Here is a 57,671-nt window from a genome sequence, read left to right on the forward strand (position 1 = left end):
GGACGAGGACGCGGGTACCGCCGACTTTGTACTGTCGCTCAACGCCGACGTACAGGGAGGGTTCAATGTGGACTTTGACATCAGTGATGGTACGGCCATCTCTGGCTTGGACTATACCGTGGCATCCGCCAACGGGAACATTGCCTTTGCCGGTAACGCCGGGGAGCAGCACAGCGTGACCGTGACCATACTTGACGACACACTTATCGAGAACAGTGAGGACCTGTCCATAGCACTTTCCAACCTTTCAACGGGGCTTATCTCCATTGTGGGGGCGAACGCGACCGGTACCATCAACGACAACGACGGTGGCGCCGGGAACGGGGTTCAATTCGACATCACCAATATCAATATTGATGAAGATGCCGGAACAGTTTCAGTACCCGTAAGCCTTAATGTAGACGTACAGGACGAATTTACCGTGGAGTTTTATACCACCAATGGTTCGGCTCAAGATGCATTTGATTACACTGGTATTCCCCAGAACACTCAAGTATTGACCTTTGGGGCAGCCAACAGTAACAATCAAAACATTATCATTCCGATTATTGATGACTTTATTATAGAAAGCACCGAAGACTTCCAGGTAGTCTTGACCAATATTTCAACCACCTTGGTCAATATCCTGGCTAACGATACGGCTACTGTCAACATTATCGACAATGATGGAAATGAAGGTTATCCAACTGATATTACGCTTGAAGCTTGTGATACAATTCCAACTGCAGAAGTAATCACCGTAAACAGCACCTGTGCAACTACAGTGGATTTCAACGAGTCCATTACTGGACAGGATGATGGCTGCGCCATGGATTATACCATTACTCGAACATGGACTTTTACAGATTGTGTTGGAAACGTTCGTGAACATGTACAAGTAATCACTGTGATAGATACCCAAGCACCATCATTTGTTGAAGTACTTCCGACGGATATTACAGTTTCTTGTGATACTATTCCAGTTGCTGATGTCCTAACGGCCATTGATAGCTGTGATCCAAACATCACTGTGGTATTTGACGAACAAATCACGGATACCGATTCTTGTGGTTCCGATTACATCATCACAAGAACATGGGATGCAGCTGATTGCGCGGGTAACCCGATAAGCCATACACAGGTTATCACTGTCGAGGACACTACTGCTCCAGCATTTGTGGAGGCCTTGCCAATAGATACAACTGTTTCCTGTGATGCTATTCCAGCAGCAGAAATCTTGACAGCTACGGACAATTGTGATCCAAATATCACCGTAGTGTTTGATGAGCAAATCACGGATACCGATTCTTGTGGTTCCGATTACATAATTACAAGAACATGGAGTACGGCTGATTGTGCAGGTAATCCTGTAAGTCATACCCAAGTGATCACAGTTGAGGACACTACAGCTCCAGTGTTTGTGGAAACCTTACCATTGGATATAACCGTGTCGTGCGACAATGTTCCGACTGCAGAAATCTTGACAGCTACGGACAATTGTGATCCAAATATCAATGTAGTGTTCGACGAGCAAATCACGGATTCTGATTCTTGTGGTTCCGATTATATAATCACTAGAACTTGGAGTACGGTTGATTGTGCAGGTAATCCAGTGAGTCATACGCAAGTAATCACGGTTGAGGATACACAGGCTCCACAATTTGTGGAAAACTTGCCTCAAAACATGACTGCCATGTGTAACGAGGTTCCTGATGCTGTTGTTCTAACCGCCATTGATAATTGTGATACAACTACTGCGGTGACTTTCGATGAGATAATTACCAATGATTCCAATTGTGCAACGGGCTATACGGTTACCCGAACTTGGTCTACGGAAGATTGTGCGGGGAATGTCAATACCCACACCCAGGTTATCACGATAGAACCTACTGGTCCTATCACCGCAAGTGCTTACGAGGAGGAAATCAACCTAATTTGTGGTGATGAGATTCCAGAAGTTCCACAATTGACATTTATGGGTGGATGTGGCAACTATCAAGTAGAATTCTCCGAAGAGACCGTTAGTTTGGTCGATACAGAAGACTTCATGATTACCAGAACTTGGGATGTGACCGACTCTTGTGGTAATACTGCCTCTTTTGAGCAAGTGATATTTGTGATGCAGCCTCAACCTGAGGAAGTTGAAATCAACATTTGCGTTGAGGATGATGCTATTAACTTGATTGACTATTTACCTGAATCCTTTGATACCAACGGGGTATTTGAGTTGATCAGTGGTAATGTCGTATTGGATGGAAGTATCTTTAATCCAGCCAACTTGGAAGTTGGAGAATACCTGATCAGCTATAGTTCTACTGAAGGAACCTGCAAGTATTATGTAGATTTTACCATCATTGTAAACAGTGATTGCGTGCCTTGTGGTAGGGATGAGATTATCGTATCCAAAACGGTAACTGCCAATGGAGACAATATCAATGATATGTTCACCATTACTGGAGTAGAGTATTGTAACTATTCTTTTGAGCTGATGATATTCAATCGCTGGGGAGATAAAGTATACGAATCCAAGAATTATCAGAATGACTGGGGTGGTTTTGCTCCTAGCAATGCCTTTGGAAATTCCGGTATGCTTCCTTCAGGTACGTACTACTATATCATCAACGTGATAAATACAGATATTAAACCACTGAACGGATACATTTATCTGGGAACTGGTGCAAACTAATCAAACTATAACTACTTTGAAAGGTCAGCCGCACAGGCTGGCCTTTTTTTATATCGATAATCGAACTATTTCATAGACCAAAGCCCTTTTGTAAATAAGGTCGTTTACCGCATTCGTCCACAGAAAAATGCACTTCGTCGAACCCTTTGTTTCAGGCCGATTATTCAAGTTCATTCAACGGCTATATTACTCAATAACACCTGTTTGCTGTTGCTTTGATATAGAATTTAAACCCAAATTCCAGTCTGGGCAACCGGGCAAAACCTTAACCGAAACAAAATGAAAACGCTTCGCAAGATTACCCTGTTATTGATGGCAATTGTTGGATCCAATGCTATGGCCCAACAGCTTCCTCAGTTTACACAATATATGTTCAATACCATCTCTGTAAATCCAGCTTATGCGGGTAGCCGGGAGAGCATGAACATGACCGCCCTTCATAGGAACCAATGGGCTGGGCTGGACGGGAATCCGACCACAAGCACATTCTCCTTCCACACTCCCATGAACAATGAACGTGTGGGATTGGGACTTTCCTATATCACGGACCAACTGGGATTTGAGAGCACCAACTATGTGTACGGGGATTTTAGTTATACCATTCCCGTAACGGCCGAAGCAAAACTTTCTTTCGGACTAAAAGCTGGATTCACTAACTATCGCTTGGAAAATCCTGATTATAACGATCCTTTCTTTAATGCCAACTTTAATAGTTGGAAACCCAATTTTGGAGCTGGCGTTTATTTGAGCACCAATAGATGGTATGCCGGTATTTCCTCTCCAAGAATTTTGAACACGGATTTGAACGACGGGGAATTTGAAGCCTTGGAGCGTAATAGCTACTATGCTATTGGAGGTTTGGTCATTGATATCTCAGCTGACGTTAAGTTACGTCCTGCATTTATCACCAAATTCACGAACGGAGCACCATCCACCTATGATATTACCAATAGCTTTCTGCTATATGAAAAGGTATGGCTTGGAGCTTCTTATAGATTTAATGATGCATCCAATTTTGGAGCATTTCTGGACTATCAGATTTCCAACAATTTTAGACTTGGCTATGCTTACGACCTTCCTACTTCAACCATTAGGCCCTACACGGGTGGAACCCATGAAGTCATTTTGATCTTTGAACCAAGACTTTCAAAGAAAACCAATCTTTATAAGTCACCAAGATATTTTTAAAATCAAATCCAATGAAGCGCTACAACCTCATATCAATTTTATTTATTGCCTTTTTTGGAGTGGTTACCATGACCGCACAATCCACAGTCCAAAAGAGAGCGGACCAATTGTTCTATAAATTTGCTTACGCAAAGGCCATTCCAGAATACGAAAAAATGGTCACAGGGAAAAACTCCGTACATGCCTATCAACGGCTGGCCGAGTGTTATTTGATGCTTCGGGATTTTGAGAAAGCACTGCCTTATTTCAAAAGGTTTATCAACGAACCCGAAACTCCAACCAACTACTACTTTAAGTATGCCATGGCCCTTAAAAGCTCCGGTCAGGAGAAAGAGGCTGTACAATGGCTCAAACGCTATAGAAAATTTCATAAAAACGATGCACGTGTCAAACAGTTTTTAAAGGACGGAAACCTTGCTTCGGTGGTCTTTAACAGTAGGGAACGCTACGAAGTGGAACCTGTACATTTCAATACGCGATACAGCGAATTCGGTTCTTTTGTCCATGACGGACAATTGTACTTCAGCTCCAGTAGAAAAGAGGTCGCTTCTGAAGATATTTACGGATGGAACAACGAATCTTGGTTGGATGTTTTCCATGTGACCGAAGGGAGTACCATGGATGTTCCAAGAAAGTTTCAAGGCGAGATCAACTCCAAGTTCCACGAAAGTTCTTTGGTTTTTTCCACCGATTATAAAAACGATACCATTGTCTACTTTACACGAAACAGCTACTTCCAAAATAAAGAGAGCTTTTTCACCAAGAAAAAGGAAGACAAGAACATAGAAAAACTAAACAACCTAAAAATCTACAAAGGGGAAAAAGTGGATGGTGTTTGGAAGGTTACTCGTAACCTTAAGACCAATGCTGACCACTACTCTACCGGTCACCCGACGGTAAACACTGATAGAACACTGCTGTATTTTGCTTCCGACAGACCAGGTGGCTATGGGGGTACTGACATTTATTACTGTAAAATACACCCAAGGGGCGGTGTGGGTCTCCCAGTAAACGCAGGTCCCATTATCAATACCCCAGGGAACGAAATGTTTCCATACATCAACAATGAAGGGCAGTTGTTTTTCTCTTCCGATGGACATGTTGGTTTTGGCCAATTGGATGTCTTTGCAGCAATTTCGGACGAAGATGGAAACATTAAAGATGTAATCAATTTAGGAAAGCCCCTAAATAGTGAAAAAGACGATTTTGGATATTATGCCATGGACAATGGTGTGGATGGATATGTTAGTTCCAACCGTAAAGGAGGAAAGGGAAGCGATGATATCTACAAGTTTAAATTTATTCCTTCCCTAATGCTGGAGGGAACTGTAACGGATGCTATCAACCTTCAGCCTTTGGACAGTGTGGCGATCTCTTTGTTTGATCAAAATACGGGGGAGCTGGTTCAAAAAACCATGACCAATGATCAAGGTAAATATGAAATGTTTGTGAATCGCGGTCAAAATTACCTGATTGAAGCAGTTCGTAAAACACACCCCCATAAGCATGTATATTTCAGCACGCAAACGGTACAGCGGGTTACTAAAACTGTGGTACAGAATATTGAACTGGAACCTGTAATGGATGTGAAAGTTTTGGCTGGACTCAACAAAATCTATTTCGACTTTAACAAAAGTAATATTAGACCCGATGCAGCCAGGGAACTAGATAAAGTGGTAAAACTTATGTCGGAAACCTACCCTGAGATGGTTATCAAATTGGAATCGCATACCGATCCCGTGGGGAGTCACAATTACAACGATAAACTTTCCGAACGTAGGGCAAAATCTACCTATGAGTACTTAATTGCGAATGGTATTCCAAGACATCGTATTATCTCTTATAAGGGATTTGGTAAACGAAAATTGATCAATGATTGTAACGGTTTGGAGGATTGTAATCAAGATCAATTGGAATTGAACCGAAGAACCGAATTTCCGGTGGTTCAACTCAACAATAACTATTTGGCAAAATCAAAATAAATAGTAGAGGGATTCTTTTAAAAAGCCGCCCAAGAAGTAATTCTGGGCGGCTTTTTTGTTTTCTACTTATCGCCTGTGGTGGAGATGATGATGACCCAAAAATACCCGATACCCCCTCCACGGACCCTCCAGAGATTACCAACGTTGACCCCTATGAAGGCGAAGTGGGTGACGATGTGGACATTATTGGAGAAAACTTTAGTACTACCCTAGGTGAAAACCAGGTAAAGTTTGGTAATGTAGATGCCGAGGTTACGAACGCAACAGCCACCAAACTGGATGTTACGGTACCTGATGGAGCCGAAACTGCCAAGATCACTGTTACCATAAACAACCAAACTGCAACCAGTGAAAATGAGTTTGTTGTCAACGACCCCTCACCAAAAATCCTAAGCTTTACACCAACGGAAGGTGGTCCGGGAACAGAAGTGACCATTACTGGTATTGGTCTTGAGGCCAACTATGGATCAGATAAGTATAATATCAGTTTTAGTGGTAACGGTGCTGAACCTCAGGTTTTAAGCGTTTCTGATACCGAACTGGTTGTGGTTGTACCCGGCTCCTTGATAACTGGTCCAATCAGTATTTATCTGGATGGGGAAACGATAACCAGTGAGGACGATTTTATCTTGTTAACAGGAAGATGGACTCAATTGGATGATTTTGGAGGAGCAGAAAGATATGATGCCCAAATGTTTGCTTTAAACGAACTACTTTATATTGGTATGGGTGCTAATTTTAATCTAGAGGGAGAATTAAAAGATCTTTGGGAATACAATCTCTCTGATGGCACTTCCCTACAACTTGATGATTTCCTTGGTGAGGCTAGAAATAAAGGTGTCGGCTATAACATTGATGGAAAATTCTATTACGGTGGAGGTGAATCGAATTACGACTTCTGGGAGTATGACCCTGAAACAGAAGAATGGACTCAAAAAGCAGACTTAGGACATTTAACCGATTGGAGAGCTAACGCTGCAGCCTTTTCAATTGACGGAAAAGGTTATGTGTTCGGTGGAACAAATGCGTTGGGAGAGTATTCTGACATGTTAGAATATGACCCGGAAAACAATACATGGAAAAACATACCTGGCCCTCCAGCAGATGGAAGACAAGGTCATATTGCATTTGCCATTGGAAATAAAGGGTATATAGGCTGTGGATATACTGGGGATGATCAATCTCTCAGTGATTTATGGGAATACGATCCGGAACAGGAAAATCCATGGTCAGCTATTTCGGTTCCATTCAAAAAAAGGTCAGAGGCTATTAGTTTTGTAGTAGAGGGCAAAGGATATATTGGCCTTGGATACGATAGCGGTACAGATGAAATTTTCAACGATTTATGGGAATTTGACCCCGTAAAAAATGAGTGGACAAAAAAATTAGGCTTTCCAGGTGAAGAAAGGTTCTCTTCCTCGGCTGTAGACTTAAATGGAAGGGGTTATGTTGGGTTGGGGTACACATTCGGAAAATATTTTAACGACATTTGGGAGTTTGACCCACAAAATGAGTAATCTTAATACTCAAACCCAACAAAAAAAGGAAGCCGCCCAAGAAGTAATTCTGGGCGGTTTTTTTGTTTTGTACCACCCCTCCGATTCAATGCTTTGCATTGAATCACCTCCCCTTTCTAAGGTGAGGAGCATGGTTTGGAGTTAAATATGTAGCTCCTCCCTTCGTAGAGGGGAGGTCTGTTGTTACTTTGTAACAACAGGGAGGGGTCAAATCAAGATTTGATTTCCACCTTACTCTCCACCACATCCTTAATCGGAATCACAAACTTTCCGTCTTTCGTTACCAAGGTCAAGCTGTTATTTTCAATGGCTTCTACCGTACCTGAGTGCTTCCCAATTACCAGTTTGTCGCCAACCGCGAAAGTTCTGCGAGTGTAAAAGGAGCGCAACAGGTCTGTAATCACATCGCGGGAACCAAGGCCCAGGCCTAAGGCAAAAGCCAACAGAAATGCCCCCAAGATCATGGTCACATTATTGGTAATGATCGTGGTATCTATCCCAGCCTGATTCAATGCGGTTATGGAAATAAATATCACGATGATGTAAAACAACATATTGCTCACCAAGTTGGATCCTCCAAACTCGAGGGAGTCAAAAATTTTCTTGACCGTTTTCTTGATAAAGTTTCCAATATAGAGTCCAATCATCATTAGTGCCAGTGCGCTGAACAACCTTGGCAGATAGCGTAGCAGATTGCCAATTTCAGTAGAGATTATCTCCCAGCTTAAAATATCTGCCGCCACAATCAAGAAAACCAATAACAACACCCATTTCACAAAGCCAAGAATAATTTTTAGGATATCAATCTTAAAATCCCCTTTACCAAACAGTTCCATATCGTTGATCTTGTCGCTCAACACATTCACTTTGGCCAGCTTCAATATTTTGCCCAGGACAAACAGTATGATTCTGGTTACGATCCAACCAATTAGTAGAATGATCAGTGCCCCAATAATCTTGGGGAGGGCCAATGCTATGTCCCTGCCCATTGCAGTCAAGGAATCAAAGGTCAGGTTCTTCCATTCGTTTAGTGTTTCCATATCTATAGTTTTATAGTGCAGTTATCAATTATTTCCCAAGGTTTTAAATAGTTTTCGCAAGGCGGATCCCACATTGAACGAAAAGAGCGAAGCCATATCCATGATTAATTTGGCTGCAGCTATATCGTTCATTACTTTTTTCTTCATGCCTGGTGGAACCTCCCGTAACGAAGCTTCCAATTCCCTAAACGGATTTCTAATTTTCTTTGCCATGTTACAAGGTTTTATAGATTTCCATTAATTTTTCTTTTGCTCTCTTTAACCGCATTTTTACGGCACTCTCCCCAATTTCCATGAGGGTCACAAGATCTTTGATGGATGCGCCATCTTGATATTTCAATAGCAATATGGACCTGTCCTCAGGTGAAATCAATTCCAAGGCTTTTTTTAGTTTCTTGGTCTTCATTTCAAAAAGACTGTCATCAGGTATTTCGGCTGTCAATTTGTATTCCGAGTCCTCCACAGGCACGGATTTATCACTCATCTTACGCTGCTTGTTCCTATTTACATAGTTCACACAGAAATTATAGGTAAAGGAGTACAGCCAAGTCGAAAACTTGGATTTCCCCTTGAACATCTTCAGTTTTATAAACAATTGCAGGAACACGTCCTGGGTCAAATCTTCAGCCTCATCTTCCGATCTGGCAAATCCGTAGCATTTGTTATACACCATTTTAGCATACCGGTCGTACAACTTGCCAAAGAGCAGCGGATTGTTGTTGGCGACAATTTTCTGCACCAGTTCTTCATCCGTCAGATGGGCATATGGGTCATCTGTTTCCAATGAATTCTTATCAATGTAATGTATAAGAGTTAGAAACAGTCTTTTGATAAAAGTCACTGTGCGAGGTTTGATCAAGTTGTTTTTATGAAGTTTTCCCTTTTAGGGAATATCTCACCAAGATAATTGAAATTGACCTTATATTTATGGAAAATTAGCAGATGAAATACTACTTCTTTTTAGCCTTGATTAGCTTTACATTGATTTCCGCTTGTAAAAATGAACCCAAAGCTGAGCCCACTTCTGAAAAAGAACTGTCAATTCCAGAAAAAATAGCCCAAGCCCATGGGTACGATGCTTGGAAATCCGTTAAGAAGATCACCTTCACTTTTAAGGTTGGGCGAGACAGTACGAATCTCGGGCGTACCTGGATTTGGGAACCAAAAACCAATAAAATCACTTCCATCACACAAAACGATACATTGGTGTACAACAGAAATTCAATGGACAGTCTCGCCTTAAAAAGAAATGGTGGGTTTATCAACGATCGCTTCTGGATTTTGGCCCCGTTCAACCTGATTTGGGATGCCAACAATTATACTTCGGAACACCAAGAAGGTCAAAAGGCACCTATCAGTGGAGAATCCATGCAAAAGTTGACCATAGTGTATGGCAACGAAGGTGGGTATACCCCTGGAGATGCCTATGATTTCTATTTTAAGGATGATTTTATTCTACGTGAATGGGTATTTAGAAAAGCCAACCAAGCAGAACCTTCAATGACCACAACCTGGGAAGATTACATGACTTTGGAAGGGCTCAAGCTTGCGCAGGACCATAGAAAGGCCGAAGGTGATTTTAGTCTGAATTTCACCAATTTGTCCGTAAAAAAGGAGTAGGATTGCTTTCTTAAGCTCTCTTTTTTTGAAGGAACAAGCTCGTTCCCAAAACCAGAAGAATACATCCCAAAAGGGCATAGAAACTATGGGTAAGGGAAGCACTTTCCGCCACAAAGCCTAAAATAACCGGACCCAATAAAAAACCCGAGTATCCGGAACCAGCGATAAAGGAAACCCCTTGGGCCGATTCCACTCCTTTTACGTTACCCCCAATTCTGAAAAGCTCAGGAACGATAACTGAAAACCCAAGACCGTTCAAAGCGAATCCTACAATAGCCAATAGGGTATGCTCGGAAAGCACCAAGAAATATCCGAAAAGGGCGACGGTAGCACCCAAGACCACAATTTTAATGGAACCAATCCGGGCACTTATGCCATCTCCCAAAAATCTTCCAAGAGTCATAGCAACAGAAAAGGCCAAAAAACCAGAGCCAATCAAAGCTTCAGGCGCCAATGTTATCTCTTTTAAATAAAGTCCGCTCCAGTCCACTATAGCGCCTTCACTCCCAAAAGCTACAAAACTTATTAGCCCCAGCAAAAGCAGTGGTTTAAACAGTTTTAAATTGAAAGACTCCGCTTCCTGCGGAGCTGCCTTGATGTTTATGTAATGACGGAAAAAGAACAAATTGATCAAAAACACAACACCTACGGTTATTCCCATATGCAGTGCTGGGTTTCCAATAACCGGAATCAAAAAGCTACCCAAGCCCACTACAACTCCCCCTAGACTAAAAAATCCATGGGCCGCGGACATGAAATTCTGCTTATCCTCCTTTTCAATTTCGGTGACCAAGGTATTCATGGCAATATCCGTAAGCCCATTGGCCGCCCCAAAAAGAAACAGGGTCACCGTCAATGTAAGGTAATTGGGCGCCAATAATGGGAAAATTGCGGTTGCGCTACCCAGTAATACCCCTACCCAGGTCGCTTTCCCCACTCCAAGTTTATTGATGATTTTGGGAGCCAGGGGAAAAATTGCAAATACCCCTAATGACAAACAAAACAGGGCAATCCCCAAATCAGCCTTATCAATATCCAGTTTTTCTTTTACCGTTGGAATATAAATGGCCCAGGTACCAAACCATATATTAAGGGTAGTGAAAACCCAAGCCGGTGCAAAGTAGCGGGGATTGGAAAAAATAAGTTGAAGTGATTTCATATCGCAAAATAACCGAACCCCGACGGAATTTTATAGCTGAAAACATTCCAATACTTGTCTGTTTTATTCCTAAAATGAAATCATACTGGAAATTATTGGTAGTTTTACAGCATGAAACCCATGTTGGAGTCCATTAATGTTTCCCACAACTCTTCCTTAAAAGTAGCTACATATAACAATTCCAGTTACTGCGAGTCGGCCGGTTGGCATGTGCATCCGGAATATGAATTGGTCTATGTGAAGAATGGAGCCGGTTGTCTTCACATTGGCTCCAACAAAAGCCATTATACACATGGGACGCTCGTTTTTTTGGCTGGGAATATTCCCCACGCAGACTTTGGCAACAAGGATAATGAAGATAATATAGAGGTGGTCATCCAATTTAGAAAGGAGTTTTTGGATGAAAAAATTAGAGTCTTTCCGGAATTTGATAGTATCAAAAGACTTATTGAAAAATCTGGTCATGTACTTATCTTCAGTCAACAGTGCAAGGATGAGCTACAATCCAAATTTGAAGCCTTTCCTTATCAAGACAATCAAAGTCGACTGATCAACGTGTTGTCCATCTTAAGTGATCTATCCAGGGATGGGCGCTACCAAACTCTGTTTGACACCTTCAGCAGCAACGAGTTTAAAAGTGACGAAATTAGGCGGTTGGAAAACATTTTTGAGTATGTAAACACCAACTATCACAAAGAAATTTCCGTACCTGAAATTTCAGCACAACTGGGTTTCACTCCCAATTCATTTAGCCGTTTTTTTAGAAAAATGACCCAAAGGCGGTTTCTGGATTTTGTCAATGAATATCGCATAACCAAAGCGATGGAACTTTTCAATGAGGATAATTCAACCATTGCGGAGGTCATGTACCAATGTGGGTTCACTGACCCTTCTTACTTTAGTAAGCAATTTAGAAGATATCAGGGCTTATCACCTTCCGTATACGTAAAGCGAAGGTATTCTACATCACTTGCTTAAAATCCCTTCCTTCAATATTTGTCCAAAATTGTACATATCTGTATACGAGCAATACAAAGGAGCAGGAGCCAATCGAATTACATTGGGTTCCCGCCAATCTGTAATGACCCCATTTTTCATCAAATAATCAAATAGCGGTCGGCCTTCTCCATGTAGAAAAACAGAAAGTTGACACCCTCTTTCTTCCGGTGTAATTATCTCAAAAGTACTATCTACCTCTTTATCTATTTCTTTCAGAACGAATTCCAGAAAAGCCACTATGCTTTTTTGTTTTTGCACCAAAGCATCCATCCCCACCTCATCAAACAATTCCAATGAAGCCAAATACGGCGCTACGGAAAGAATGGGAGGATTACTTAACTGCCAGGCATCTGCCGTATCTATCGGGTCAAATTCCGGTTGCATTAAAAAGCGGGTTTCCTTTTTGGTGCCCCACCATCCTTCAAAACGCGGTATATCCTTTTGCCCCAGATAGCTTTCATTTACATAGATTCCAGAGGCATTTCCAGGCCCACTGTTCATATACTTATAACTGCACCAAGCCGCAAAATCTGCGCCCCAATCATGCAGGTTAAGCTTTACGTTACCTACACCGTGGGCTAAATCCCAACCTACTTTTGCACCTACCTCCTTTCCGGCTTTGGTAATGGCTTCCATATCCAAGACTTGCCCATTGTAATAATTGACTCCTCCCATTAAGACCAAAGCCAACTCCTCTCCTACCTCATTGATCTTATCCAGAATGTCTTCCGTTCGCCAAAAATGTTCTCCATCCCTTTTTTTAACTTCCTCAATCACATCTTCAGGATTAAAACCATGATACCTGGCCTGACTTTGCAGCATGTATTGATCGGAAGGAAAAGCCTTTTCCTCACACAAAATCTTAATTCTTTTTCCAGTAGGTCTATAGAAGGATACCATCAGTAAATGCAGGTTCACCGTAAGGGTATTCATTACGGAAACCTCCTCTTTTTTGGCCCCAACAATTTTGGACAAGCCTTCCGCCAACCGCTCATGATAATCCCACCAGGGCTTTTCAGCATAAAAATGGCCTTCCACCGCCATTTCCTTCCAGTCTTTCATGACGTCGTCCACAAATTTCTGGCTACGTTTAGGCTGAAGTCCCAGAGAATTGCCGGTAAAATAGATAACATCCTTTCCATTGTGCTGGGGATAGTGGAACTCCTCCCTATACTTGGCCAGAGGGTCCTGGGCGTCCAACTGCTGTGCAAATTCCAAGGAATGATGAAAACTCATATGTATTGTTTGGGTTAAATATGGAAATTAAATATCGTTTTCTCTAGGATTATTCCAGTCGCATTTCACTAATGTGCTTTTTAAAACCCACTTTTTCATAGGCTTTTACAGCCGGAATGTTGTCCTCATAAACCGTCAAGCGCATTTCTGAAAGTCCTTTGGAATCAGCCCATTCCTTAAGCGATTCAATTATTCTTGCATTCAGTCCTTTCCCCCTAAAATCTGGGAGGGTATACATAAAGCCCAAATAGGCATATTCCTCATGATCGAGGTAATGTCTTGCTCTTTTGGTAATAGCATACCCGGAAGCCACAATATCTCCTTCGTGTTCTATCACCAATACACAGGCATTATCATTATCAATCATGGCCTTGATATCATAATAGCTAACGGGATCCTCCCTGATGGTGATATCAAAAGGTCTTTCTGCCTTGATCAGTCGCTGCTCAAAATCCAACAGAATGGGCAAATCCTCCATTCTGGCATTTCTGGTTGTATAATTGGATGAAGCCATATGTTCTAGTTCGAGATAAACGGTATATCCAATGTACTTCTTTTCTCTATTTTTGCGAAAATTTACGCATGCATTTTTTATCCCCTTTATTGGAAAGCTATATTGTAGAAAATTCAGAGTCAGAACCAGCAATTTTGACTGAACTTACCCGTGAGACCCACCTAAAGGTTATTCAACCACGAATGATTACGGGACACTTTCAAGGGAGGGTGCTGAGCATGCTCTCCAAAATTGTTTCGCCAAAATTCATATTGGAAATAGGAACTTATACGGGGTATTCTGCCATTTGTTTGGCCGAGGGACTCCAAAAATCAGGCGAGTTGCACACCATTGAAGTAAATGAGGAGCTACAAGGCATGCAGCGTAAATACTTTAATAAAAGTGGTTATGGAGCACAGATCAAGCAGCACACGGGTGATGCTTTGGATATTATTCCCCAATTGGATCATCAATTTGATTTGGTGTTTATCGATGCCCAAAAAGTCCAATACGATGCTTTTTTTGAGGCCGTCATTGAAAAAACCAAGCCTGGGAGCATCATCTTATCCGATAATGTACTCTGGTCCGGAAAGGTGGTGGAACCCTTAATTCCTTCGGATAAGGCCACAGCCTCATTGTTGGCTTATAATCAGAAATTAAAGCAAGACCCAAGAGTTGAAACCGTGTTACTACCTATTCGTGATGGGCTTACGATGTGCCGGGTGCTATAGCTCGGTGAAATCGATAGAAAAGTAATCCCGAAAGCACTCCAACTACAGCTCCAACCAAAACATCCAAGGGGTAATGTACCCCAACGTAAATACGGCTGGTAGTGAAGAGCAAAGGCCAAACAAAAAATAATCCTGCCCATTTTATCTTGCTCCTAAGCAGCAAATAGGCCAAGAGAGCAATAGCAAAAGAGCTGGAGGCATGGCCCGAAAAAAAACTGTAACCCGAAGGCGTATCCAAGATGCGGATAAAGGAATTTATTGCCGCATCATCGCAAGGTCGCAGTCTTTTAAAACCAATTTTCGTCCAATGGGTAATTAAGGTGATGAAAAATGCCAGGGCCACTACCGCAGTAATTCTGGAAAAGGCCTGTCTTTTAGGAAACTTCAGTAAAAATAGGGCAAGAAACAAAAGGAATAAGGGAGTCCAAACCGAAATCTTAGTCACGGTTGACCAAAAAGGATCCCAAAATTCGACACCAAGTCCGTTGAGATAAATGAAAACATCCTGATCCCATTGTAGGAGCTGGTCCAACATGGATTATTTGGAGCTTCTTTTGACAGCTCCGGTTACCTCATCCACATTTTTCTTTACCTCGTTCAGTTCGTTTCGGATGTCTTTAGTGAAGTCGGTATCAATACCTTGACTCTCAGCGCTCTTTTGGATCTCGCGCTTAATATCGTCCGTGGCGTCCCGTAATTGTCGCATTCCCTTGCCCAGGCCTTTGGCGATACCCGGAATTTTGTCGGCACCAAAAACCATGACCACAATAAAAAGGATAAAAAAGATTTCTCCGCCGCTGATGAATAGAAAATGCATAGGACAAATATAATGAGAACTTGGTTGGAAAATAAAAAAAGCCCTGCGATTTCACAGGGCTTTTAACACTTGATCTAGGGTTTAACTACCCTTTTATATTTTCTTTAAACTTATCGAAATCGGATTTTTCCTCTTTCTTGGGCCAAGAATTGTTGGCTGTATCAATATCTGCGGTTTCCGCCTTGGGGTCAACCACAATACCTACCAATTCCTTTTGGGAAGACAATACCCGTTTCACCTCTTCATCATTCTTTCTCCATATTTCCGGTGGATAGGTAACATTTTCCTTAGTTCCATCGGCATAGGTATACTCCACAATCAAAGGCATCGGAATCCCTCCGGGCTTGTCAAAAGTAATTTCATAGAAATACTTGGGTTCCTTGACCTGGGCCCTTTCTTCAACACTCATATTATCCATCATGAATTCCTTCAAGTTCTGTGAAACTTCTGTGGGAGCCTTTCCTTTAAGGTCTGGATTGTAATCTTCACTATCCTCTTCCGCCAAATAAACCAATGGAGGTAGATCGGCTTCCGTGATATTTCTATCCGCCATATACTTTTCCATTTGCTTGGTAGGCTTGTCGGACACATAGTATTTTTTAACTCCTTTTACACCGATATCAACATAATCGGTGGTATAGAACCAAGATCTCCAGTACCAGTCTAAATCCACAGCTGATGCATCTTCCATGGTTCTAAAGAAATCCTCTGGGGTAGGATGCTTGAATTTCCAACGTTGGGCGTAGGTTTTAAATGCGTGATCGAACAATTCCGGCCCCATAACTGTTTCCCTAAGAATGTTCAAAGCGGTAGCGGGTTTACCGTAGGCATTTGGCCCCAACTGATATACATTCTCCGGATTGGACATAATAGGTGAAATATGACTTTGATCGCCAGCCATATACGGAACAATTTTGGCAGCTTCTCCCCTTCTTGAAGGATATTTCGAATTAGGAGCGATGACTTCTGGGTTATTTTTCCCAAATTCCTGCTCTGCTAAGTATTGCATAAAGGTATCCAACCCTTCATCCATCCATCCCCACTGACGTTCATCAGAGTTTACGATCATCGGGAAGAAATTGTGGCCTACCTCATGGATGATCACACTGATCATACCGTATTTGGTTCTGTCGGAATACGTACCATCCTCGTTGGGACGTCCATAGTTCCAGCAAATCATCGGGTACTCCATCCCTTGGTTTTTAGCATGTACCGAGATTGCCTTATGGTATGGGTAATCAAAAGTATGCTTTGAATAGGTTTTCAAAGTTTGTACCACAGCTTTGGTAGACTGCTCTTCCCAAAGTGGATTTCCTTCTTTAGGATACATTGAAACAGCCATTACATCTTTTCCTCCAATTTTTACGGCCTGCATGTCCCAAACAAATTTTCTTGAGGTAGCAAAACCATAATCCCGTACATTGGTAGCCTTGAATTTCCAAGTCTTTTTATTTTCTGAAAAGCCTTTTTCCGCAGCTTCGGCCTCTTCCTGGGTTACAATAAGGACAGGTTTATCATACGATTTTTTTGCCTGCTTATAGCGCTTCATCATTTCTTTTGAGAAGACATCATCACGGTTTTGCAAAACTCCGGTAGCATCTAAGATATGATCAGCTGGAACGGTAATGTTTACCTCGTAGTTTCCAAACGGAAGGGCAAATTCACCACTTCCCCAAAATTGATGGTTTTGCCATCCTTCCACATCACTGTAAACTGCCATTCTTGGGAAAAACTGGGCAATAACGTAGGCACGGTTTCCATCTTTCGCAAAGTATTCGAAACCAGAACGAGCGCGATTAACGGTATGATCGGGAACATTGTACCACCACTTGATGGAGAATGAAATCTGTTCCCCACTTTTCAAGGGCTTGGGGATGTTCAAACGCATCATGGTTTGGTTGATGGTATACGACAAGGGTTTACCACCTGCATCCTTTACAAATTCAATATTAAAACCACCATCAAAAGGCTCGGTAACATAGGTTTGGGCAAAATCCCCTGCCATATAGGCAAAACTTACCCCATTTCCATTTCTTAAAGGCGATTTGGAATCTTTAGCCCTTACGTTTTGATCTAGCTGCACCCATAGGAACTCTAAATCATCTGGGGAGTTGTTGTAATAGGTAATGGTCTCCTCGCCATAAATCTTGGCATTTTTGTCGTCCAGTTCAATGTCCATTACATAATCTGCTCTTTGCTGATAGTAATCGGGTCCGGGAGCTCCGGAGGCTGAACGGTAGGTGTTTGGAGTGGAGAACTCCTCGTACAACTGTTTAAACTTGCTTTGGTTCACATGACCAGGTTCCCTTTGCTCTTTGGCTTCTCCTTCTTCCTGTGCAAAGGCCATTGCTCCGAAAAGAAACAGCATGGAAGCAAAACAATACTTGATTTTGTTCATTTTCTTATTGATTTTTAAAACGGTGAAAAATAACTTTTTTTTAACGAACCGATTAAAGGCAGTTATAAGTTTAACATTCCTTTATTATTCTCCTTGATCAGCACAAAACTTTTTTTCTTTCCCTTCCATTTTAGATGGACCACATTTTGTTGTTCTTCAAAAAGGTCGGTAAGAATTTCATTTTGAACGGAGACTGATTTTAAGTTGGAAAAATCCACATCTTCCAACTCCATGTAGCAGATGACGACATCATTGTCATATTCTTTACCCAAAAAGGTATAGGGAACAATTTCACCATTTAATTCTATAGCAAACTTTGCGCGAAGGTACTTTTCAATATAGGCATCTGCCACTAGAGATTCTTTATCGGTTGCCAGCTGAGCCTTGATACCATATCGTTCTTCCAGGACATCATCCAAGTCATCAATGAAGATCCGACTTGTTATTTGGAACGATGTATTTTTTTCAGAGTATACCACGTTGGTGACACTAAGGTAAAATTTGTGTGCAGTGGTAAACGAAAACAACAGCAAAAGGCCTAAAAGACCCAGTGCATTTCCTACTTTTTTCAGCTTTATCATAATGTAATAGACTACATTTTCAACTTTTCGTTACAATGAATCAATACTCATTAGAAAGTTCAATTTCAAGTTCAAACCCCAAAGGGAGGACACGGAAACATCACATCTTCCAAAAATTCCGCATTCGGTTAACAAAACTACTAACGGTATGCCAACCTTTTAGTCCAAATTATTGTTTCTGCGATAGGCCCTACTCTTTGAAACCATAAAATCCCAAATCTTCAACTGATTGTGGGTATCGACCGTCCGCTGAAATTCCTCATCCACTTCACAGAAGTACATAAAATCATCAAGTTTTTCCACTGGAATCTTCAAGTTAGTGCTGATTAGGGAATCAGCATAAAACCCCTGTACACGCTGGGTTCTGGCATAGGTTTTATCCACTTTGACCCTATTCTTGAGCATCTTTGTACGCCCAGTAATGGCATTGATGATTGGATCCAAGGGAGGAGTCAAAATCATTCCCACGTTAAATTTTCCAAAAGAAGCCTGCTGCAATTTCCGTTCGCTCTGCGTAGGGATCTTTGCGTGTGCATTGGGCAGTCCCAAAGCTTCCGCACTTACATCTTTTTCCAGTTGGAGCTGATCTAAATCTTGGTTAAGGTCGCCAGATAAATCATAAGGTCGGACCACAACTTCTTTCAGCTCATTCACAAATTCCTCCAAGGGAACCGAGATAAAACTAGTATTGTAAACCACATCATTGACCACGATGAGCTTTCGTTGAAATTGAACCGCAGAAAACGCTAGGGTATCATGCAGAGCCACTAGAATGGAAAAATTTCCATCCATATCTGTAATCACAGCTCGTTGGGATGTAAGGTTTTGCACCACTACTCCTACAACATCCTCATTGGCACTGTACACCCTTCCACGAAGTTGCTTAGTGCCCGTTTGCTGAGCATTTAGGGTAATCGAAAAAAAAACAAAAAGGAAAAGTAGAACTTTACTCCGCATCCAACTCGGCCAAATACGTTTTACTATGGGTCACAAGGAAATCTATCAGCTGGAACTCATTTTCCTTCCGTAACAAAGTCTGAGATGGTACTTTATCATCACAATAGACCAAAAAAGCATCGATTTTATCTTGTGGCAACTTTAAATCCACCACAAAAAATTCGTCTTCGTAGACCTGTCTCAAAACCTCGCTCACTTTTAAGGGCTCCCTTGTTTCGCCATCTTGTTTTTTGGCTTTGAACAAAGCTTTGAAAATGTTAACAAAATTGATCCCATCCCGCATTCCTCTTACGGCCCTGGATTCGGCAATATTCTCAACCTCTGTAGATCGGTCTATTTCATATTCAAATTCTTTGAAGTCCTCGTTTTTGACCTCCAAAAATTTCTCTTGATTTTCTGGAGTAACCACAACTCCTTCCAGTTCGGTGATCTTTTCCGTCACCTCGACCACGAGGCGGTTATTGTGTAAAATTTCAGGAGTGATCGTGACTACTTCCAATTGATAATTCACCGCAGTAAATACCAACTGATCACCCGCTTTGACCAATATCAAAAACTCTCCGTCCTCATTGGTAATAGTAGCTGTTTCTGAAGTGGAATTAATTACATTTTCATTGGGTACATTTATCCCTCGATAAATCACCTTGCCCCTTAATACTTGTCTATTATCTTGAGCCAATAAACTACTCGTAAAAACAAGAAAAAATAAAATCAGTGTAATGTTTTTCATAAGCATGGCCCTTTAGCCGAAGTTAAAGAAAACTCTTGGCGGCCACATAAAAAAATATCGCAGTTCTAAACTTTTGTTAATTCTCCAAAAAAAACTACAGCAATACTTATCCATTCACCTTTGAACTAAGGTATTTTGACGGTAATTATTAGAATTCTCGCATCATAGGGCTAGTTTTGCCCATTAAGTCTAAATATCCTCAACCCTCAGACACCGTGAAAAAACAATTTTCAAGTTTGATCATTGGACTACTGATGATCAGTTCGCTACAAGCCCAAATCAAAATTGGGGAAAACCCTGAAGTTTTGCATCCGGCGTCCGTTCTGGAGTTAGAAAGTACCTCCAGGGTCTTGGTCATTACCAGGATGAACACGGTTCAAATGGAAAGCTTAACCCCCTTGCAAGGTGCCATGGTTTACAACCTGGACACCGAGTGTGTGCATTTCTTTGACGGCACCCAATGGATCAATCCCTGTGATCAGCCAGATGAACAGACTTTTTCTGCAGATGCCATTGTAAATGCCAACCCTACCATCGTAATCACGGAAGATGGCACCAATTTCAATTTTGAAGTGGGTATGATCAGAGGCGAGAATATTGTTCCGACCTCTGTAAATGGGCAGGTACACTTACAAGAACAATCCATTACCGGTGACCGTATTGCAGATGCCACCATTTCTTTTGACAAATTTGGATCTGGAACCACCTCTGGTGAGCTATTGCAATGGAATGGGACACAATGGATTTTGGTGGATGAGTCGGCCCTTACAGTAACCGAGCAAGATGGCGTGGTAGGAAATGAAGTTACAGGACCGGCCGATGCAACCTTGGTACTTTCCGGAACAGGGGATGCGTTAAGCCCATTTCTATTAGATGTTAATGCTGGAGGAATCAACACGGTTGAGCTTGCCGATAACGCGGTGAATTCATTAAAAATTGAAGATGGCCAGGTAAGCAATTTAGATTTAGCTACCGATGCCGTTACTAATGATAAAATGGCCAATGATGCGGTTGGGACGAATGAAATAATTGATGGCAATGTGACCAACGAGAAACTAGACAAAGCAAATATTCCGCTGAGTGGTTTTGGACCAGCTGCAGCTAATGTAAATATGGGAGGTTTTCAGATAAACAACCTGCAAGATCCAACCGTAGCCCAAGATGCAGCTACCATGGCATATGTTGATGCGGAAATATTCGCTTCCAATGCTGCTGATGGGGATACTGATAGTAATAACGAAATCCAGGACCTTAGCCTAATAACGAACACCTTGGGGCTATCAGGAAGTGCGGCGACAGTGGACTTGGCGCCCTATTTGGATGACACCACCTTGGATGAGGCAGCGGTAGATGCCTTTGTGGCCAACAACGGATATCTTACCGTTGAGGTGGACGGGGATGCCTCCAACGAAATCCAGGACCTAAGCCTTACAACGAACACCTTGGAGCTATCAGGAAGTGCGGCAACAGTGGACTTGGCGCCCTATTTGGATGACACAACCTTGGACGAGGCAGCCGTTGATGCATTTGTCGCCAACAACGGATATCTTACCGTTGAGGTGGACGGGGATGCCTCCAACGAAATCCAGGACCTAAGCCTTACAACGAACACTTTGGAGCTATCAGGAAGTGCGGCAACAGTGGACTTGGCGCCCTATTTGGATGACACAACCTTGGACGAGGCAGCCGTTGATGCATTTGTCGCCAACAACGGATATCTTACTGTTGAGGTGGACGGGGATGCCTCCAACGAAATCCAGGACCTTAGCCTAACAACGAACACCTTGGGGCTATCAGGAAGTGCGGCAACAGTGGACTTGGCGCCCTATTTGGATGACACCACATTGGATGAGACAGCAGTTGATGCCTTTGTAGCCAACAACGGATATCTTACCGTTGAGGTGGACGGGGATGCCTCCAACGAAATCCAGGACCTTAGCCTAACAACGAACACTTTGGCCCTATCTGGGAGTGCGGCGACAGTGGACTTGACGCCCTATTTGGATAATACAGACGCACAAGACTTAAGCGTTACCCAAAACACTTTGAGTATTAGTGGTGGTGCTACTACTATTGACTTGGCTATTAAGCCAATCATATCTTTATCCACAGATAGCACACTGAACAATACGCATTACACGGTTATTCTAAATGCAGGCATTAATAATTTAGCATTTCCTGCCGCCGGAACTAATTTAGGAAGAGTATATATTATCAAAAATATTTCAGGGGTAGCAGTGACCACTGGTAACTATCAAAACCTAACTAATGCGACGGTCAATAGCCTAGGTAATAACACAACCATTACAATTCAAAGTGATGGAACGTCTTGGCAACAAATCAACTAATGAAACAACTCATTGCCATATCCATTGGGCTATTTGCCAGCCTTACCTATGCCCAAAACGCCTTGTACAACCAAGGTAGTATCCAGATACATCCTAATGGTAGCATCGGATTTCATACCAATTTTATTAACGACGCTTCCTTTGATCAACATATAGGTTTAGCCGGTTTCTACGGAAACAATTCAATTCAGGTTTCTGGCAATGTTGCACCAAGTTTTTGGGATGCTGAGTTTTTTGTTCCTAGCAATGTCATGCTAAGAATTCCCGTGCATATACAAAACAATGCCAACTTAGTGGATGGCAATGTCGACTCACCCTTGGATGACCAAACGGTGTATCTCAATTTTATGCAAAACGGTTTTTTTACCGGTGAACGGAATGGTGCAAAAATAACCGGCTTTGCTGCCATAAATAATAGGGATTTTTTCTCATTTCCGATTGGTGATGAAAATCAATTACGACCACTGACGCTTATTTCTCAGGGTAGTACACCTTTGGCTCGGTGTGCTTACTTGTTTGAAAATCCTTCCAGTCCAACATCTCTTACCTCCAGCTTTGATGTAAATAGCAAAGTATCAGAAATTGGTACGGTGACGGACCAGGAATTCTGGATTCTCAATAGCGGTGTCCCTGCAGCGGTCACCATTAGTTGGAATGCACGAAGTGATTTGGCTTCCATTCCCAATGCCAGTTTTGAGTCCATTATCGTAGTGGGTTGGAGTATAGCGGCAAATCAATGGGTAGTCATCGGAAATGCGGCTAAAGGCGGTGATATTACAAACGGATTCATTACCTCTGAAGTCTTTAATCCAAACGACTTTGGAGCCATTACCTTTGGTACCATTCCATTGCCCACAGATACATTTGCTGTAAACAATCCAACATTGGGCAATTATTTTCTAAGTCCTAACGGAGATGGTATCAACGAATTTCTTGTGTTAGACAATATGTCTGAATCGCCCAATAATAGTCTTAGAATTTTCAATCGGTTTGGACAAAAGGTGTTTGAAAAAATCAATTACGTAGATGAATTCAATGGAGAGTCCAACACAGGAAACTTTTATTTAAGTCAAGATATTGGGCTTCCGGAGGGGGTTTATTTCTATTTGGTCACCTTGGATGATTTGGGTCTAGAATACCAAGGTTTCCTATTTTTGGACCGCTAGACTGTAAGAATTATACTGCAAATTACTTAGCGTAACGAGCTATTTCCTAGTGAATTGCCTGTCCGCTTCCCATTTACAACAACCTTATCCATCTACACAACATTTTGTAGCGCTTCTCTACCGCTGACCTTATTTTTAGCGCGCTATCAAACAAGTTGTAATGGAATTGAGAAGAAGATTACCCTTTTTTGCCCTATTTTTTTCTATTATCGCATTCGGCCAAGTCAAGGTGGGAGATAATCCCAATGCAATCGACCCAGCATCCATAATAGAACTGGAAAGCAGCGATAAGGCTCTGGTGCTTACGAGGTTGACTTCGGCCCAGATGCAAAGCATAACTCCGCTAAACGGTGCCGTAATTTATAACATAGACACCTCCTGTGTCCATTATTTCAATGGGGGGCAATGGATAAACCTTTGCAACTCATCCAATACCACAGGTTTTTCGTTTGTCGACAACGGAGATGGAACTATTACAATTTCGGATGGTCTTGGAAACGATTTGACATTCAATGGAGCACCCGAATCAATTACCACCTTGGTTGACAACCTTGATGGCTCCTACACGTTTACCAACGAATCTGGGACACAAACCGTTATTAGCACAGCTAGTACAGATAGCCAAAACCTAAATACCAATGGAAATCCAGGTAATGTTAGCATTGATAACGGAAATAGTATTGCCATTAATGTTGATGATGCTGATGCGGACAGTCAAAATGAAATCCAAGATTTGCAATTTAATGCTGGAGTAATTTCATTAAGCAACGATCCAGACGCCACCACTATTGACCTTAGTGGGTATGATACGGATTCGTCAGATGATTTTTCAGGGGATTTCAATGATTTGACAAACGTACCTGCAAACCTCGATACGGATTCCACCGATGACTTTGACGGGGAGTGGAGTTCCCTCAACAATGTTCCCGCCGGATTTGCAGATGACATAGACAACGATACACAGCTGACAGATGCACAGGTGGCAACCGCTGTCAACAATGAGTTCCCTAATCTGGACACTGATGTTACCGACGATTTCAGTGGTAGTTTCAATGATTTGACAGACGTACCAGCAAACCTGGATACAGATTCCACGGATGACTTTGACGGGGAGTGGGGTTCTCTCAACAATGTGCCCGTCGGATTTGCGGACGATATCGACAATGATACACAGCTGACCGATGCGCAGGTGGCAACGGCCGTCAACAACGAGTTTCCCAACCTCGACACTGATGTGACCGACGATTTCAGTGGGAGTTTCAATGACCTTACGGATGTTCCAGCTAACCTGGACACGGATTCCACCGATGACTTTGACGGGGAGTGGAGTTCCTTGAACAACGTGCCGGCAGGATTCGCCGATGACATAGACAATGATACACAGCTGACCGATGCACAGGTGGCGACCGCCATCAACAATGAGTTCCCCAATCTGGATACAGACGTGACCGATGATTTCTCGGGGGATTTCAATCATTTGACCAATGTACCGGTTAATCTGGATACCGACTCAACGGACGATTTCAGTGGTAGTTTCAACGACCTGACAGATGTACCGGCGAACCTCGATACGGATTCCACCGACGACTTTGACGGGGAATGGTCCTCTTTGAACAACGTGCCCGCAGGATTTGCCGACGACATCGACAACGACACACAGCTCACGGACGCCCAGGTGGCAACGGCCGTCAACAACGAGTTCCCCAACCTCGATACCGATGTGACCGATGACTTTTCAGGGGATTTCAACGATCTGAGCAATGTCCCAGCCAATCTGGATACGGATTCAACGGACGATTTCAGTGGGAGTTTCAACGACCTGACAGATGTACCGGCGAACCTCGATACTGATTCCACAGATGACTTTGACGGGGAATGGAGTTCTTTGAACAACGTGCCAGCCGGCTTTGCCGACGATATCGACAACGATACACAGCTGACCGATGCACAGGTGGCGACCGCAGTGAACAACGAGTTCCCCAACCTGGACACCGATGTGACCGATGATTTTTCTGGGGATTTCAATGATTTGACGAATATACCGGCCAATCTGGATACGGATTCCACGGATGACTTTGACGGGGAGTGGGCATCACTCAACAATGTGCCAGCCGGCTTTGCCGACGATATCGACAACGATACCCAGCTGACCGATGCGCAGGTGGCAACGGCCGTCAACAACGAGTTCCCCAATCTGGACACCGATGTGACCGACGATTTCAGTGGAAGTTTCAACGACCTTACGGATGTACCGACCAATCTGGACACGGATTCCACCGACGACTTTGACGGGGAGTGGAGTTCCCTCAACAATGTTCCCGCCGGATTTGCGGACGACATCGACAATGATACACAGCTGACCGATGCGCAGGTGGCAACGGCCGTCAACAACGAGTTCCCCAACCTGGACACCGATGTGACAGATGACTTTTCGGGGGATTTCAACGATCTGAGCAATGTGCCTGCCAACCTTGATACTGATTCCACCGATGACTTTGACGGGGAATGGAGTTCTTTGAACAACGTGCCAGCGGGATTTGCCGATGACATCGACAACGATACACAGCTGACCGATGCACAGGTGGCAACGGCCGTCAACAACGAGTTCCCGAACCTCGATACCGATGTGACCGATGACTTTTCGGGGGATTTCAATGACCTGAGCAATGTCCCAGCCAATCTGGACACCGATGTGACCGACGATTTCAGTGGAAGTTTCAACGACCTTACGGATGTACCGACCAATCTGGACACGGATTCCACCGACGACTTTGACGGGGAGTGGAGTTCCCTCAACAATGTGCCCGCCGGCTTTGCAGACGACATCGACAATGATACACAGCTGACCGATGCGCAGGTGGCAACGGCCGTCAACAACGAGTTCCCCAACCTGGACACCGATGTGACCGATGATTTCAGTGGGAGTTTCAACGACCTTACGGATGTTCCAGTTAACTTGGACACGGATTCCACAGATGACTTTGACGGGGAGTGGGCATCACTCAACAACGTTCCCGCCGGCTTTGCCGATGACATAGACAACGATACACAGCTGACCGATGCACAGGTGGCGACCGCCGTCAACAACGAGTTCCCCAACCTCGACACCGATGTGACCGATGATTTTTCAGGTGACTTCAATGATTTGACCAATGTACCGGCCAATCTGGATACGGATTCAACCGATGATTTCAGTGGAAGTTTCAATGACCTTACGGACGTACCGGCGAACCTCGACACAGATTCCACGGACGACTTTGACGGGGAGTGGGCATCACTCAACAACGTGCCAGCCGGCTTTGCCGATGACATAGACAATGATACACAGCTGACCGATGCGCAGGTGGCAACGGCCGTCAACAACGAGTTCCCGAACCTCGATACCGATGTGACCGATGATTTTTCAGGGGATTTCAATGATTTGACGAATATACCGGCCAATCTGGATACGGATTCAACCGATGATTTCAGTGGAAGTTTTAACGACCTGACAGATGTACCTGCGAACCTCGATACTGATTCCACAGATGACTTTGACGGGGAATGGAGTTCTTTGAACAATGTTCCCGCCGGATTTGCCGATGACATAGACAACGATACACAGCTGACAGATGCACAGGTGGCGACCGCCGTCAACAACGAGTTCCCCAACCTCGATACCGATGTGACCGATGACTTTTCGGGGGATTTCAACGATCTGAGCAATGTGCCTGCCAACCTTGATACTGATTCCACCGATGACTTTGACGGGGAATGGAGTTCTTTGAACAATGTTCCCGCCGGATTTGCCGATGACATAGACAACGATACACAGCTGACAGATGCACAGGTGGCGACCGCCGTCAACAACGAGTTCCCCAACCTCGATACGGATGTGACCGATGACTTTTCGGGGGATTTCAATGATTTGACGAATATACCGGCCAATCTGGATACGGACTCAACTGATGATTTTGACGGGGAGTGGAGTTCCCTCAACAATGTGCCCGCCGGATTTGCGGACGATATCGACAATGATACACAGCTGACCGATGCGCAGGTGGCAACGGCCGTCAACAACGAGTTCCCGAACCTCGATACCGATGTGACCGATGATTTTTCAGGGGATTTCAATGATTTGACGAATATACCGGCCAATCTGGATACGGATTCAACCGATGATTTCAGTGGAAGTTTTAACGACCTGACAGATGTACCTGCGAACCTCGATACTGATTCCACAGATGACTTTGACGGGGAATGGTCCTCTTTGAACAACGTGCCGGCAGGCTTTGCCGACGACATAGACAACGATACACAGCTGACAGATGCACAGGTGGCGACCGCCGTCAACAACGAGTTCCCCAACCTCGACACTGATGTGACCGATGACTTTTCGGGGGATTTCAATGATTTGACGAATATACCGGCCAATCTGGATACGGACTCAACTGATGATTTTGACGGGGAGTGGAGTTCCCTCAACAATGTGCCCGCCGGATTTGCGGACGATATCGACAATGATACACAGCTGACCGATGCGCAGGTGGCAACGGCCGTCAACAACGAGTTCCCGAACCTCGATACCGATGTGACCGATGATTTTTCAGGGGATTTCAATGATTTGACGAATATACCGGCCAATCTGGATACGGATTCAACCGATGATTTCAGTGGAAGTTTTAACGACCTGACAGATGTACCTGCGAACCTCGATACTGATTCCACGGATGACTTTGACGGGGAGTGGGCATCACTCAACAATGTGCCAGCCGGCTTTGCCGACGATATCGACAACGATACCCAGCTGACCGATGCGCAGGTGGCAACGGCCGTCAACAACGAGTTCCCCAATCTGGATACCGATGTGACCGATGATTTTAGTGGCAGCTTCAACGACCTGACAGATGTACCGGCGAACCTCGATACGGATTCCACCGACGACTTTGACGGGGAGTGGAGTTCTCTCAACAACGTGCCCGCAGGTTTTGCCGACGATATCGACAATGATACCCAGCTCACCGATGCGCAGGTGGCTACCGCCGTCAACAATGAGTTCCCTAATCTGGACACTGATGTTACCGACGATTTCAGTGGGAGTTTCAACGACCTGACAGATGTACCCGCGAACCTCGATACGGATTCCACCGACGACTTTGACGGGGAATGGTCCTCTTTGAACAACGTGCCCGCAGGATTTGCCGACGATATCGACAACGACACACAGCTCACGGACGCCCAGGTGGCAACGGCCGTCAACAATGAGTTCCCCAACCTGGATACCGATGTGACCGATGACTTTTCGGGGGACTTCAACGATTTGACAAACGTACCAGCAAACCTGGACACGGATTCCACCGACGATTTTGACGGGGAGTGGGCATCACTCAACAACGTTCCCGCCGGTTTTGCCGACGACATAGACAATGATACACAACTGACCGATGCGCAGGTGGCAACGGCGGTCAACAATGAGTTCCCCAATCTGGACACCGATGTGACCGATGATTTTTCAGGGGATTTCAATGAACTGAGCAATGTCCCGGCCAATCTGGATACGGACTCAACTGATGACTTCAGTGGAAGTTTCAATGACCTTACGGACGTACCTGCAAACCTCGATACGGATTCCACCGACGACTTTGACGGGGAATGGTCCTCCTTGAACAACGTGCCAGCCGGCTTTGCCGACGACATAGACAACGATACCCAGCTCACCGATGCGCAGGTGGCAACGGCGGTCAACAACGAGTTCCCCAACCTGGATACCGATGTGACCGATGATTTCAGTGGGAGTTTCAACGACCTTACGGACTTACCGGCCAATCTGGACACGGACTCAACCGATGATTTTGACGGGGAGTGGAGTTCCCTCAACAACGTGCCCGCCGGTTTTGCCGACGACATAGACAACGATACCCAGCTCACCGATGCGCAGGTGGCAACGGCGGTCAACAATGAGTTCCCCAATCTGGACACCGATGTGACCGATGATTTCAGTGGGAGTTTCAACGACCTTACGGACTTACCGGCCAATCTGGACATGGACTCAACTGATGATTTTGACGGGGAGTGGAGTTCCCTCAACAATGTTCCCGCCGGATTTGCCGATGACATAGACAACGATACACAGCTGACCGATGCACAGGTGGCGACCGCCGTCAACAACGAGTTCCCCAACCTCGACACCGATGTGACCGATGATTTCAGTGGAAGTTTCAATGACCTTACGGACGTACCGGCGAACCTCGACACAGATTCCACGGACGATTTTGACGGGGAATGGTCCTCTTTGAACAACGTGCCAGCCGGCTTTGCCGATGACATAGACAATGATACACAGCTGACCGATGCACAGGTGGCAACCGCCGTCAACAACGAGTTTCCCAACCTCGACACTGATGTGACCGACGACTTTTCAGGGGACTTCAATGATTTGACAAACGTACCAGCAAACCTGGATACAGATTCCACCGATGACTTTGACGGGGAGTGGAGTTCCCTCAACAATGTTCCCGCCGGATTTGCCGACGACATCGACAACGATACCCAACTGACAGATGCACAGGTGGCGACCGCCGTCAACCACGAGTTCCCGAACCTCGATACCGATGTGACCGATGATTTTTCAGGGGATTTCAATGATTTGACGAATATACCGGCCAATCTGGATACGGATTCCACGGACGACTTTGACGGGGAGTGGTCCTCTCTCAACAATGTTCCCGCCGGATTTGCCGACGATATAGACAACGACACACAATTGACCGATGCGCAGGTGGCAACGGCCGTCAACAACGAGTTCCCCAACCTGGACACCGATGTGACAGATGACTTTTCGGGAGACTTCAATGATCTGACCAATGTACCGGCCAATCTGGATACCGACTCAACGGACGATTTCAGTGGTAGTTTCAACGACCTTACGGATGTTCCAGCTAACCTGGACACGGATTCCACCGATGACTTTGACGGGGAATGGTCCTCTTTGAACAACGTGCCCGCAGGATTTGCCGACGACATCGACAACGATACACAGCTGACAGATGCACAGGTGGCGACCGCCGTCAATAACGAGTTCCCAAACCTGGACACCGATGTGACCGATGACTTTAATGGAGATTGGTCATCACTTTCCAATATCCCAGCAGATATTGCAGACGGAGACGATGATACCGTAACTACCCTTTCCCAAAACACAATAACCGGTGTTATCACCTATACCAACGAAGCTACAGCGAACCAAACTGCAAATGTGGTTGGGGCTGAAACGGATAATAGTATAACCGTAGGTGCCAACGGTGGAGCTTACTATGAAAGTCCCATTAAGGCATTTGGAAAGATTGCGGCCAACGGAGGTGTTACCCGGGCAACAACGGGAATTACGGTAACCAAACTTACGGGTAATGGATATTACAGGGTTAATCTTCCTTCAGGGTTGGTAAGTGACGCCAACTACATTATACAGCTGGCACAACCAAGTCGGGACGGATCAGGAAATGATGATCCTGGTATTTCCTATCGGGCCCAAACCAGTACAAGTTTTGAGGTAATTATCGGCGACAATGACAACGGAGGCACGGATAGAAATAGATTCAATTCAGAATTTATGTTTACCATTTTAGATTTATAAAAGAAGAACAATGAAAGGCTTTTTTACCACCATATTGTTGTTCTCATTGTTGAGTCTTAGTGCTCAAACACCAACTGCCGGGGACTTGGTAGCCATCCATAACGTTACCACTTTGGAAATGAACAGTATTTCTAATCCTGAGGAAGGTTCCATGGTCTATAATACCACAACGAGTAGCATGCATTTTTACAGCAATTCGGCCTGGGTGGAAGTTCCAAATATGGCCAATACCTATGTGGGTGCTTTTCAAATTACCGGAACGGGTAACCAAACCATAAATGGAATACCATTCCAGCCCACCAGTCTAACCTTTTCTGCCCATGCGAATGTGGAAAGCTTTAACCTAAATTCAGACAACGGAGTTGGAAACAACAACCGAACCATTGCCAATGCCTATGGTTCCATGAACGGATTTGCTAGAAATGACGGTGGAGCTATTGCTGAACAGGTCATTTATGTTGGCGGAAGTGGAAATTCCATAAACGATATCTCAAGATATGCTTCCAATTCCCACTCAATAGCACTGCGCTATAGTGATCAAAACGGAAATAATCTGGGAATTACATCAGCCACAGTAACAAGTTTTAATACGGACGGATTCACCCTAAACACGGACAGTTTTGCTGACGGAATCGTTGTCATATTTCAAGCATTTAGATAATCCATGATCATCCAAAGTCAACATATAAAGCGATTACTTCTAAGCTCACTTATGCTAGTTCCAACCCTTTTCTGGGGACAGGCGGCCTTTCATAATTTTGGTAATCTTCAGTTTCACGGCACCTCATCAGTCGGTTTTCATCTGGATGTAATCAACGATGGTACTTTTGATAAAAATTCAGGGCTTACTGGATTTTATAGCGGAAACTTGCTAACCGTTTCCGGATCAAGTAGCCCAATTTTCCAAGACATTGAAATTGTTACTGATAATGGGTTGTTGTTGGAGACCTGGCTAGGTGTAACAGGAAATGTCAATTTTGTGGTAGGAGATGTTCTAACCTCCAAATCCAACTCTGCAAGCTATCTGAATTTTATCGACGATTCCTTTTATATGGGATCGGGTAATTTAACCCATATCAATGGCTATGCTGGTGCAGCGAATAAGGAAACCATAACTTTTCCAGTTGGCGACGGCGAGTTTTTTCGATATTTGACCCTATCGTCAAGTGCAGTCAATACTTTGGCCAAATGTGCCTATTATCCAGAAGACCCAAATGACTCAGCATTATTGTCCCAACAATTCCCCACAGATAGTAAGGCCTCTGAAGACCTTCAGGTGAGCACCTTGGAATTTTGGCGATTGGAAGGTGATCGACCTTCGGTAGTAACCCTCACATGGGATACCAATAGTGCCGTAGAACTTTTGGCCGAGACGGTTGAAAATTTACTGGTGGTGGGATGGAACAAAACATCCAACCAGTGGGAGCGATTGGGCAATACTACCGTGTCCGGTAATATGCAAGCTGGAAGTATTTCTTCGGAGACATTTGTACCCAACGACTACGAAATCATTACGCTAGGAGGAACCGATGACCTTTTGGAACCTTTTACAGTTCTAGAACTTGACAATTACTTTATGACCCCTAACGACGATGGGGTAAATGACTTTCTTTTAATTGATGGTATTGAAAATGTTCCCAACAACGTACTTAACATCTATAACCGTTACGGTGTGTTGGTATATTCCAAATTGAACTATGCCAACGAATTTGACGGCAAATCAAATCGGAACGGAGTAATAAGCAAGGCCTCTGGGCTTTCAGCGGGAGTTTATTTTTATATCCTCACTGTTACAGATAACAAAGAGAAATATCAGGGATACCTCTATATTTCCCAGTAGTAGACTTGGAATTCAGAATTGGGACATATTCTGGCTTAAAAATACTTCTTAACTTGGTCAACAAATCCAATCCATGAAGCGAAGGACATTTATAAAAAAAGCTTCCATTACAAGCTTGGCATGCGCCCTACCTCCAATAGTTCCAGTTTATTCCAATACGGACTATTCCCTTGATGAATTGATAGGCAAAGCGGACATAGATCTTTATGGTAAAGGCATTAATCTAAGGGAAGAGGCTTATCATGCTTTCGTTGCAATGAAAAAAGCAGCCCAAGCAGCTGGGGTTAGTATTCAAATGGTTTCCAGCTACCGAGATTATTTTAGGCAGGAAAGCATATGGGAACGTAAATTTCTCCGCTACACCGAAGACGACGGCATGCAGCCGCTTGACGCTATCGATAAGATCGTTGAGTATTCCACAATCCCTGGAACCAGTAGGCACCACTGGGGTACTGATATCGACATAATTGATGGCAATGTAAAGTCTTCTGGAGATGTTTTGGTTCCGGAAAAATTTGAATCAGGAGGCCCATTTGAAAGGCTTAAACTTTGGTTGGATGAAAATTCTGAAGATTTCGGTTTCTATCTTGTGTACACCGATGAACCCAAAAGACCCGGATTTAAATACGAGCCATGGCATTACAGTTATGCCCCTATTTCAATTCCTATGTTGGCCGCATACCGAAAAATCAACATTGTAAAAATGCTTCTAAGCCAGGATTATTTGGGGTGTGATTATTTTACCACCGGATTCTTGAGAAGTTATATTCAGGATAATATATTGGGAATCAACCCAGAGCTTTTGTAAGCTATTTTTTGTAACTTGATTTATCTAGAACACTAACACCATGAGAAGAGGAAGTTGGAAAATCCGAATCTTTATAGGATTGGCCATAGTAGCCTTTGCCTTTATCCAGCGATGTAACAATAAACAGGAGAATCCCTATACCGGAAGGGTACAGAATATAAACATGACCCCGGACCAGGAAATTGCAATTGGTCTTCAAAGCGCGCCGGAAATGGCCCAACAACACGGTGGACTTTATCCAGACCAAAGGATGCAAGCCCTAGTGGACGCTGTTGGCCAAAAACTGGTAAATAATAGTTATGCCCGGGAAACTCCTTATAAATACGATTTTCATTTGTTGGCCGACGACCGGACCATTAATGCCTTTGCCTTGCCTGGCGGTCAATGTTTTATCACCTACGCTTTGTTTTCCCAATTAAACGAAGCGCAACTGGCAGGTGTACTGGGTCATGAAATCGCCCACGTAATAGGAAGACATTCTGCAGAGCGAATTGCCGAAAGTAGTTTTTGGCAGACCCTTACCATGGGAGCCACAGTTGGGGCAGATATGGGCAGCATTGTTGGAAACATTGGGCAGAATACGCTACTGAAAAATGGAAGGGGCGATGAATTGGAAAGTGATGAGTTGGGTGTAATGTTTATGATTCAGGCGGGCTATGACCCCTATGAGATGATCAGGGTCATGGAAATCCTGAAAGCGGCTGCTGGCCCTAACCGTGTTCCTGAGTTTCAAAGCACCCATCCAGATCCGGAAAACAGGATTGAAAAGATTAAAGAAGCCATAAAAAAGTATTCAGGTCGATAGATTTGCCGCATTTGTCGATTAAAAAAGGAGGTTTCCAAGAATTGAATACCTTTGTAGTACCCAAATCAAACATGCTTTTCTTTAACCCATTTGTGCTATTAAACGAGAGGACATATGGGAACACTATTGCATTTTAAGCAGCTTTATTTTGAAGCATTCGATGACTGTAAGCCTAGTTATCTGGTATTATTTTTAAAAGGCTACGCGATTTTTTGTGCCATTTTGTTGTCAATGGCTCTATACGCATTTATGTTTAGAGTATTGACCGGCTTTGATTTTTAAGAACTTTCTCTTTTACAAGAACACTATAGGGAAATGAACAAAAAGGCCCGTCCATATGGACGGGCCTTTTTTTGGATGAATAAACCCCTCTCTTTTATTTCTTCATAGCATCTTTCAAAACTTCTAACGCTTCTATAGCATTGGAAAGTTCTGCATATTTCTTTGCCGTGTATCCTTTATCACACTTCTTTCTAACGTTAGCCCCATTGGCAATAAGTACTTCCAGAATTTCAGTTTGATTGTAACGGGCGGCAAAATGGATGGGTGCCATTCCCAATGACTTTTGATTGACATCCTCACCCAATTCAATAAGTTTCTTTACAGTCTCCACATCCCCTTTCACAATAGCCTTACAAAAAGAGTTGATTTCAGCTGTGATTACTGTGCTGTTCAGATGGTCTTCAACCATTGCGGAATTTTCGTTGGCGCTTACGCCTGCAACCATGACCATACAGGCCGCGGCTGCGCTTAGGATTGCTTTTTTCATGATGAATAATTTTTGATTAATGAAATGATTAATATAAAAGTAGACTGTATACGGAATCAAATGTTACAGCATTAACACTTAAATAACTAAACTTTAACAACAGCCTTTTTTTTAACATAAATAATTAACAAATCCTCGGCTAGAAATCTTGACAAAGGCTAGGGTATCCAGTGCATTCATGCTATTTTTGGGGCTTAATCCAACAGCATGAACAAGAAGGTAATCCTAATGATTTTGGATGGATGGGGAAAATCTCCAGACCCTAAAGTTTCGGCCATTGAACAGGCCAATACACCGTTTATAGATTCACTTTACACCCAATACCCAAACTCCAATTTGCTTACCGATGGCATGAATGTGGGATTACCTGAAGGACAAATGGGCAATAGCGAAGTGGGGCACATGAATTTGGGAGCTGGACGAATTGTTTATCAGGATCTGGCCAAAATTAATAAAGCTGTAGCCGAGGACACCCTAAAGAACGAGGAAGTGTTACAAGCTGCTTTTTCCCACGCCAAATCCAACAATAAACCCGTACACTTTCTTGGGTTGGTAAGTGATGGAGGCGTACATAGTCATATAGATCATTTAAAAGCCCTTATCAATGCTGCTGATGAAAGTGGGGTTGCAAACTCCTATATCCACGCTTTTATGGACGGAAGGGACGTTGACCCCAAAAGTGGCAAAGGATTTCTAGAAGACCTTGGTCAATTTTGTTCGGATAAAAAAGCCGAATTGGCTACCGTCATCGGAAGATATTATGCCATGGACCGGGATAAAAGATGGGAGCGGGTAAAGTTGGCCTATGATGTCATGGTCAACAATGATGGAGAAAAAATCCAGGACATTTCCGCAGCCATGCAAAAAAGTTATGATGATGGTGTTACGGATGAATTCATAAAACCGTTGGTTTTAACCGATTCCAAAAGCAAGCCCGTAGCCCAAATATCGGAAGGGGACGTGATTGTGTTTTTCAACTTCAGGACGGATAGAGGGCGTGAACTTACCCAAGTTTTAAGCCAGCAGGATTTCCATGAACACAATATGCACAAATTGAACCTGCATTATGTAACCCTTACCAATTATGATGATTCGTTCCAGGGAATCCATGTGGTGTACGACAAGGAGAACATTAAGGACACGCTTGGGGAGGTACTGGCCCATAACGGTAAAAAACAGATTCGAATTGCCGAGACTGAAAAGTATCCCCATGTAACCTTCTTTTTTAACGGTGGACGCGAAGAACCTTTTGAGGGCGAAAACAGAATTTTATGTCCTTCCCCAAAAGTGGCGACCTACGATCTTCAACCTGAGATGAGTGCTTATGACATAAGGGACGCCATAATTCCTGAACTGAAAAAGGGAGAAACAGATTTTGTTTGTCTGAACTTTGCCAATCCAGATATGGTTGGTCATACAGGAATTATGGAAGCTGCTGTAAAAGCTTGTGAAACGGTGGATGAATGTGCAAGGGATGTGGTAACAGCGGGTCTGGAAAACGGATATTCTTCCATTGTTATAGCCGATCACGGAAACTGCGATACCATGATCAATCCTGATGGTAGCCCAAACACAGCCCACACCACCAATCCTGTACCATTAATTTTAGTCGATGCGGATATTGCTTCCATTAAGGATGGAGTACTGGGTGATATTGCACCTACCATTTTGCATTTATTGGGTATTCCAAAACCGGATTTAATGACCCAGAAATCTTTAGTGTAAATTCTCTTTTTAAGTACTAAGGACTCAAAACCCTTGTGTTTATTGATTTACGATTATCTTTGCACCCATGGTAAAAATTAAGACTGCAGAGGAAATTGAGTTGATGCGAGAGAGTGCATTGGTCGTTTCCAGAACTTTGGGCATGTTAGCCTCGGAAATCAAACCTGGAGCCAATCCTTTGGCTTTGGATAAAATGGCCGAGGATTTTATTCGCGAACAGGGAGCAGAACCTGGATTTTTAGGGATGTACGACTTTCCCAATACCTTGAATTGGAGTCCAAATGCTCAGGTGGTCCATGGAATTCCAAACAATGAGCCGCTAAAAGAAGGCGATGTTATTTCCGTGGATTGTGGTGCCCTTAAAAATGGATATTACGGGGATCATGCGTATACCTTTGAAGTTGGAGAGGTTGCCGAGGCTACCAAAAAACTGCTCCAGGTTACCAAAGAATCACTGTACGTGGGAATACGGGAATTTAAGGAAGGAAACCGAGTAGGTGATGTTGGCTTTGCCATTCAGAAATACTGTGAAAGTCATGGGTATGGTGTAGTGCGCGAACTGGTAGGGCATGGTCTGGGCACAGAACTTCATGAAGATCCCCAAATGCCAAACTATGGCAAACGTGGAAGGGGTAAAAAATTTGTCAACGGAATGGTGGTGGCCATTGAACCTATGATCAATATGGGAACCCGTAGAATAAAACAACTCAAGGACGGGTGGACCATCTTAACCGCAGATGGAAAACCTAGTGCCCATTTTGAGCATGATGTGGCATTGGTCGACGGCAAACCTGAGCTTCTGTCTACTTTTCAATACATCTATAAAGCGTTGGGAATTGAGAGTAGCGAGGAGGAGGAATTCAGACATCAGAACCTAGTGCTATAAAAGAAGGTTTGGCATAATCAGCTTCCCTATCCATAAAATCAACCTCTTTAAAATCAATAAACTGTATTGATATGACAGAGGTATTATATAAACATGAATCTTATTTCATCATTGGACTTTGTATGGACGTTCATAACGAATTGGGCAAAGGTTTTAGTGAGGCCGTTTATGCCGATGCTTTGGAAATAGAACTTAAGGAAAATGGGGTTCCATACCAAAGAGAAGTGAAGTTCAATATAGATTATAAAGGAAAACGACTTAAACATCAGTACTATGCTGATTTTGTGTTGGATGGAAAGATCATTCTTGAACTTAAAGCAATCCAATCCCTTACAAAAGGCCATCTCAAACAAACCTTGAATTATTTGGCCGTTTCAAAAATGAAACTTGGTTTGTTAGTCAACTTTGGAGAAGATAGTTTAATCTATCGAAGAGTTATCCTTTAATTATTCGTGTAAATTTGCGGAATTCGTGTCCAATAGCGTTAAGTTTGACACGAAGTCCACGAATTTGCACCGATGGTTTTACCTGCCTGAAGGTTCGATAAATAAAGCTACCATTGTCTAAAATATTTAAGTTCTTTCTTAACCTCATCCCAAGACCATGGCTCATTAAACTGAGCTATTGGGTGCGACCACTTATCGCACTTTTTTTAAGAGGAAGCACCTATACCGACCCCATTGATGGTATAAGTTTCAAGAAGTTTCTTCCCTATGGTTACGAGAGTCCTAGGGAAAATGTACTCTCCCCCTCTACCCTTTCCTTGGAAAGGCATCGTCTCTTATGGTTATTTTTGAAAAACCACACGGATTTCTTTAGCAAAGATCTGAGTCTATTGCATTTTGCCCCGGAACAAGCCTTTTACAAACGGTTTAAAAAACTTACGAACATCACTTACACTACCACGGACTTAAATTCTCCATTGGCCGATGTAAAAGCTGATATCTGCAACCTCCCATTCAAAAATGACGCTTTTGACGTTATTCTTTGCAATCACGTGCTCGAACATATTCCCAACGACACTAAAGCCATGCAGGAACTGTTCCGGGTTATGAAGCCTGGAGGTTGGGGTGTTTTTCAGATTCCACAAGATTTAAGCAGGGAAAAGACCTTTGAGGATGACTCCATTACCGATAAAAAAGAACGTGCAAGGATTTTTGGTCAGTACGATCATGTCCGTATCTACGGAAGGGATTATTTTGATAAACTTCGAAAAATTGGTTTTAAGGTGGAAGAAGTTGACCTCACCCAAAAATTAAGTGCTGAAGAAATTGATAAGTACAGGTTGGCAAAAGGAGAAATCATTCCCTACGTGATGAAGGTTTAATTTTTTATCAATGCATTAAATCCAGGGGTCATAAACTCCTTGGTCTCCCCATTATCATCCAAATAGATGATATAGGCTTCTAAGTTGACCTCTGATTCCAACAGTTTTTTTGTATCCACTAAATCCATGGCCATAAATGCAGTAGCATAGGCATCAGCTTCTGCACAGGTAATGGCCACCACGCTGGCTGCCAGTACACTGGAGTTTTTGGTAAATCCAGTTTTTGGGTTGATGGTATGTACATACTTTTCCCCGGTTATGGGATCCACACGGAATTTGCGATAATTCCCAGAGGAAGCCATGGCCTTATTTTCCAATGAAACAATCCGTTTTAATTGGCGACCAACTTCTACTTGAGGGTCATCAATACCCACAGACCAAGACTTGCCAGAAACCAAATTCCTTCCTTTGGCAAGTACCTCTCCCCCTACTTCCACCAAATAATTCTTGATTCCCTTGGCATCAAGCATTGCTCCCAACCGGTCTATGGCATATCCTTTGGCCACCGCGTTGAAATCAAAGCGGATAGCAGGATGCATTTTGGAGATGGTACCATTATCATTTAACTGAACTTTATCCCAACCCACATAGGCCAAAAGGCTGTCCACCTTTAGACTGTCCAAATCCAGTTGTTCTCCCGGCCCAAATCCCCAGGCATTGGCCAACACCCCCACGGTTGGATCAAAATACCCATCAGACGCTTTATGAATGGCACTGGATGTTTTAAAAACATCCTGAAACATCTCATCCACGATAACTGTAGAATCTCCCTCATTGATTCTGGAAATGTCCGAAGATGGAAGATAAGTGGACATCGACTGATTCAACACCTGAAAAACCGAGTCAATTTCTTTTTGGTAATCCAATTCCTCCTCTGAAATATAGAGGATTGAATAGGAGGTTCCCAAAGCACCTCCGGCGGACTGATTTTTAACCCAGACTTTTGGGGTGCATCCAACCAAAAACAATATGCCAATACCAACGACGATTTGTTTCATTTCTTAAATCTCTATTAATCCTTGATAGTCCACAATATATTCTTCATTTAGGTAAACCGGAAGTTCTTGATTTGCAGCATTGGAAAGGCCAACTCCAGCAAAATAGCATCTAGCCTCAAACTTATTGGCCTGATCTTTTACTTTGCGCATCAACTCCTGATTATGCTCCCTTGGGTTATTTGGATATTTCGCATTGCGTACCACAATAAAGTGCAGAATCTTATTCTTTAAACATACATACTGCGGATTTTTCTTGGGTTTGCTGTTTATGGCCAAAAATTCAAAACCGTCGGCCTCCAATTCCCTTCCTACAATATTCATAGCCAAATTGTGTAATTCCTGTTCCGTAAGTCTTCTCTGTTCCCCCATATAAAAAAACCGACACTTTCGCATCGGTTTGGTTTATTATTTACCTCTCGACTTTACTCGAGCTTACACAGTTAATCCTTATCCACCGAAGTCATCAAACCTGATGTTCTCGTCAGGTATTCCGAAATCTTCTCCCATTTTCTGAACGGCTTTGTTCATCAATGGAGGGCCACAGAAGTATAACTCAATATCTTCTGGTGCATCATGGTGATCAAGGTAATTATCGATTACACAATTGTGGATAAATCCAACAAAACCATCACCTTCTTCATCATTAATATCCTTTTTGACTTTCCAGTTGTCTTCTTCCAAAGGTTCTGAAAGTGCCATATAGAACTTAAAGTTGGGGAAATTTCTTTCCAGATCTTTAAAGTGCTCAATATAGAAAAGCTCTCTTTTGGAACGACCGCCGTACCAATAGGTAACTTTTCTCTTGGTTTTCAATGTTCTGAACAAATGGTATAAATGCGAGCGCATAGGAGCCATTCCAGCACCTCCTCCAACGTACAACATCTCAGCTTCGGACTCATTGATAAAGAACTCCCCAAATGGACCTGATATGGTAACAGGGTCTCCCGGTTTTAGGTTGAAAATATAAGATGAAGCTACCCCAGGATTTACATCCATCCATCCATTTTTGGAACGATCCCATGGCGGAGTTGCAATACGTACGTTCAGCATGATTTCACGACCTTCAGCTGGGTAAGAGGCCATGGAATAGGCACGCTCCACTGTTTCTGGGTTTTTCATAACCAACGGCCATAAATTGAATTTATCCCATTCGTTCTGGAACTTATCCGGGGTTTCGTGCTCCTCTGGGTGAGCCGTAATATCAATATCGGCATATTTTACTTCACATGGAGGAATTTCAATTTGAATATATCCACCAGCTTTGTAATTCATATCCTCTGGAATCTCCACAACGAATTCCTTGATGAAAGATGCCACGTTATAGTTACGTACTACTTTGGCAGGCCATTTTTTAATCCCGAATACCTCTTCTGGAATCGTGATTTCCATATCCTGCTTCACCTTTACCTGACAGGCCAAACGGGCGCCATGATCTAACTCCTTCTTGGAGAAATGCGGTGTTTCCGTCGGTAAAGCCTCACCACCACCTGAAAGTACATGACACTCGCATTGGATGCAGGTACCTCCACCCCCACAAGCGGATGGCAAAAAAACTTTTTGATTTCCCAGCGTGGTCAACAATGAGCTTCCCGAAGCTACTTCTATTTGCTTTTCACCATTTATAGTAATGGTTACAGGTCCCGAGGGAGATAATTTCTCTTTGGTGAACAACAAAAGGGCCACCAAAAGCAACAATAAAATTAGAAATGCTACAACCGTAATTAGAATGGTACCTCCTGTGCTTGTGGCTAAAATCATCTTTATTTGTTTACAACGTCGTTATACGAGACTGCTTTTTCTTCGTTTTCAATCTCTTTTTCAATTTCTTTTTCTTCAATACTTTCAACAGTGGTATTTTCCGTTGGTTCCGGAGCTTCGTTATCCCCAGTCAACATGCCACCAAAACTTTGGAATCCAATACCCATCAATCCTGTAATGATAAAGGTTATACCCAAACCACGAAGGGGTGCAGGCACATTGGAATATCTGATTTTCTCACGGATAGCGGCAATGGCCAAAATGGCCAAGAACCAACCTATTCCCGAGCTAACCCCATAATTGAAGGCCAATCCCAAGCTTGGAATCTCCCGCGCCTGCATAAAAAGGGAACCTCCCAAGATGGCACAGTTTACCGCAATCAACGGCAAGAAAATACCCAAGGAGTTGTATAGTGCAGGTGAAAATTTTTCCACTACTATTTCAACCAGTTGCACCATAGTTGCGATGGTTGCGATAAATAGGATGAACGACAAAAAGCTCAAGTTGTAATCCGCATACTCTGGGCCCAACCACACCAATGCCCCATCACGAAGCAAATATTGATCCAACAGCCAATTCAAGGGAACGGTTACGGCCAATACAAAGATGACCGCTGCACCCAACCCTACTGCAGTGGATACCTTTTTGGATACGGCCAAATAGGAACACATTCCCAAAAAGACCGCAAACACCATATTATCTATGAAGATTGACTTGAAAAAAAGTTCTAAATGTTCTAACATGATATCCTATTTATGCTTCTTCGATTAATGCTTTGTTTCTGGAACGTTGTACCCAGATAATGATTCCAACCACAATCAATGCGGCAGGTGGAATAATCATGAATCCGTTGTTTTCATAACCTGTGGCGTACAATCCCGTTTTTGCAATGGGGTCTCCCAAAACTGGGATCCCGAAAAGGGTTCCTGAACCCAACAATTCGCGGAAAAAACCGACAATGATCAATATTACCCCATATCCCAAGGCATTTCCTATTCCATCTAAAAAAGACTTCCAAGGTCCGTTACCTAGGGCAAACGCTTCAAAACGACCCATGATGATACAGTTAGTGATGATCAATCCCACAAATACGGCCAAGGTCTTACTCAGTTCGTAAGCGAAGGCCTTCAGTACCTGATCCACCACAATTACCAAAGTAGCCACAACAATCAACTGAACAATAATCCTGATTTTGGACGGGATAATATTTCTGAGCAAAGAGATGACCACGTTTCCTACACCCAGCACAAAAAGTACGGAGATGGCCATCACCACAGACGCTTTCAACTCTGCCGTAATTGCCAATGCGGAACATATACCCAATACCTGGATGGTGATAGGGTTGTTATCCGCCAAAGGGTCTAAAATTAGATTTGCATCTTTTTTTGAAAGTAGCGCCATATTACTTGGTTCTAATTGTTTCTAAATAAGGTTTGTACAATTTCAAGGTTTCCTTGATCATTGCAGTCACGCCGTTACCCGTAATGGTAGCTCCGGCCAGTGCATCCACTTCATTATCCTCTTTATCGTTGTTCAAGGGATCGTTGTTTCCTTTGACCACAGCGATACCTGCGTATCGGTTTCCGTCCAAAACAGACTCGCCCACAAAGTCATCCATGAAGTAGCGAAGCTTAATGTTGGCTCCCAAACCTGGTGTTTCTCCTTTATGATCAAAAACAACACCTTGTACTACCATGTTTTCATCCAAGGAAATGAAACCCCAGATGGCATCCCAAAGTCCTTTACCGTACATGGGTATGATGTAATATTTTTTCCCATCCTTTTCCCCAATGAACAGAGGCAACTCAGCCTCATCGCCATTTTTAATGATGTTCAGCTGCTTTTTCATATCAATAAGATAGGATTCCTCCTTTTCTTTGGCTTCAGAACCTACCACTACCAATTGCTGTTTGATATACTTGGAAAACTCTTCCTCAACAATATTGGTTGGAATGAAGCTCACACTTCCTTCTCCTTCATTTTGGTTGACTCCCATGGCATATAGGATGTTCTGCTGCTTTTCGAAGCGTTCGTTCTCATCTATCCTAGGACGTAGTCCTGAAGCCAAAAAAGCTAACAGGGATCCTACGATGATTACCATTAAGGTTGCAAATGTTACAGTATAGGTGTTTTTGTCTGTATTTACTGCCATGACTAAACTGTTTCCGTTTTTAATGCTTCAACCTCTCCTGATACTTTGGGATATATGGTTGCATTCTTCAATCTTTTCATTCTCCTTTTGATGTTACCCCTTACCACATAGTGGTCAATAGTAGGAGCAAATACGTTCATCAGTAGGATAGCCAAGAATACTCCTTCTGGGTATCCTGGGTTGAAAACCCGAATCATCACCGACATAAAACCAATCAAGAAACCATAAATCCACTTTCCTCTGTTGGTCTGTGAACCTGTTACCGGATCCGTTGCCATAAAGACAATACCAAAGGCCAGACCTCCTACCAACAGATGTTGCCAGTATTCAAAGCTCATCAAACTATAGAATTTACTGTATTCAGGAATCCACTCCGCTGCCACAATTCCGTTGAAGATCAGTCCCATTGTCAAGGAACCGATCACGGCACTCAACATAATTCTCCAAGATGCAATCTTTGAGAAAACCAGGAACAATCCGCCCAACAGGATCAGCAAGGTGGATGTTTCACCAACCGAACCAGGAATAAATCCGAAGAACATATCCGCCAAATCGTATTTCTGGGCTAAATCTGTGGTATTTCCCTGAGCCAAGAATCCAAGTACGGTTTCCCCAGAAATGGCATCTGCAGCACCAGCGCTATCTACGGCACCGTGTACCCAGACCTTATCACCGCTCATCCAGGTGGGATAAGCAAAGAATAAGAAGGCTCTAATGGTCAAGGCCGGATTCAATATATTCATTCCGGTACCTCCAAAAACTTCTTTCCCGATGACCACACCAAAAACAACGGCTACGGCCAACATCCAAAGGGGTAAATCCACAGGTACAATTAATGGTACCAACATTCCGGTGACCAAATAACCTTCTTCTATCTCATGTCCTTTAATTACGCAAAAAACAAATTCAACCGCTAGCCCTACGATATAGGAAACCAAAACTAGAGGTAATATTTTCCAGAATCCCAGGATGAAGTTATCCCAAGTCCAAAAACCGGAACCAAAAAAGCCTCCGGTAACGGCATCAATTTCCCCAAGAGCCAAATAATGTTGGTATCCCGTATTGAACATCCCAAAAATCAAACAAGGGATAAGGGACATCACCACCGTATTCATGGTACGTTTTAAATCGTCGGCACCCTTTACATGGGTTCCATGGTGGGTAATTTCATTTGGTGTAAACAAAAACGTATGAAATCCGCTAAAAACAGGAAACCACTTTTTATCCTGATTTTTTACTCTGAACGTATGTAATTTTTCTTTCAATCCCATTTTTATCCGATTTCTTGATGTAATAAATCCAATCCTTCCCTAATAATTTGCTGGTGCGGTTGTTTGGAGATACAGATGAACTCCGTCAAAGCAAAATCTTCTGGGGCAACCTCGTACAATCCCAATTGCTCCATTTCATCCAAATCCTTCACCATGCATGCTTTTAAAAGCTGTAGGGGATAGATATCCATTGGAAAAACCTCTTCATATTGCCCGGTTACTACAAAAGCCCTATGCTCTCCGTTGGTATTGGTATTGAGGTCGTATTTCTTTTTAGGCTGCAACCAAGAGAAGGTCAATGCCCTTGTTGTAGATACTTTATTGAAAACAGGCTTGTTCCATCCAAACAATTCATAATCGTCCCCTTCCGGGATGGCCGTAACAGTGTTATTGTAAAAACCAAGGTGGCCTTCCGGATGGGTTTTGGACCCGGTCAACACATCACCGTTGATCAGCCTGTATTTGTCTTGGTTCACCCCACTTGCATACAAGAAGGTTGAAATTTCCGCTCCTATTTTAGTGGAGTAGTATTTAGGTGCCTTTATGATTGAACCCGCCAAAGCTACAGTTCGTTCCGCATTGAACTTGCCTGTCAACATTAGTTCCCCTATGATAATCAAGTCCTGTGGGGATACGGTCCAAATCACTTCTCCCTTGTTAATAGGGTCAATCTTATTGATTTGCGTCCCAACAAGGCCAGCTGGGTGTGGTCCAGATATTTTATGAACGGTTACACCGTCCAACTGCGTCAATGGGGAATTCCCGGATTTTCCTACGGAAACATGAACCTTCCCAGGTGTCAACTTCCCTAAAGTGGTAATGGCGGCTTGAAGCTGCTCCTCTTTACCAGACAAAATATAATCTGCCTCTGCGGCCAAGGGCGCCGTAGTATATCCTGATACAAAAATCGCTTTGGGTGTAGCATCCGGATCGGCAATGATGTCATATGGACGCTGTTTCACAAAGGGCCAAGCACCGGATTGCAACAAAAATGCCTTGATAGCCTCTGCATCTGCACCAGCCAAATCCAACGGTTTATGCTGTACAAATTCCTGGGTTTTGTCTGCCAAAATCTTCAGGCTCAAAATCCTTCTTCTTGCTCCTCGGACAATTTCTACCAATTCCCCACTAACTGGAGAGACAAATTGCATTTCCTCCTTGTTCTTGTTATAGAAAAGAGGTTCCCCTGCCTTGACCTCGGCTCCTTGCTTGATATGCATCTTAGGGGTTATTCCGTGAAAATCATCTAGGTTTAGGGCGTAAACGTTGCTTAAAACGGCTTTGGAAGTAGTCTGTTCTGCTGCCCCGACAAGGTTGATGTCCAACCCTTTCTTAATCCGGATGTCTTTAGACATATTGTTGTAGACCTTAGTGTTATGAAAAATCGCAGGCAAATTTAGCATTAAAAGGATAGTTTTCATAATAATTGACCATAAAAATGGGATTACATCGAGCTAAATTTGCTAGGCACACTTTTTGTTTACCTTTACCCAAAATTTGGGCCTAATATGCGCTTATTGATCAAACAATTGTGCTGTTGTTTTTTTGTTACCGGAGTTTTTGCACAGGTGCAAGAAGAAGTAAATCCACCTTCCCACATAAAAACGGTTGTCTTTACGGGCCCAACGGAGGATCAGTTCCCTGTTATTCAGCTTGGTGAAAAAATGACCTTGGAGTTTGACGACCTCACAGCCAGCGAACAAGATTACTATTTTAAGATTGTACACTGTGATTACGACTGGACCCCTTCACAATTGCTAAAATCGCAATACCTCAGCGGAACCGACAACCAGCGCATTATCGATTACGAGAACAGCTACAATACCCTACAACCTTATTCCAATTATAGACTGACCATACCCAACCAAAATGTTGGGCTCAAAGTCAGTGGCAACTACCTACTTGAGATTTACAATATGTACGGGGAACTCCAATTTTCGCGGAGGTTTGTGGTCTACAAAGATTTAGTGAGGGTTGGAGGCACCATAAAACGTTCCCGGGATTTCCAATATTTGAATACGAAACAAGTAGTTCAGTTTCGCATCAACACGGCAGGATTCCCAGTTGTCAATCCCAAAAAAGAGGTTAAGGTCGCCATAATCCAAAATCATTTTTGGCCCACGGCCCTTTACAATATTCAACCCCAATTTACCCTTGGAACAGAGTTGGTTTATAAATACGACCAGGAAACCAGTTTTTATGGGAGCAACGAATTTTTGAATTTTGACACCAAAGATTTAAGGTCTCCCACTTTTGCCATTTCCAAAGTAGAATTTAAAGACCTGTACCACCATTATCTTTTCACCAACGAGTTTAGACACGATCAGCCGTACACCTATTTCCCGGACATCAATGGGGATTTTGTGGTTCGTACGCTTCAGGGCGACGATGTTTCCAGGGAGGCAGAATATTCCAAAGTCCATTTTAGTCTTCCCTACTCCAATGAAATAGGTTTGGATAAAGTATACGTCTTTGGGAAGTTCAACAATTATGCCTTGGAAGAGGAAAATTTGATGACCTTCAACTCTGATAATGGAAAAATGGAACTAACGCTACCCATAAAGCAAGGTTTTTACAATTATAAATATGTGGTGGAACGGGGAGATGGGGTTGTGGATCTTAACTATGTGGGCGGCAACTTTCACTTCACTGAAAACAATTACCTCATTTTAGTCTATTATCGTGATTTTGGTGATATGCATGATAGCATCATCGGTATAGGTTCGGTAAATTCCAGAACAATCAGCAATTAATTATCTTTAGCCCATAACCTCAAAACGGGAATGAGCAACAAACCAAGCTTGATCAGCAAAGGCCGGTATGAACTGAAGTTTAGGGGCACAGAGTGCAAAAATTGCGGTCATCCCCTGGATGTTAGTGATAAATACTGCCCCAATTGCTCGCAGGCCAACAGCACCAAAAAATTGGTTCTAAGGGATTTCTGGGACGAATTTTTCTCCAGTTTGATCAACTACGATTCCAAACTTCTCAAAACCCTTTATGCGATGTTGCTAAAACCTGGCATCATCACCAAAGACTATGTTAATGGAAAACGAATTACCTACACCAATCCATTTAGGTTTCTTTTGAGTTTGGCCTTTCTGTATTTCCTGATGGTCACTTATAACAATAGTTTTTCCAATTGGGACAAGGCGGCAGAAAATTATAATAGCAATATTATGAATCCAAGTCCTGTTTCCTTTGATCTAGGAACGGGAAAACTTACTGCGGATAGCACAGAAATGCGAAAACAAACGGAAAAAGCGCTCCAACGGATGGATTCTCTGGGAATGAGTGATGTTCCCGCTACAGCACAATTGCAATATCTGGATAGCATTGGAGTATTTAGCGAAAGATTAGCGCAGAATCAGGCGAATAAAGACTCCATGATGCTGGCTAACCCAAGAGCTTATTTTGATAGTATCAAAAACAAATCTGGAGTTGGTGGACTTGCCCAAAAGATGGAGTTTTTCTCCAAGGTGATTCGGCACGACACCTTAAATAATTTTGAAGAAGCTAGAGACAGATATGGAGTGGAAGAAAAGTTCTCATCAAGATTAGCATTTAATTCAACCGCTAGCTTATTGCGCGTTATTCGTGAACCGGGAAGTTTTGTGAATTCGACCATCTCTAGGCTCCCTTTTGTCATTTTCTTCTTTCTTCCGTTGTTCACTCTTTTCATTTCGATGGTATACATCAGAAAAAAATACACCTACACCGATCATCTGATCTTTAGTTTTCACAACCAGTCATTATTATTTATCTTGCTCATCCTTAGCCTAATAATTGATACTATTTTCAAAACAGCTAGTGCGGGTATCTTTTTGTTGATTTTCGGATTTTACCTGTACAAAGCCATGAGAAGGTTCTATGGCCAAGGAAGGATAAAGACAATTATTAAATACGTATTTCTGAACACTATTTTTGCCTTTTTGGCACTGTTTGTGTTGTTAGGTTTGTTGACAGGAAGCGTCTTTACATATTAGAATTATGTTCACTCAGATTACCAAAGGAATCAAAGTATCGGTGCAAACCACCTTCGAAGGCACATTTTTTAAGAACTATAAAATGCACTACGCCTTTGGATATACCATTACCATTGAAAATCAAAGTCAGGATACCGTGCAGCTTACAGCCAGGCATTGGGATATTTTTGATGCCTTAAAGGAAATGGAGACCGTGGACGGTGAAGGGGTCGTTGGCAAAAAACCTGTCATTAAACCCGGCAAGTCCCATACCTATAGTTCCGGTTGTCTTTTGGCCTCACCCATTGGCGCCATGCGTGGGTATTATCACATGGTAAATTTCACTTCTACGGAAGAATTTGAAGTAGAGATACCTACCTTCAAATTTTCCGCTCCTTTTGCCATAAATTAAAAATTCTTGCTTTTAATTTTCAATTATTCAATTACAATATCCTGTAATTATTAATCTGTAAATCGTTTTTTCTTTTACTACCTTTGGTGGAATTTTTAAATCTTAAAAATACCACTATGGGAAAAGGTTTTTTTCAGGTTCCAACAGCATATAATGAACCTATAAAAAGTTATGCTCCTGGCACACCGGAAAGAGAAGAAGTGCTTCAACAGTATGATACTTACTACAGCGGAAACGTTGATGTTCCCTTGTACATAGGTTCTGAAGAAATCAGGACCGGAAACACCCAAAGCATGTCTCCGCCACATGAGCACGCGCATGTAGTGGGTCAATACCATATTGCGGATAAAAAACATGTGGAGAAAGCCATTTCCAACGGTTTGGAAGCCCGTGATAAATGGGCCAACCTAACTTGGGAACAAAGGGCTGCCATTTTCTTGAAAGCGGCCGATTTGGTTGCTGGACCCTATCGTGCAAAAATCAATGCTGCCACCATGATGGCTCAGTCCAAAACCATCCACCAAGCAGAGATTGATGCCGCCTGTGAGTATATTGATTTCCTGCGCTTCAATGTGGAATATATGTCTCAAATTTATGCGGAGCAGCCAGAGTCTGCAGATGGTATCTGGAACCGTGTTGAATATAGACCTTTGGAAGGATTTGTTTATGCAATCACTCCATTTAATTTTACTGCCATTGCCGGAAACTTGCCCGCAAGTGCTGCCATGATGGGAAATGTGGTGCTGTGGAAGCCTAGCGACAGTCAAGTGTTCTCCGCTAAAGTAATTATGGACGTATTCAAGGAAGCAGGTCTTCCCGATGGTGTCATCAATATGGTTATGGGTGATCCTATAATGGTTACCGAAACCGTACTTTCACACTCGGATTTCTCTGGACTTCACTTTACAGGCTCAACTTTTGTTTTCAAGGAATTATGGAAACAAATTGGGAATAACATCCATACCTATAAAACCTACCCAAGAATAGTTGGAGAAACCGGTGGAAAGGATTTCATATTGGCACACCCAACGGCCAAACCGGAACAAGTAGCTACCGCAATCATTAGAGGTGCTTTTGAGTTCCAAGGTCAAAAATGTAGTGCCGCATCAAGAGTATACCTTCCAAAGTCCACAGCCAATGAGATACTGGAATTGGTTAAAACCGATATCGCATCCTTTAACAAACCAGGGTCACCTGCTGATATGAGCAATTTTATCACCGCAGTGATACATGAAGGTTCTTTTGACAAGTTGGCCAAATACATTGATCAGGCCAAAGCGGATAAAGATGCCGAGATAATTGCGGGTGGTGGATATGACAAATCCAAAGGATATTTTGTGGAACCTACGGTTATTTTGACCCAAGATCCAAAATATACAACCATGTGCACCGAGCTTTTTGGACCTGTGGTTACCATTTACATTTATGAGGATGCCGATTGGGGCAAAACTTTGGAATTGGTGGATAGCACTTCGGAATATGCATTGACCGGGGCCGTCTTATCAACAGATCGTTATGCGATAGAAGAGGCCACCAAAGCACTTCAAAACTGTGCTGGAAACTTCTACATCAATGATAAGCCAACCGGGGCCGTTGTGGGACAACAGCCTTTTGGCGGAGCAAGAGCGTCCGGAACCAATGACAAAGCTGGTTCTGCGCAAAACTTGTTGCGTTGGGTTTCTCCTAGATTGATCAAGGAAACCTTTGTAACCCCTGAGGATTACAGGTATCCTTTCCTAGGTTAAAAATTAACTTACTATCAACTTTAAAGTGCCCTTTTCCATTGAGGAGAAATGGCACTTTTTTTCTGCCGATTTCTTTTGAACTTGCAAATTGTTATCTTTTAAGATAACTTTATGCCGTGGCAAGACAGATTGTATTTTTTGAAAATCACTTTATCGACTTCTATCGCAGACAGGATTCCAAAGTGAAAGGAAAGATTCAATACGTCTTGGAATTAATCAAACAGGTTGAGCGTGTTCCCCAAAAGTTCCTCAAACACATTGCTGGTACCGAGGGATTGTATGAGATCAGAATAGAATATCATTCCAACATATACAGAATCTTCTGTTGCTTTGATGAAGGAAAGTTGATAATTCTCTTCAATGGTTTCCAAAAAAAGACACAGAAAACACCCAAAACAGAATTGGAAAAGGCCAAGGGGCTAATGAAACAATATTTTGAAAGCAAACAATAACCTCATGAATGCAAACAAGAACATACGAACTTTTGAGGAACTCATCGAGCATGAGCATGGAAAAATAGGCACTGAAAATCGCAACAAATATGAAGAAGGTGCCCAAATGTTCATTATCAGTGAAATGTTGAAGGAGGCCAGAAAACAGGCCAACCTCACCCAGGAACAGCTTGCCGAGAGAGCAGGAACTAAAAAGAGCTATATCTCCAAATTGGAAAATGCCAAGGGGAATATTCAACTTTCCACGCTTATCCGGATTTTTGAACAAGGTCTTGGCCGAAGAATAGGATTGACGTTTTTATAACCAAGCATATGAACGCAGAATTATTAAAAACCTACAAGCAGTTGGAAGGCATGCCTCAAACCGAAGAGGTAGTTCAGATTAAAAATCAGATTAAAGAGTCCTTGTACCAGCAATTAAGATTTCATTTCTTGGAACTTTCCAGAATTGGACAAGTTATTGGGTATGATGAGCTCCAGAGCGAACAAAGCAAGGCTATTGAATTGCTCGAAATAGAGAAACAACGAGGAAAATAGTTCCTTGTGAACACAAACAACCCCAAATACAGAGCCTTTTTCCTTATTCCTCCGGAAGTACAACTCCTGGATTTTGCCGGACCCGCCCATCTATTTTATGAAGCCACCCTATATGGGGCTAACATCAAAAATCTCTTTTTGAGTATGTCAGCCACCCATGAAGAGGTGACTTGTGCAGGGGTATCCTTGGGCAAACTGCAGCCTTATGATGCATTTGAATTGGGACCAGATGACCTACTCTTTATACCTGGACTGGAAGGGTGGATTTTTGCAGAGCCAGGCTATGCAGCCAAAAACCAAGAATTCATCCTTTGGTTAAAAGATCAATACAGAAACGGAGCTCAAATTTGCTCGGTATGTACAGGTGCCTATATCGTGGCTTTTGCAGGACTTTTCAATGGCAAAAATTGCACCACTCACTGGAAATATTTGGAAGATTTTCAAAACCGGTTTCCACAATCCAAACTACTAGCTGACCGGTTGATCGTAAAAGATGGGAATTTATATTCCAGCGCAGGTGTGTCATCCGGAATAGATTTGGCCCTTTTTATCTTGGAAGAACTATTTGGGCCGGTGTTTGCCACCAAAATTGCCAAAGCAGTGGTTATTTACCTCCGCAGAACAGACAGTGACCCACAGTTAAGTGTTTTTCTTCAGTATCGGAACCATTTGGACAATCGAATCCACCAAGTTCAAGATTATTTGGCCCAAAATTTGGCCAAGAAGACCAACCTGGACAGCTTGGCAGCCCATGTCCACATGAGTCCACGAAATCTAAGTCGTTTGTTTAAAAAAGTAACTGGAATCACTGTTGGAAGCTATTTGGAAAAACTTCGGGTGGAGCGAGCTGTGCAATTGCTCTCGGATGGCTCCAAAGTGAGTGCCGCGTCATTGGCTTGTGGCCTTCGCAGCAGCAATCAACTTAGGTCATTACTAAAAAAACATACGCATTCCCTTCCTTCGGAATGGCAAGGATAATTGTCCGGATACTGCGCCTAGTTGTCCTTTCTTTAGTTCTTATATCGGTATAATTTTGTTTTATCATCAAACAAGAAACAATGAAACAGTCTTTTTTTATTCTCACGCTACTCTTTATGATTTCCAACGGCATTGCCCAAGATTCGCAAATTCCTTCCACCCAATACATTTGTCCACCATGCAACAGTTCCTGTGATGAAGTGGAACATAATGGTCCGGGCGTTTGTGCACATTGCAATATGGTACTGATTCGAAAGGATTTGTCCAAAACCATAGCCTTTTATCTACAGGACGGTGTGGAAGTTCTTGATTTTGCCGGCCCTATGGAGGTTTTTGTATATTCTGGATACAAAGTATTTACCGTTTCGGCCACTCAGGAGCCTATCATTTCCCAAGGTACGCTAAAGGTAATTCCAGATTACAGTATTAAGAATGCTCCAAAGGCGGATATTTTAGCCTTTTTTGGCGGAAATTCGGGGGCAGCATCGCAGAACAAGGATGTTATCCAGTGGGTTCAAAAACAGGAGAATGTTCAATATCACTTTTCCGTATGCACCGGGGCGTTTGTCCTTGCAGAGGCAGGCCTTTTGGATGGTAAAACAGCAACTACGTTCCACGGCGCCCTAAACGGCTTGGAAAGGAAATATCCCAAGATCGATGTTAAAAAAGATGCGCGCTTTGTGGATAATGGTAAAGTCATCACTACGGCAGGGGTATCTGCAGGAATTGATGGTGCCCTGCACTTAGTAGCCAAACTTCAAGGGTTAAATGCAGCCAAACGTACGGCCTACTATATGGAATACGACAATTGGAAACCAGGTGACGGATTGATTTTGTCCAACGACAGTCCTTATAACCAGTTGGCAAATGCAAGCTTTTTCCGCGAATTTGAAGGGAAGTACGAACATGAGGATGGAAGTCAGATTATAGTTGCCTATAATGGTGTAAAAGAAAATCTGCAAGCGCTGATCAATGGAATTCCCTATCCGGTATATCACGAAAGTGAGGATATGTTCTCCAATGTCAACAGTGAACCCATATACTTTAAAAGAAACGAAGCCAACCAAATTATTGGATACTCACTTACCCAAAATGGGGTGGTATACAAGAAGCTGTAATTACCAATCCAACCAAAGTACATTTACCTAAACAACCTTTGGAAAGGTCATTGTGAATCGCAATGGCCAATAATTCTCAAATTGTAGTCAAAATCTAGTCTATTTTTGACCAACTCAATTTGATATTTCATAGTCAAGCGGTAAAATGATTTGTTCTGCCACTTTTCGCTATTCTTTTCGGTCAAACAATTATTATGTAAATTTAACGTTAAGTAATTGTAAAGTAAATGTAATCTATTTATCTTTAGGAACTAAACCATCAAATTATGACTTCACGGATTCGCATTTGGAGAAAAATGGTGGCTGATAGGTATGAAAGCATATGGCAATACTTGAAGGCCTATGCCAAAAAATGTAGGCTGCTGTATTATGACACCCTGAGTATTTAATGGGATACCTTATATTTTTGGGGTAAATACACCACCTTTTTGGTTTCAAAAAAATCTTCGGAAAAATAATCCTTCAAATCAAAAACTTGGGCGTTTTGATAAGGCTGTAGTTCCTCTGACAGGTCGCCACCTTTCAAGTACAGGATGCCATTTTTTCTATCATGCGCAGCGTCTTTTTTAATTTTCCCTTTGGTCCAACGGACAAAAGTTGGCATGGCGGCAACTGCCCTACTTACAATAAAATCAAATTGTTCCTCCAAGTCCTCAACCCTTGTATGCAGGGCTTTCACATTGTCTAACTGAAGTCCATCCACCACTTCCTGTACCACACGTATTTTTTTGCCAATAGCATCCACCAAGGTGAATTGGACTTCGGGAAAAAGGATGGCCAAGGGAATCCCAGGGAATCCACCTCCAGTTCCCACATCCAACACCGCTGACCCTGGATTGAACGTTTGGATTTTGGCTATTCCCAGTGAATGCAACACATGGCGTAAATACAACTCGTCTATATCCTTTCTGGACACCACATTTATTTTCTTGTTCCAATCCTGATATAATGCCTCCAAAGCCTGAAAATGCCCTTTCTGCATTTCGGTGAGTGTCGTAAAATAGTTAAAGATCAAATCTGAGCCCATTTGCTAACTGTTAATTTCGGCAAAATTAATACTTTTGGGCACCTAATTTTCGTTTAGAAATGGAAGTGGCTATTGCAAGACATTAATAGTTACTTTTATAAAAAAATATTTTATGGAAAAAACCATACGGTTTTCAAGAAAGGATTCCGCACAATTTTTTAGAACACTGAATAAACGGGTTAACCAATACTTTAGTGAAAACCAAATCAAGAAAACCGGTAATTGGAAACTTCACTTGAAAACCATAGTGATGTTCGCCGTCTTTTTGACTCCCTATTTTTTAATGTTGACCTTAAACTTACCATTTTGGGGCTATATATTGTTATCCATAACCATGGGTGTAGGCATGGCCGGAGTTGGGATGAATGTTATGCACGATGGAAACCATGGGTCTTATTCCACCAAAAAATGGGTGAACAAGTTAATGGGAGGCAGTATCTACATCTTGGCAGGTAATGTTTACAATTGGCAGGTACAGCACAATGTACTGCATCATACGTATACCAACATTCACGAGCACGACGAAGACATGGAGGCTGGACGAATCCTTCGTTTCTCCAAGCATGCAGCATGGCAAAAACACCATAAATTTCAACATTACTATTCCATTTTCTTGTACGGACTGTTGACTTTCAACTGGGCCATAACCACAGATTTTCAACAAATGTATCGCTATATGAAGAGAAAGCTCTCTTACGGTAAACTACCCAATCCGGTCATTAATTGGAGTACCTTGGTAATCACTAAGGTTATTTACACTACGATTTGGATTGTTCTTCCATTGATTTTTGTTGAAATTCCTTGGTGGCAAGTACTATTGGGCTTCTTTATCATGCACTATGTAGCCGGAGTGATCCTAAGTGTGGTTTTTCAGCTGGCACATATTGTCCATGATGCGGAAACTCCACTTCCAGAGAAAGATGGAACGATGAAAAATACCTGGGCCATACACCAACTTGCCACAACGGTAAATTTTGGGACGAAAAACAGGATTGTCAATTGGTTTACCGGTGGATTAAACCACCAAGTAGAGCACCATATATTTCCTAACATCAGCCACATTCACTACACAAAAATTTCCAAAATTGTGAAACAGACGGCCAGGGAATTCAATTTGCCATACAACGAATATAAAACTACACGAAAAGCCATAATTTCGCACTTCAAACATTTAAAGGAGTTGGGAAAAAACCCAGCCCTTCAATTTCAGTAAAATAGCAAGGTCAATGAGCAACCAACTTTCTGAAAGAATTAATAGTTTAGTTCCTTCGGCAACCCTTGAAATGGCGGCAAAAGCCCGTGAGCTGAGAGCTTCAGGAAAAGATATTATTGGTTTAAGTCTGGGAGAACCGGATTTCAATACACCAGATTACATTAAGGAGGCGGCCATTCAGGCCATTAACGACGGATACAATTCCTACACTCCGGTTGACGGATATGTAGAACTTAAGGATGCGATCATCACCAAATTCCAACGGGATAACGGTATCAGTTATGACCGCTCGCAGATTGTGGTTTCCACAGGGGCCAAACAAGCGCTTTATAATGTGGCGCAAGCCTGTCTGGACAAAGGCGATGAAGTTATTCTGCCTTGTCCGTATTGGGTAAGCTATAGCGACATTGTAAAATTGGCGGATGGGGTTCCTGTTGAGGTTGCCACTTCCATAGAAAACGATTTTAAAATGACCCCGGAGCAACTGGAGGCGGCGATTACGCCAAAAACCAAAATGCTTTGGTATTCCTCTCCATGTAACCCAAGCGGTTCCATTTATAGCAAGGAAGAATTAAGAGCTTTGGCCGATGTGCTTCAAAAACATCCCCAAATAGTTGTGGTCAGTGACGAAATCTATGAACACATT

At 42.9% G+C, this 57,671-nt stretch carries 52 protein-coding genes (1 of these 52 running past the window's edge); 30 read left to right on the plus strand and 22 right to left on the minus strand.

All coding sequences use genetic code 11. From position 1 onward, the window contains the following. The 4 genes from FGG15_RS16445 to FGG15_RS16460 form a co-directional block, all read left to right on the plus strand. Positions 1-2,665: HYR-like domain-containing protein (locus FGG15_RS16445; protein WP_138838354.1), on the plus strand; the 2,665-nt coding region annotated here is incomplete at its 5' end. A gap of 279 nt (positions 2,666-2,944) precedes the next feature. After that, positions 2,945-3,853 (plus strand): PorP/SprF family type IX secretion system membrane protein, encoded by a 909-nt coding sequence (locus FGG15_RS16450; protein ID WP_138838355.1) that lies wholly within the window; start codon positions 2,945-2,947, stop codon positions 3,851-3,853. Positions 3,854-3,864: 11 nt separating this feature from the next. After that, the gene (locus FGG15_RS16455; RefSeq protein ID WP_138838357.1) at positions 3,865-5,835 is read left to right on the plus strand and encodes an OmpA family protein; all 1,971 of its coding nucleotides are present in this window, start codon (positions 3,865-3,867) and stop codon (positions 5,833-5,835) included. Between the two features lie 134 nt (positions 5,836-5,969). Next, on the plus strand, positions 5,970-7,352 hold the full coding sequence (locus FGG15_RS16460) for a Kelch repeat-containing protein (protein WP_262710856.1): 1,383 nt from the start codon (positions 5,970-5,972) through the stop codon (positions 7,350-7,352). A 212-nt stretch (positions 7,353-7,564) separates the two neighbouring features. On the opposite strand, the gene FGG15_RS16465 is transcribed toward FGG15_RS16460, so the two are convergent. From FGG15_RS16465 to FGG15_RS16475, 3 genes are read right to left on the minus strand one after another with little or no spacing between them, the layout of a single operon-like run. Then, positions 7,565-8,392 (minus strand): mechanosensitive ion channel family protein, encoded by an 828-nt coding sequence (locus FGG15_RS16465; protein ID WP_138838361.1) that lies wholly within the window; start codon positions 8,390-8,392, stop codon positions 7,565-7,567. A gap of 24 nt (positions 8,393-8,416) precedes the next feature. Continuing rightward, complete coding sequence (locus tag FGG15_RS16470; RefSeq protein WP_138838363.1) at positions 8,417-8,605, minus strand: hypothetical protein; 189 nt, start codon at positions 8,603-8,605, stop codon at positions 8,417-8,419. 1 nt (position 8,606) lies between these two features. After that, positions 8,607-9,233, minus strand: a complete 627-nt coding sequence (locus FGG15_RS16475; protein ID WP_202619582.1) for an RNA polymerase sigma factor — start codon at positions 9,231-9,233, stop codon at positions 8,607-8,609. Between the two features lie 101 nt (positions 9,234-9,334). Between FGG15_RS16475 and FGG15_RS16480 the strand changes: the two genes are divergently transcribed. Then, on the plus strand, positions 9,335-10,012 hold the full coding sequence (locus FGG15_RS16480; protein WP_138838365.1) for a hypothetical protein: 678 nt from the start codon (positions 9,335-9,337) through the stop codon (positions 10,010-10,012). A 10-nt stretch (positions 10,013-10,022) separates the two neighbouring features. Here FGG15_RS16480 and FGG15_RS16485 read toward each other — a convergent pair whose 3' ends face one another. After that, on the minus strand, positions 10,023-11,171 hold the full coding sequence (locus tag FGG15_RS16485) for an MFS transporter (protein ID WP_138838367.1): 1,149 nt from the start codon (positions 11,169-11,171) through the stop codon (positions 10,023-10,025). Between the two features lie 111 nt (positions 11,172-11,282). Between FGG15_RS16485 and FGG15_RS16490 the strand changes: the two genes are divergently transcribed. Continuing rightward, positions 11,283-12,149 carry an AraC family transcriptional regulator gene (locus FGG15_RS16490; RefSeq protein WP_138838369.1) on the plus strand — a complete coding sequence of 289 codons (867 nt, stop codon included), beginning with the start codon at positions 11,283-11,285 and terminating at the stop codon, positions 12,147-12,149. On the opposite strand, the gene kynU is transcribed toward FGG15_RS16490, so the two are convergent. Then, on the minus strand, positions 12,138-13,406 hold the full coding sequence (gene kynU / locus FGG15_RS16495) for a kynureninase (protein WP_138838371.1): 1,269 nt from the start codon (positions 13,404-13,406) through the stop codon (positions 12,138-12,140). The genes FGG15_RS16490 and kynU overlap by 12 nt on opposite strands. Before the next feature lie 49 nt (positions 13,407-13,455). Beyond that, a complete protein-coding gene (locus FGG15_RS16500) occupies positions 13,456-13,920 on the minus strand; it encodes a GNAT family N-acetyltransferase (RefSeq protein ID WP_138838373.1) in 465 nt (154 codons plus the stop codon). Between the two features lie 68 nt (positions 13,921-13,988). Here FGG15_RS16500 and FGG15_RS16505 point away from each other — a divergent pair, with 68 nt between their 5' ends. Beyond that, complete coding sequence (locus FGG15_RS16505; protein WP_138838374.1) at positions 13,989-14,630, plus strand: O-methyltransferase; 642 nt, start codon at positions 13,989-13,991, stop codon at positions 14,628-14,630. Here FGG15_RS16505 and FGG15_RS16510 read toward each other — a convergent pair. The 6 genes from FGG15_RS16510 to FGG15_RS16535 form a co-directional block, all read right to left on the minus strand. Then, positions 14,608-15,165, minus strand: coding sequence for a phosphatase PAP2 family protein (locus tag FGG15_RS16510; protein ID WP_138838377.1), 558 nt, complete (start codon positions 15,163-15,165; stop codon positions 14,608-14,610). The two genes, FGG15_RS16505 and FGG15_RS16510, sit on opposite strands and share 23 nt — an antisense overlap. A 3-nt stretch (positions 15,166-15,168) precedes the next feature. Beyond that, positions 15,169-15,447, minus strand: a complete 279-nt coding sequence (locus FGG15_RS16515) for a Sec-independent protein translocase subunit TatA/TatB (protein ID WP_138838379.1) — start codon at positions 15,445-15,447, stop codon at positions 15,169-15,171. 85 nt (positions 15,448-15,532) lie between these two features. Beyond that, positions 15,533-17,845: a M1 family metallopeptidase gene (locus FGG15_RS16520; protein WP_138838381.1), complete on the minus strand. Its 2,313-nt coding sequence runs from the start codon at positions 17,843-17,845 to the stop codon at positions 15,533-15,535. 62 nt (positions 17,846-17,907) lie between these two features. Further along, on the minus strand, positions 17,908-18,426 hold the full coding sequence (locus FGG15_RS16525; protein ID WP_138838383.1) for a DUF6702 family protein: 519 nt from the start codon (positions 18,424-18,426) through the stop codon (positions 17,908-17,910). Between the two features lie 159 nt (positions 18,427-18,585). Next, positions 18,586-19,383, minus strand: a complete 798-nt coding sequence (locus tag FGG15_RS16530; RefSeq protein ID WP_138838385.1) for a hypothetical protein — start codon at positions 19,381-19,383, stop codon at positions 18,586-18,588. Further along, positions 19,373-20,113, minus strand: coding sequence for a peptidase associated/transthyretin-like domain-containing protein (locus FGG15_RS16535; protein ID WP_138838387.1), 741 nt, complete (start codon positions 20,111-20,113; stop codon positions 19,373-19,375). The genes FGG15_RS16530 and FGG15_RS16535 overlap by 11 nt, the downstream gene beginning before the upstream one ends. Positions 20,114-20,328: 215 nt before the next feature. Here FGG15_RS16535 and FGG15_RS16540 point away from each other — a divergent pair, with 215 nt between their 5' ends. The 8 genes from FGG15_RS16540 to FGG15_RS20455 all read left to right on the plus strand — a co-directional run bounded on the left by FGG15_RS16540 (position 20,329) and on the right by FGG15_RS20455 (position 34,974). Beyond that, positions 20,329-22,461 (plus strand): hypothetical protein, encoded by a 2,133-nt coding sequence (locus tag FGG15_RS16540; protein WP_138838388.1) that lies wholly within the window; start codon positions 20,329-20,331, stop codon positions 22,459-22,461. Continuing rightward, positions 22,461-23,627 (plus strand): gliding motility-associated C-terminal domain-containing protein, encoded by a 1,167-nt coding sequence (locus FGG15_RS16545; RefSeq protein ID WP_138838390.1) that lies wholly within the window; start codon positions 22,461-22,463, stop codon positions 23,625-23,627. The genes FGG15_RS16540 and FGG15_RS16545 overlap by 1 nt, the downstream gene beginning before the upstream one ends. Positions 23,628-23,787: 160 nt before the next feature. After that, the gene (locus FGG15_RS16550; RefSeq protein ID WP_138838392.1) at positions 23,788-31,239 is read left to right on the plus strand and encodes a hypothetical protein; all 7,452 of its coding nucleotides are present in this window, start codon (positions 23,788-23,790) and stop codon (positions 31,237-31,239) included. A gap of 10 nt (positions 31,240-31,249) precedes the next feature. Next, the gene (locus FGG15_RS16555; RefSeq protein WP_138838394.1) at positions 31,250-31,900 is read left to right on the plus strand and encodes a hypothetical protein; all 651 of its coding nucleotides are present in this window, start codon (positions 31,250-31,252) and stop codon (positions 31,898-31,900) included. A gap of 51 nt (positions 31,901-31,951) precedes the next feature. Then, positions 31,952-33,079, plus strand: a complete 1,128-nt coding sequence (locus FGG15_RS16560; protein WP_138838397.1) for a gliding motility-associated C-terminal domain-containing protein — start codon at positions 31,952-31,954, stop codon at positions 33,077-33,079. Positions 33,080-33,152: 73 nt separating this feature from the next. Next, entirely contained in the window at positions 33,153-33,887 is a 735-nt protein-coding gene (locus tag FGG15_RS16565) for a M15 family metallopeptidase (RefSeq protein ID WP_138838399.1), read from the plus strand. A 40-nt stretch (positions 33,888-33,927) separates the two neighbouring features. Continuing rightward, the gene (locus FGG15_RS16570) at positions 33,928-34,692 is read left to right on the plus strand and encodes a M48 family metalloprotease (protein ID WP_138838401.1); all 765 of its coding nucleotides are present in this window, start codon (positions 33,928-33,930) and stop codon (positions 34,690-34,692) included. A gap of 114 nt (positions 34,693-34,806) precedes the next feature. Then, positions 34,807-34,974 (plus strand): DUF6747 family protein, encoded by a 168-nt coding sequence (locus tag FGG15_RS20455; RefSeq protein WP_313790998.1) that lies wholly within the window; start codon positions 34,807-34,809, stop codon positions 34,972-34,974. A gap of 94 nt (positions 34,975-35,068) precedes the next feature. On the opposite strand, the gene FGG15_RS16575 is transcribed toward FGG15_RS20455, so the two are convergent. Beyond that, positions 35,069-35,461: an ankyrin repeat domain-containing protein gene (locus FGG15_RS16575; RefSeq protein WP_138838403.1), complete on the minus strand. Its 393-nt coding sequence runs from the start codon at positions 35,459-35,461 to the stop codon at positions 35,069-35,071. Between the two features lie 207 nt (positions 35,462-35,668). Here FGG15_RS16575 and gpmI point away from each other — a divergent pair, with 207 nt between their 5' ends. From gpmI to FGG15_RS16595, 4 genes are all read left to right on the plus strand, one after another. Then, positions 35,669-37,186 (plus strand): 2,3-bisphosphoglycerate-independent phosphoglycerate mutase, encoded by a 1,518-nt coding sequence (gene gpmI, locus FGG15_RS16580; protein WP_138838406.1) that lies wholly within the window; start codon positions 35,669-35,671, stop codon positions 37,184-37,186. A gap of 67 nt (positions 37,187-37,253) precedes the next feature. Continuing rightward, positions 37,254-38,072: a type I methionyl aminopeptidase gene (gene map / locus FGG15_RS16585; RefSeq protein WP_138838408.1), complete on the plus strand. Its 819-nt coding sequence runs from the start codon at positions 37,254-37,256 to the stop codon at positions 38,070-38,072. Positions 38,073-38,143: 71 nt separating this feature from the next. Next, a complete protein-coding gene (locus tag FGG15_RS16590) occupies positions 38,144-38,518 on the plus strand; it encodes a GxxExxY protein (RefSeq protein ID WP_138838410.1) in 375 nt (124 codons plus the stop codon). Positions 38,519-38,631: 113 nt separating this feature from the next. Then, positions 38,632-39,399: a class I SAM-dependent methyltransferase gene (locus tag FGG15_RS16595; RefSeq protein ID WP_138838413.1), complete on the plus strand. Its 768-nt coding sequence runs from the start codon at positions 38,632-38,634 to the stop codon at positions 39,397-39,399. On the opposite strand, the gene FGG15_RS16600 is transcribed toward FGG15_RS16595, so the two are convergent. The 8 genes from FGG15_RS16600 to FGG15_RS16635 are packed head-to-tail and all read right to left on the minus strand — an operon-like array spanning position 39,396 to position 46,933. Further along, positions 39,396-40,397, minus strand: a complete 1,002-nt coding sequence (locus tag FGG15_RS16600; protein WP_138838415.1) for an FAD:protein FMN transferase — start codon at positions 40,395-40,397, stop codon at positions 39,396-39,398. The genes FGG15_RS16595 and FGG15_RS16600 overlap by 4 nt on opposite strands. 3 nt (positions 40,398-40,400) lie before the next feature. Continuing rightward, on the minus strand, positions 40,401-40,790 hold the full coding sequence (locus FGG15_RS16605; RefSeq protein WP_237561856.1) for a Na(+)-translocating NADH-quinone reductase subunit F: 390 nt from the start codon (positions 40,788-40,790) through the stop codon (positions 40,401-40,403). Positions 40,791-40,844: 54 nt separating this feature from the next. Beyond that, entirely contained in the window at positions 40,845-42,155 is a 1,311-nt protein-coding gene (gene nqrF, locus FGG15_RS16610; RefSeq protein ID WP_138838417.1) for an NADH:ubiquinone reductase (Na(+)-transporting) subunit F, read from the minus strand. A gap of 2 nt (positions 42,156-42,157) precedes the next feature. Then, on the minus strand, positions 42,158-42,898 hold the full coding sequence (nqrE, locus tag FGG15_RS16615) for an NADH:ubiquinone reductase (Na(+)-transporting) subunit E (RefSeq protein ID WP_138838419.1): 741 nt from the start codon (positions 42,896-42,898) through the stop codon (positions 42,158-42,160). 10 nt (positions 42,899-42,908) lie between these two features. Beyond that, a complete protein-coding gene (locus FGG15_RS16620) occupies positions 42,909-43,556 on the minus strand; it encodes an NADH:ubiquinone reductase (Na(+)-transporting) subunit D (RefSeq protein WP_138838421.1) in 648 nt (215 codons plus the stop codon). Between the two features lies 1 nt (position 43,557). Continuing rightward, positions 43,558-44,307 (minus strand): Na(+)-translocating NADH-quinone reductase subunit C, encoded by a 750-nt coding sequence (locus FGG15_RS16625; RefSeq protein ID WP_138838422.1) that lies wholly within the window; start codon positions 44,305-44,307, stop codon positions 43,558-43,560. A gap of 2 nt (positions 44,308-44,309) precedes the next feature. Further along, positions 44,310-45,578: an NADH:ubiquinone reductase (Na(+)-transporting) subunit B gene (locus FGG15_RS16630; RefSeq protein WP_138838424.1), complete on the minus strand. Its 1,269-nt coding sequence runs from the start codon at positions 45,576-45,578 to the stop codon at positions 44,310-44,312. A gap of 2 nt (positions 45,579-45,580) precedes the next feature. Further along, positions 45,581-46,933, minus strand: a complete 1,353-nt coding sequence (locus FGG15_RS16635; protein ID WP_138838855.1) for a Na(+)-translocating NADH-quinone reductase subunit A — start codon at positions 46,931-46,933, stop codon at positions 45,581-45,583. Between the two features lie 153 nt (positions 46,934-47,086). Here FGG15_RS16635 and FGG15_RS16640 point away from each other — a divergent pair, with 153 nt between their 5' ends. From FGG15_RS16640 to FGG15_RS16680, 9 genes are all read left to right on the plus strand, one after another. After that, positions 47,087-48,331: a type IX secretion system plug protein gene (locus FGG15_RS16640; protein ID WP_138838426.1), complete on the plus strand. Its 1,245-nt coding sequence runs from the start codon at positions 47,087-47,089 to the stop codon at positions 48,329-48,331. Positions 48,332-48,361: 30 nt separating this feature from the next. Next, positions 48,362-49,564 carry a DUF3667 domain-containing protein gene (locus FGG15_RS16645; protein ID WP_138838428.1) on the plus strand — a complete coding sequence of 401 codons (1,203 nt, stop codon included), beginning with the start codon at positions 48,362-48,364 and terminating at the stop codon, positions 49,562-49,564. 4 nt (positions 49,565-49,568) lie between these two features. Further along, entirely contained in the window at positions 49,569-49,955 is a 387-nt protein-coding gene (gene apaG, locus FGG15_RS16650) for a Co2+/Mg2+ efflux protein ApaG (RefSeq protein WP_138838430.1), read from the plus strand. 116 nt (positions 49,956-50,071) lie between these two features. After that, positions 50,072-51,700: an L-glutamate gamma-semialdehyde dehydrogenase gene (pruA, locus tag FGG15_RS16655; protein WP_138838432.1), complete on the plus strand. Its 1,629-nt coding sequence runs from the start codon at positions 50,072-50,074 to the stop codon at positions 51,698-51,700. A gap of 116 nt (positions 51,701-51,816) precedes the next feature. Then, positions 51,817-52,152: a type II toxin-antitoxin system RelE/ParE family toxin gene (locus FGG15_RS16660; protein ID WP_138838434.1), complete on the plus strand. Its 336-nt coding sequence runs from the start codon at positions 51,817-51,819 to the stop codon at positions 52,150-52,152. Between the two features lie 4 nt (positions 52,153-52,156). Then, positions 52,157-52,456 (plus strand): helix-turn-helix domain-containing protein, encoded by a 300-nt coding sequence (locus tag FGG15_RS16665; RefSeq protein WP_138838436.1) that lies wholly within the window; start codon positions 52,157-52,159, stop codon positions 52,454-52,456. A gap of 8 nt (positions 52,457-52,464) precedes the next feature. After that, positions 52,465-52,689: a hypothetical protein gene (locus FGG15_RS16670; RefSeq protein WP_138838438.1), complete on the plus strand. Its 225-nt coding sequence runs from the start codon at positions 52,465-52,467 to the stop codon at positions 52,687-52,689. Positions 52,690-52,695: 6 nt separating this feature from the next. Further along, a complete protein-coding gene (locus FGG15_RS16675) occupies positions 52,696-53,667 on the plus strand; it encodes a GlxA family transcriptional regulator (protein WP_138838440.1) in 972 nt (323 codons plus the stop codon). A gap of 80 nt (positions 53,668-53,747) precedes the next feature. Next, a complete protein-coding gene (locus FGG15_RS16680; RefSeq protein WP_202619583.1) occupies positions 53,748-54,785 on the plus strand; it encodes a DJ-1/PfpI family protein in 1,038 nt (345 codons plus the stop codon). Between the two features lie 385 nt (positions 54,786-55,170). On the opposite strand, the gene rsmG is transcribed toward FGG15_RS16680, so the two are convergent. After that, complete coding sequence (gene rsmG, locus FGG15_RS16685; RefSeq protein WP_138838442.1) at positions 55,171-55,812, minus strand: 16S rRNA (guanine(527)-N(7))-methyltransferase RsmG; 642 nt, start codon at positions 55,810-55,812, stop codon at positions 55,171-55,173. A 112-nt stretch (positions 55,813-55,924) separates the two neighbouring features. Here rsmG and FGG15_RS16690 point away from each other — a divergent pair, with 112 nt between their 5' ends. Together FGG15_RS16690 and FGG15_RS16695 are read left to right on the plus strand one after the other, a co-directional pair. Then, entirely contained in the window at positions 55,925-57,025 is a 1,101-nt protein-coding gene (locus FGG15_RS16690) for a fatty acid desaturase family protein (RefSeq protein WP_138838444.1), read from the plus strand. Between the two features lie 13 nt (positions 57,026-57,038). Then, on the plus strand, positions 57,039-57,671 hold the 5' portion of the coding sequence (locus FGG15_RS16695; protein WP_138838446.1) for a pyridoxal phosphate-dependent aminotransferase. 555 nt of this gene lie beyond the right edge of the window; only the first 633 of its 1,188 coding nucleotides appear in the window; its start codon is at positions 57,039-57,041; the stop codon falls past the right edge of the window.

It is taken from the genome of Flagellimonas algicola (assembly GCF_005937185.1).
GTDB lineage: Bacteria > Bacteroidota > Bacteroidia > Flavobacteriales > Flavobacteriaceae > Flagellimonas > Flagellimonas algicola.

Coding starts and splice junctions, on each gene's coding strand:
- FGG15_RS16450 (WP_138838355.1), top strand. CDS start 2,945: ATGAAAACGCTTCGCAAGATTACCCTGTTATTGATGGCAATTGTTGGA.
- FGG15_RS16455 (WP_138838357.1), top strand. CDS start 3,865: ATGAAGCGCTACAACCTCATATCAATTTTATTTATTGCCTTTTTTGGA.
- FGG15_RS16465 (WP_138838361.1), bottom strand. CDS start 8,392: ATGGAAACACTAAACGAATGGAAGAACCTGACCTTTGATTCCTTGACT.
- FGG15_RS16470 (WP_138838363.1), bottom strand. CDS start 8,605: ATGGCAAAGAAAATTAGAAATCCGTTTAGGGAATTGGAAGCTTCGTTA.
- FGG15_RS16480 (WP_138838365.1), top strand. CDS start 9,335: ATGAAATACTACTTCTTTTTAGCCTTGATTAGCTTTACATTGATTTCC.
- FGG15_RS16485 (WP_138838367.1), bottom strand. CDS start 11,171: ATGAAATCACTTCAACTTATTTTTTCCAATCCCCGCTACTTTGCACCG.
- FGG15_RS16490 (WP_138838369.1), top strand. CDS start 11,283: ATGAAACCCATGTTGGAGTCCATTAATGTTTCCCACAACTCTTCCTTA.
- kynU (WP_138838371.1), bottom strand. CDS start 13,406: ATGAGTTTTCATCATTCCTTGGAATTTGCACAGCAGTTGGACGCCCAG.
- FGG15_RS16500 (WP_138838373.1), bottom strand. CDS start 13,920: ATGGCTTCATCCAATTATACAACCAGAAATGCCAGAATGGAGGATTTG.
- FGG15_RS16505 (WP_138838374.1), top strand. CDS start 13,989: ATGCATTTTTTATCCCCTTTATTGGAAAGCTATATTGTAGAAAATTCA.
- FGG15_RS16510 (WP_138838377.1), bottom strand. CDS start 15,165: ATGTTGGACCAGCTCCTACAATGGGATCAGGATGTTTTCATTTATCTC.
- FGG15_RS16515 (WP_138838379.1), bottom strand. CDS start 15,447: ATGCATTTTCTATTCATCAGCGGCGGAGAAATCTTTTTTATCCTTTTT.
- FGG15_RS16520 (WP_138838381.1), bottom strand. CDS start 17,845: ATGAACAAAATCAAGTATTGTTTTGCTTCCATGCTGTTTCTTTTCGGA.
- FGG15_RS16525 (WP_138838383.1), bottom strand. CDS start 18,426: ATGATAAAGCTGAAAAAAGTAGGAAATGCACTGGGTCTTTTAGGCCTT.
- FGG15_RS16530 (WP_138838385.1), bottom strand. CDS start 19,383: ATGCGGAGTAAAGTTCTACTTTTCCTTTTTGTTTTTTTTTCGATTACC.
- FGG15_RS16535 (WP_138838387.1), bottom strand. CDS start 20,113: ATGAAAAACATTACACTGATTTTATTTTTTCTTGTTTTTACGAGTAGT.
- FGG15_RS16545 (WP_138838390.1), top strand. CDS start 22,461: ATGAAACAACTCATTGCCATATCCATTGGGCTATTTGCCAGCCTTACC.
- FGG15_RS16550 (WP_138838392.1), top strand. CDS start 23,788: ATGGAATTGAGAAGAAGATTACCCTTTTTTGCCCTATTTTTTTCTATT.
- FGG15_RS16555 (WP_138838394.1), top strand. CDS start 31,250: ATGAAAGGCTTTTTTACCACCATATTGTTGTTCTCATTGTTGAGTCTT.
- FGG15_RS16560 (WP_138838397.1), top strand. CDS start 31,952: ATGCTAGTTCCAACCCTTTTCTGGGGACAGGCGGCCTTTCATAATTTT.
- FGG15_RS16565 (WP_138838399.1), top strand. CDS start 33,153: ATGAAGCGAAGGACATTTATAAAAAAAGCTTCCATTACAAGCTTGGCA.
- FGG15_RS16570 (WP_138838401.1), top strand. CDS start 33,928: ATGAGAAGAGGAAGTTGGAAAATCCGAATCTTTATAGGATTGGCCATA.
- FGG15_RS20455 (WP_313790998.1), top strand. CDS start 34,807: ATGGGAACACTATTGCATTTTAAGCAGCTTTATTTTGAAGCATTCGAT.
- FGG15_RS16575 (WP_138838403.1), bottom strand. CDS start 35,461: ATGAAAAAAGCAATCCTAAGCGCAGCCGCGGCCTGTATGGTCATGGTT.
- gpmI (WP_138838406.1), top strand. CDS start 35,669: ATGAACAAGAAGGTAATCCTAATGATTTTGGATGGATGGGGAAAATCT.
- map (WP_138838408.1), top strand. CDS start 37,254: ATGGTAAAAATTAAGACTGCAGAGGAAATTGAGTTGATGCGAGAGAGT.
- FGG15_RS16590 (WP_138838410.1), top strand. CDS start 38,144: ATGACAGAGGTATTATATAAACATGAATCTTATTTCATCATTGGACTT.
- FGG15_RS16600 (WP_138838415.1), bottom strand. CDS start 40,397: ATGAAACAAATCGTCGTTGGTATTGGCATATTGTTTTTGGTTGGATGC.
- FGG15_RS16605 (WP_237561856.1), bottom strand. CDS start 40,790: ATGCGAAAGTGTCGGTTTTTTTATATGGGGGAACAGAGAAGACTTACG.
- nqrF (WP_138838417.1), bottom strand. CDS start 42,155: ATGATTTTAGCCACAAGCACAGGAGGTACCATTCTAATTACGGTTGTA.
- nqrE (WP_138838419.1), bottom strand. CDS start 42,898: ATGTTAGAACATTTAGAACTTTTTTTCAAGTCAATCTTCATAGATAAT.
- FGG15_RS16620 (WP_138838421.1), bottom strand. CDS start 43,556: ATGGCGCTACTTTCAAAAAAAGATGCAAATCTAATTTTAGACCCTTTG.
- FGG15_RS16625 (WP_138838422.1), bottom strand. CDS start 44,307: ATGGCAGTAAATACAGACAAAAACACCTATACTGTAACATTTGCAACC.
- FGG15_RS16630 (WP_138838424.1), bottom strand. CDS start 45,578: ATGGGATTGAAAGAAAAATTACATACGTTCAGAGTAAAAAATCAGGAT.
- FGG15_RS16635 (WP_138838855.1), bottom strand. CDS start 46,933: ATGTCTAAAGACATCCGGATTAAGAAAGGGTTGGACATCAACCTTGTC.
- FGG15_RS16640 (WP_138838426.1), top strand. CDS start 47,087: ATGCGCTTATTGATCAAACAATTGTGCTGTTGTTTTTTTGTTACCGGA.
- FGG15_RS16645 (WP_138838428.1), top strand. CDS start 48,362: ATGAGCAACAAACCAAGCTTGATCAGCAAAGGCCGGTATGAACTGAAG.
- apaG (WP_138838430.1), top strand. CDS start 49,569: ATGTTCACTCAGATTACCAAAGGAATCAAAGTATCGGTGCAAACCACC.
- pruA (WP_138838432.1), top strand. CDS start 50,072: ATGGGAAAAGGTTTTTTTCAGGTTCCAACAGCATATAATGAACCTATA.
- FGG15_RS16665 (WP_138838436.1), top strand. CDS start 52,157: ATGAATGCAAACAAGAACATACGAACTTTTGAGGAACTCATCGAGCAT.
- FGG15_RS16670 (WP_138838438.1), top strand. CDS start 52,465: ATGAACGCAGAATTATTAAAAACCTACAAGCAGTTGGAAGGCATGCCT.
- FGG15_RS16680 (WP_202619583.1), top strand. CDS start 53,748: ATGAAACAGTCTTTTTTTATTCTCACGCTACTCTTTATGATTTCCAAC.
- rsmG (WP_138838442.1), bottom strand. CDS start 55,812: ATGGGCTCAGATTTGATCTTTAACTATTTTACGACACTCACCGAAATG.
- FGG15_RS16690 (WP_138838444.1), top strand. CDS start 55,925: ATGGAAAAAACCATACGGTTTTCAAGAAAGGATTCCGCACAATTTTTT.